The organism is Tateyamaria sp. syn59, assembly GCF_007995245.1.
GTDB lineage: Bacteria > Pseudomonadota > Alphaproteobacteria > Rhodobacterales > Rhodobacteraceae > Tateyamaria.
Genome location: NZ_VCBA01000006.1, coordinates 165,953 through 221,717 on the forward strand (window position 1 = coordinate 165,953; position 55,765 = coordinate 221,717).

Below are 55,765 nucleotides of genomic sequence, written 5' to 3' on the forward strand. Positions count from 1 at the left end.
CCCCGAACGGCCTGCGCAAGACATGGAACATGTGGTCGGCAGAGACCGAGGATGTACAATTCGCAGCGGACGTCCTCGCCGATGTCGCCGCGCGATATCCCGTCGACCCCGACAACATCTTTCTGTCGGGCTATTCCTATGGCTCCATCATGGCCTGGCGGGTGGCCTGTGATCGAGGCGCCGACCTGAATATCCGTGCGCTTCTGGGCATCTCCGGCACGATCAATCTGTCGGAAGACTGCGCTCAGGCGCCGGGCGAGGCGCGACATGTGCATGGGCTCAAGGACAACGTGCTCGACTATCCCTACGGCCCTGATGGCGACACGACCTACCCCGTGTCGCTCTGGCGCGACCGGTTGGATTGCTCCGACACGCAAACCGACCTTGGCGACTGGTCACAGGTCGATTTCCTGACCCTCACGCGCACCGAATGGCAGGACTGCGCGGGCGGCATCAAGGTCACGCTCGACACCCATCCGGGCGGGCATTTCATCCCCCATGGCTGGATCGCCCGGCAGTTGGATGAGCTTCTGGGCCGTGCGCCCGCCTATCCCTGACCGAACAGGGCGGACGACACGTCCGCCTTACGCGCGACACCTCGTAAGGCGGAGGTGCCCTCCGCCCCTCCCACGCTTGCACCTTGGGCCGAACTTTGCCATTGCAGGTCCGGTACTGGACTGCAGGGGATGCTCCCATGAAATTCACGCTCAGCTGGCTCAAGCAGCACCTCGACACCATGGCTTCGGTGGACGAGATCACCTATGCGCTGACCGACCTTGGCCTTGAGGTCGAAGGGGTTGAGGACCGTGGGGCGAAGCTGGCCGACTTTACCATCGGCAAGGTGCTGAGCGCGGAAAAACACCCCGACGCGGACCGCCTGCGCGTGTGCCAGGTGGCCACGGACGAGGGCAAGAAGCAGATCATCTGCGGCGCCCCCAACGCCCGCGAGGGCATCACCGTCGTCGTGGCAAAGCCCGGCGTCTACGTCCCCGGCATCGACACCACCATCGGCGTGGGCAAAATCCGCGGGATAGAAAGCTTCGGCATGATGGCCTCGGAACGCGAGATGGAGCTGTCGGACGAACATGACGGCATCATCGAACTGCCCTCGGGCGAAGTCGGCGATCGTTTCGTCGACTGGCTGGCCGAGAACGACCCGGCCAAGGTCGACCCGGTGATCGAGATCGCCATCACCCCCAACCGCCCAGATGCGTTGGGCGTGCGTGGCATCGCGCGCGATCTGGCGGCGCGGGGTCTGGGCAAGATGCGCCCAAACCCGGTGCCGGAGGTCGAGGGGGCCTTTGTCTCCGACATCACGGTCAGCATTGATGACGACACGCGCGATGGCTGCCCCGTCTTCTTCGGCCGCCTGATCCGGGGGGTGCAGAACGGCCCAGGCCCGGCGTGGCTGCAGGACCGCCTGCGCGCCATCGGCCTGCGCCCGATTTCCTTCCTTGTCGATGTGACCAACTACTTCACCTACGATCTGAACCGCCCGCTACACGTCTTTGATGCCGACAAGGTCGCGGGCAACCTGCGCGTGCACCGTGCCAAGGGCGGCGAGGAAATCGCGGCGCTGGACGAGAAAACCTACACCTTCCAGCCCGGTCAGATGATCATCTCTGACGACAATGGCCCGGAAAGCATTGCCGGTGTGATGGGTGGGGCCGAAACCGGCTGTACCGAAGAGACGGTGAACGTCTTTGTCGAAAGTGCCTACTGGGATCCGATCCAGATCGCCTATACGGGCCGCGCGCTCAAGATCAACTCGGACGCGCGCTACCGCTTTGAACGGGGCGTCGATCCGGCCTTCACGCCCGTGGGGCTGGACCATGCCTGCGCGATGATCCTCGACCATGCAGGCGGGACTGCCTCCAGCATGATTAGCGCGGGTGCCATCCCCGACACCAGCCGCGCCTACCGACTGAACGCGGCGCGGGTGCAAAGCCTTGTTGGCATGGAGATCCATGAAAGCGAACAGCGCCAGACGTTGACCGCGTTGGGCTTCAAGCTCGAAGGGGATATGGCCCACGTGCCAAGCTGGCGCCCCGATGTGATGGGAGAGGCCGATCTGGTCGAGGAAGTGGCGCGTGTCGCCTCCCTGACCAGGCTGAAGGGCAAACCCTTGCCCCGCCTGACGGCGGGCGTGCCGAAGCCCGTCATGACTGTCAAGCAACGCCGCGAACAGATCGCGCGCCGGACAGCGGCAGCGCTCGGGTACAACGAATGCGTGACCTACAGCTTCATTGATCAGGCCTCGGCCAAGTTGTTCGGCGGTGGTGACGATGCCACGATGCTGGAGAACCCGATCTCCAGCGACATGAGCCACATGCGCCCAGCGCTGTTGCCCGGTCTGTTGCAGGCCGCGGCGCGCAATCAGGCGCGCGGCTTTGCTGATCTGGCGCTGTTCGAGGTTGGCCCGGCTTTCGATGGCGGAGAACCGGGGGAACAGCACCTGCTCGTCTCTGGCCTGCTCGTGGGTCGCACCGGACCCAAGGACGTGCACGGCGCGTCCCGTCCCGTCGATGTCTATGACGTTAAGGCAGATGCTGAGGCGATCCTCTCTGCCATCGGCGCACCCGCCAAGGTACAGATCATGCGCGGTGCGGACGCGTGGTGGCACCCTGGTCGCCACGGCAAGATTTGCCTCGGCCCGAAGAAAGTGCTGGGCATCTTTGGCGAATTGCACCCCCGCGTGCTTGAGGCGATGGATGTCAAAGGGCCGGCCATGGCGTTCACCCTCTGGCCTGCCGAAGTGCCACTGCCGCGCAAGGCCGGTGCCAACAAGGGCGCGCTGGAGATCAGCGACCTGCAGGCGGTCGAGCGTGACTTTGCCTTTGTCGTCGATGCCGAGGTCGAGGCGCTGACCCTCGTGAACGCGGCCATGGGCGCTGACAAGGCGCTGATCGAAGATGTGCGCATCTTTGACGAGTTCATCGGCGGCTCTTTGGGCGAAGGCAAGAAGTCCCTCGCTCTGACCGTGCGCTTGCAGCCGAAGGATGCGACGCTCAAGGACGCGGATATCGAGGCCGTCGCGCAGAAGGTGGTCGAGAAGGTCACCAAGGCCACGGGCGGCACGCTGCGCGGGTAATATCGGCCCCCGGGGGGGGGCAGCCCCCCGGACCTCCCGGAGTTTATCTGGCAAGATGAAGGGCTGGATCAGCTCTCTGCCAACATGTCTGCAAGCAGGTCAAACACCAGCCTGATGCGTTTGCTGGTGTGTAGGTCGCGATGCGTGACGAGCCAGACGGGGAAGGTCAGGTCGGTCTCGCCATCCAGTAGCCGCACGGCATCGTCGAATTGCGCCGCGATGTGGTCTGACATCGGAAACAGGCCAAATCCCTTGCGCATCATCTCCCATGTGGTGATCCCGCTGGTGGAGCCTGTGCGCAGGTTTTCCCGCGTGACCGGGATGCCCCGGTCTGCCATGGCCGCGATGAACCGATCATCGTCTGCCATGCTGATGAAGTCATGGTCTTTCAGCGCGTTAACGGTCGCAGGCATACCGCGCCGCGCAACATAGTCCTTTGACGCATAGAGATGTGCCGATGCGTCGTTGATCTTGCGCGCGATCAAGTCAGGCTCGGTCGGGCGCACATGGCGGATGGCAATATCCGCTTCGCGCTTGAGGATGTCGCGGATGTCATTGGCCGCGATAACATCGACCCGCAGGCGTGGCGCGAGACCGCGCAGTTTCAGCAGGGTATCCGGCAGCACATAGGCACTCATCATGTCGGATGCCGTGACACGGATTGTGCCGTCGAGCCCCTGTGTGCGACCCTGCGCGATGACGCCGATGCGCTGGGCCGCGTCCCCCATCTTGCGCGCCTCGACCAGCAGGTCGCGCCCGGCATCCGTCAGGGTCATGGACCGGGCGGTGCGTTCGAACAGCGCGAGGCGCAATTCCTCCTCCAGCGCCGCGACCTGTCGTCCGATCGTGGGTTGCGTCAGCCCCAGTCGCCGCGCGGCAGCGGAGAGCGATCCGCTTTCCGCCGTGGCGAGGAATGCGCGCAGATGTGTCCAGTCGAAACCTTTGTCCATGCAAATTTGTATATATGCCCTGCGCATAAGGTCAATTTTACGACGGTATCACTTGCCGTATATGCATGTGCGAAGGAGATAGACATGCAGACCAAAGCGCAATTCTGGGACCGGATCGCGGTCAAATACGCCGCGCAGCCGATAAGTGACCCCGACGCCTACGCCCAGACACTCGAACGGGTGTCGTCATACCTGAAGCCGACAGACCGCGTTCTGGAACTCGGATGCGGCACCGGCAGCACGGCCCTGACGCTCGCGGAACATGCCGGGTCGATCCTCGCCACGGACTATTCCGAAGGCATGATCGCGCAGGCCACAGCGAAGATGGGAGTGGACAATGTCCGGTTCCTGCAAGCCGACGTTTTCAGCCCGGATTTGCAGGACGGCTCATATGACGTTGTGATGGCCTTCAACCTGTTTCACTTGGTGGTGGATGTCGACGCGGCGATGGCGCGGGTTCATGACCTGCTGGCACCCGGCGGGCTCTTCATCATCAAATCGCCCTGCATTGGCGAGCGGTCGCTCGGGTTCAAGTTCGGCCTGTTGAAGCGGCTCATTCCGCTGATGCAGCTGGTGGGCAAGGCACCCTACGTGCGCTTTGACACCATCGCCGATGTGGATGCGCGGATCACTCGAGCAGGCTTTGAAATCAATGAAACGGGCAACTACCCCATGCGCCCGCCCAATCATTTCGTGGTGGCGCGTCGGAGCTGAGCCTTGTTTTCGCGCGCTCAAAGCGCAGGTTAGGTGGAACGAAGGCAAGAGGGAAAGACGCGATGCTCAATGTGTATTTGTCCGGTGAAATTCACACCGATTGGCGCGAACAGATCATCGCGGGCGCGCAGGGGCTCGACGTCACCTTTTCCGCGCCAGTGACCGACCATGCCGCCAGCGACGATTGTGGTGTGGCGATCCTTGGATCTGAGGACCAAAAGTACTGGCACGACCACAAGGGTGCTATGGTGAACGCGATCCGCACCCGCAAGGGGATTGCGGATGCTGATGTGGTCGTCGTGCGCTTTGGTGAGCAGTACAAGCAGTGGAATGCCGCCTTTGACGCAGGCTATGCTGCGGCGCTCGGCAAGTCGCTGATCATTCTGCACGGGCCGGATCATGCCCACGCGCTGAAGGAAGTCGATGCCGCGGCACTGGCTGTCGCCGAAGAGCCTGGGCAGGTGGTTGAGATCTTGCGTTATGTGCTGACCGGATCCTTGCCCGAATAGGTCGGTCGTGTGGTACTGTTCCGGGCCTGTGGCCCGAAATGCGCCCACCCGCCGACCCAGGGTCACGCTTGTGGCGTGCCCGGTGCGCGCCTAGCCTCCCGAGAAAGGGGAGGCGCATATGAAATTCGATTACGTCATTGTGGGCGGAGGATCGGCGGGCTGCGTGATGGCTTCACGGTTCAGCGAAGATGCCTCTGTGTCCGTCTGCCTGATCGAAGCGGGCGGGGCTGGGCGCGATATATTCGTGCGTGCGCCGGCACTGGTGGCCGGCATGATCTCGGGTCGACCCAAGATCAACAACTGGGCCTTTCACACCGAACCACAGTCCGAGCTGAACGGGCGGTGCGGGTTCCAGCCGCGCGGGCGGACGCTGGGTGGCTCCAGCGCGATCAACGCCATGCTCTACGTCCGGGGCCACCGGAAGGATTATGACGAATGGGCTGATCTGGGGGCCGAGGGGTGGGACTGGGACAGCGTGCTGCCTTACTTCAAGCTGTCAGAGGGTAATGCGCGTGGAGCGGATGACCTGCATGGGGCGGAGGGACCCTTGCAGGTGGCCGAACAATCTGAACCGCGCCCGATTGCCCATGCTTTTGTCGAGGCTGCGGCCCAGCAGCAGGTGCGCGTGACGGACGATTTCAACGGGCCGCGACAGGAAGGTGTCGGGCTGTATCAGGTGACACAGCATCATACTGGCCCGGCCCGTGGCGAACGGTGTTCTGCGGCTGCGGCATACCTGCCCGCCCCAGTGCAGGCGCGCAGCAACCTGACCATCCTGACCCGTGCCATGGCGCAGAAGGTCGAGATGGATGGAACCCGGGCCACCGGCGTGCGGATCAAGCATCAGGGCAAGGTCAAACTGGTACAGGCGACGCGCGAGGTTATCCTGTCCGGTGGTGCGTTCGGGTCGCCGCAGTTGCTGATGTTGTCGGGCATTGGTGCGCGGGATGAATTGGCGCAGCACGGTATCGACGTGGTCCATGATCTGCCCGGTGTTGGTCAGAACTTGCAAGATCATCTGGACTACATCTTCAGCTATCACTCGAAACGGGACGATGTGGTGGGGTTGAACCCCTCCGGCCTGATGGCGCTGGCCAAGGCCGGGTTGCAGTGGCGCAAGGATGGGACGGGGCTGTTCGCCTCGCCCTTTGCCGAAGGCGGTGCGTTCCTGCGCTCTGATCCGTCCGTGGATCGGCCCGATCTGCAATTGCATTTCGTCGTCGGGATCGTCGACCAGCACATGCGCAAGATCCATACGAAGTTCGGCTATTCCTGCCATGTTTGCGTGCTGCGCCCGCACAGCCGGGGGCATGTCGGCTTGCAGTCCCCCGATCCCGCAGCCCCTCCCCGCATTGATCCCGGGTATCTCACCGACAGGCGTGACCTGGAGTTGATGATGAAAGGCGCGCGGCAGATGGAGGCGATCCTGACCGCGCCGCCGCTCGATCCGTGGCGGGGCAAACAGCTTTATGCCCATGACGGCAGCGATGCGGCGCTTGAGGCGGATATCCGGGCGCGGGCGGATACGATCTATCACCCAGTTGGCACTTGCCGGATGGGGCAGGACGACATGGCTGTGGCAGACCCGGCGGGTCGCGTGCATGGGACCGAGGGCCTGCGGGTGGTGGATGCGTCGCTGATGCCGCGGCTTTTGGGTGGGAACACGAATGCCCCCACCATCATGATGGCTGAAAAGATCAGCGCCGGGATGCGCGCCGCCTGATCCGAAGGACGCCTGCGGCGACGATACTGTTTGATTGGGGCTCTGCCCCAAACCCCGAGGTATTTGGCCAGAAGAAGGGATCAGGGGCGGGGTGGGATGTTCTTGGCCTTGTCCACCGCGGGGCGGGCGTAGAAGCGGTCGAGATAGGCGATCAGGTTTTTGTGATTGTCCCAGCCGACCAGGTCCCGTGTGCCATAGAAGTTCAGGGCGTTCAGCCATGGGGCGATGGCGATGTCTGCAATGGAATACTGGCCGGTGATCCAGTCCTTGCCGTCAAGTTCCTTTTCCAGAACGGCGAGTAGGCGCTTGCCCTCGTCCACGTAGCGTTGCTGTGGGCGTTTGTCCTCCCACTGGCTGCCTGCGAATTTCACGAAGAAGCCCAGTTGCCCCAGCATGGGACCAAGGCCCCCCATCTGGAACATCAGCCATTGGATCACCTTGGCCTTGTCCGTTGCTGTGTCGCCCATCAGCTTGCCGGACTTTTCGGCCAGATAGATCAGGATCGCGCCGCTTTCGAACAGGCCCACGGGGGTGCCGTCGGGGCCGTTCGGGTCGATGATCGCGGGGATCTTGTTGTTGGGGTTCAGTGACAGGAATTCGGGGCTTTTGACGTCCGCATCTGCCAGCGTGACCAGATGCGCCTCATAAGGTATCTGCATCTCTTCCAGCGCGATGGACACCTTCACCCCATTGGGCGTCGGAAAGGAAAAGAGTTGCAGAACGGACGGGTCCTTGGGTCTCCATTTCTGCGTGATCGGAAAAGCGCTGAGGTCAGCCATGGGTCATCTCCTTGAAGCAATGGATCGGACATAGGCGAAATTCCCCCTCAAAATAGTCTTTGCCCTGTGAGGAGATGTGTTAACCAATGTTCGCGCACGCACCAAAGAACAACATAAAGCGTGCGAGAGCCAACAAGGGACTAGATATGCTAAACGAGTTCAAAGACTTCATCGCCAAGGGCAATGTCATGGACATGGCCGTCGGGATCATCATCGGCGCGGCCTTTACCGCCATCGTCACATCGTTGGTGGGTGATCTGATCAACCCGATCATCGGCCTCTTCACCGGTGGTCTGGATTTCACCAACAACTATGCCGTTCTGGCGGGTGACGTGGCCGCAGGTGCGTCGCTGGAAGCCGCACGCGAAGCCGGGGCGGCTGTCTTTGCCTATGGTGCGTTCCTTATGGCGGTCATCAACTTCCTGATCATCGCCTTCGTGGTGTTCATGCTGGTGCGCTATGTGAACAAGGTCAAAGCGATGGCTGAGCAGCCGAAAGAGGAAGCGCCCGCCGAAGAACCGGGTCCAAGCGAGTTGGACATCCTGATCGAGATCCGCGATCAGCTTGCCAAGTAGGCCTAGGCCAGCCCTATGAAAGCACCGCCGCCCATACGCCATGGGCGGCGGTTTTGCAGTTACTGTTTCAGCGCAAGGCTGGGTGCGATCACGTCGATCCCCAGCGCCTTGCCCACCGCGAAATAGGTCAGCTTGCCCGCATGCACGTTGAGGCCCGCCATCAAATGCGGGTCATCGGCACAGGCCTCCCGCCATCCCTTGTCGGCCAGTGCCAGCATAAACGGCATCGTGGCGTTGCCCAACGCGATGGTCGATGTGCGCGCTACGGCGCCCGGCATGTTGGCCACGCAGTAGTGCATGATCCCATCCACGTCGTAGATCGGATCGTCATGGGTCGTCGCGCGGGACGTTTCAAAGCAGCCGCCCTGGTCGATGGCCACGTCGACAATGGCCGCGCCGGGCTTCATGGTCGACAGTTGCGCGCGGGTCACCAGCTTGGGTGCTGCGGCACCGGGGATCAGCACCGCGCCAACCACCATGTCCGCCTCGGCCACCAGCTCGGCCGTGTTGCCTGCGCTGGCAAAGCTGGTCTTGAACACGCCGGAGAACGTGTCGTCCAGATAGCGCATCCGGGGCAGGGACCGGTCCAGCACCGTCACATCCGCGCCCATGCCAGCGGCCACCCGTGCCGCATGGGTGCCCACAACGCCGCCGCCAATAACGACCACGCGAGCCGGGCTCACACCGGGTACACCGCCCATTAACACGCCGCGCCCGCCATTGGCCTTTTGCAGCGTCCACGCGCCTACTTGGGGCGCCAGACGGCCCGCCACTTCGGACATGGGCGCAAGCAGCGGCAAACCACCCGACGAATCCGTCACCGTCTCATAGGCGATGGCCGTGCAGCCGGATGCCAGCAGGTCATGCGTCTGCTCCGGGTCCGGTGCCAGATGCAGGTAGGTGAACAGCAACTGCCCCTCGCGCAACATCTTGCGCTCAACCGCCTGCGGCTCCTTCACCTTCACGATCATGTCGGCGGTGGCAAAGACCTCCTCTGCTGTGTCCACGACCACGGCACCGGCCTCGACGTAGTCATGGTCGGTAAAACCTGCGCCCTGACCGGCACCGGCCTGCAGCGTCACGCGGTGACCATGCGCTACCGCTTCGCGTGCTGCGTTGGGCGTCAACCCGACCCGGTATTCCTGTGGTTTGATCTCTGTTGGGCATCCGATGTGCATGGCTGATCCTCCTTTGCATGATCGCATCGTGGCGCATTTCGCTTGCAATCGGACACCGGAAATGGCTCGTCTAGGGGCATGTTGATCGAAGAACTTTGCGTGTATGTTCCTCTTAGGCGAAGGAATCTGCGTACATGACCCTTGATTCAACAGATCGGCGTATCCTGTCGGCCCTGCAGAAGCAGGGCCGCATGTCCAATGCCGATCTCAGTGAGCGCGTACATCTGTCGCCGTCGGCCTGTCACCGCCGCGTGCAACGGCTCGAACAGACGGGGTACATTCGGGACTATGTTGCCCTGCTGGACGCGCGCAAGATGGGCGTGCCGACTACTGTTTTTGTTGAGATCACGCTGCAAGGGCAGGCGGACGAAGTGCTAGACGCGTTTGAAAAAGCCGTGGCACGCATTCCCGATGTCCTTGAATGCCACCTGATGGCCGGAACAGCCGATTACATCCTCAAGGTCGTGGCCGAAGACACCGAAGATTTTGCCCGCATCCATCGGCAATACCTTGCGCGTTTGCCCGGCGTGGCACAGATGCAATCAAGCTTCGCGCTTAGAACAGTCTTTAAAACAACGGCCCTTCCTGTGTGACGGACCGGCCAATTTCCGCTCACTGAAATCAAATTCGTCACATGACAGTGATGTTCGTGGTGCACTCACACGCGGGGCGTGAATCGCCTCCATCCAAATACTAGGGAGTTCACGATGAAAGACGCAGATATTCAGGATCTGTCCTTTGACGACTGGGACGAGCTGAAATTTCCACGCAAAACGACGCAGGACTTTGACGAAGTAGTCGAGCGCGCCATCTCGCGCCGGGGTTTTCTGGGCAGCGTGCTGGCCTTTGGCTCGGGTGCTGCGGTGATGGGCACCGGCATGCTCAAGGGCACGACCGCCGTGGCGGGTCAGACGTCCCGCTTTGCCTTTGAACAGCTTCCTCCGCAAACCGATGGCACAGTTCACGTGCCCGACGGGTACAACTGGAACACGCTGGTCCGCTGGGGCGATCCGCTCTTTTCCGACGCGCCCGAATTCGACGCCGCCACAGGCATCCCAACCGAAGGGTCCGACCGTGTCTTCGGCGAAAACACCGACGGGATGGAGCTGTTCCATATCGGCGGCACCGAACTGCTTGTTGTGAACAGCGAATACCCCAACCCCAAGATCAACCTGGCCGTGGAACAGGAAGGCGCGTCCATGTCCGCCGACGACGTGGTGCGCTTGCAGAACTTCCAGGGCGTCAGCGTCATGGAAGTCACCGAAGGTGAAAACGGCTGGGAAGTCGTGGTCGACAGCCCCTACAACCGCCGCATCCACCACCGCACGCCCATGGTCATCGACGGCCCCGCCGCAGGCCACGACCTGCTGAAAACCGACGATGATCCAACCGGCACCGCCTCGCTTGGCACGTTCAACAACTGTGGCTCGGGCCGCACGCCGTGGGGCACCTACCTGACCTGCGAAGAGAACTTCAACGGTTATTTCGGCACCACCGAAGAGCTGTCTCTGGACGAGGTACACGCAGCCAGCTTCAAACGCTACGGCGTGAACACGGATGTCGAACCGGGCCGCTACAACTATCACAGCTTTGATCCGCGCTTCGACATCTCGAAAAACCCGAACGAGCCGCACCGCGCGGGCTACATCGTGGAAATCGACCCGTGGAACCCGGACAGCACGCCTGTCAAGCACACCGCTCTGGGCCGCTTCAAGCACGAAAATGCCGCCTATGCGCTGGCGCCCGATGGCCGTGTAGTCGTCTATATGGGCGACGATGAACGTGGCGAATACATGTACAAATGGGTCAGCCGCGACGTCTATGTCCCTGGCGGTGACACCTCGACCCTGCTGAGCGAGGGGCAATTGCATGTGGCCAAGTTCAACGACGATGGTACTGGCATCTGGCTTGCCCTGACGCCGGAAGACACCGGCATGACCGAGGCGGAAATCTCCGTCTTTACCCGGATGGCGGGCACAGCGGTGAGCGCGACCACCATGGACCGCCCCGAATGGATCGCGGTCAACCCGACGGCGGTCGAAGCCTATTGTTGCCTGACCAACAACTCGCGCCGCGGTGCGCTGGACGACGATGGCAACATCCGCACCAACGCGGCGGGCGAACCCATGGTCCCAAACGCCCCGAACCCGCGCGAGGTGAACCGCTACGGCCAGATCGTGCGGTGGCGTCCGCACAATGACGACCACGGCGCCTCGACATTCGATTGGGATCTGTACGTCATGGCGGGCAACCCCACCGTGCACACAGACGGGCCCTATGCAGGGTCGGCCAACATCAACGCGGGCAACCTCTTCAACTCGCCCGACGGGATGCAGATCGACACCACCGGTCTCATCTGGATCCAGACCGACGGTGATGATGACAACGAAGGGGAATTTGCCGGCATGGGCAATAACCAGATGCTGGCGGGTGACCCGGTCACGGGTGAGATTCGCCGCTTCCTGACGGGGCCGAATGGCTGCGAGGTGACGGGCCTGACATGGTCGGCTGACCGCCGGACGATGTTTGTTGGCATCCAGCACCCCGGCTCTCCGTTTCCGGACGGCGAAGGGTCGCTGCCTCGGTCGTCGATCATCGTGGTCAAGCGCGACGACAACGCTTTGGTCGGCTGACGCGAATATCAAAATCGGCGGGCGCGGAAGCGCGCCTGCCTGGGATGGCGCGCTTTTGTAAAGGCGCGCCATCGTCTTTTAGGCAATTGTTCAGAGGTTTCGGCATAAAAGGCGCTCATCTAATTTGGACGATGGGCGATGCGTGTATTTCTGATCATGGCCGTGTTGGGATGTGCGGCCCCGCTGGCAAGTCTAGCTTTTCAACCTGCGCAGCAATCTGATCTGCGGCTGGTCTTTCTGGCGCCTTGGCAGGATGCCGAAACGCTTGCGCGCTCCGCCGGGGGAAGGCTGGTTGGTCCGCAACGCGCAGTTTTAGCTGTCCTTGTTCACACAGACGACCCGGCCCACTTCGATCAGCAGGCGCGGGACCTTGGCGCATTCGGCGTTCTTGATGGCGCGGCCATTGCCGCTTTGTGCGGAGTTGACGTGTGATGGTCGACATTCAGAAATCGCTCGAAAAGTCGCGTCGCACGGCGGCCTATTGGATTCTTGTGGGCTGCGGTGTGATAGGCATACTGATCGGCTTCGCTGGACTGTTGCTGCCGATTGGGTCCATCTGGCCGGGTATGATTTGCCTTGGCTCGGTCGCCTTTGGCTATTGGACGTTTAAGCGACGGCACAGGCACTATTGCATCATCGTTGGCCAAACAGCCGTCGCGCAAGCCATTGGTTTGGTGACGGCGCTCAGTGGTACTGGGTGGCAGGTGGACGGGCATATGCTATTTTTCGCCACGCTTGCAACCCTTGTAGGCCTCGTGCATGTGCCGACCATCATGCTGGCAGCTGCGACGACGGTGCTGCACCACCTGTCGCTGGGCCTTTTTGTGCCGCATCTTGTGTTCCCAAGCGTGAGTTTGATCGAAAATGTCGAGCGTGCCCTCTTTCACGGCACCATTGTTGGGATTGAGGTGCTGGTGCTGACGCTGATCGTCCAGAAAAGGCTGGCAATGACGCGTGAGGTCCACGTGGCGTTTGACGAGGCTGAGTGTGCCTTTGCCGCGGCCGAAGAAGCCAAACAGGCCGCCGAAGCTGCCCAGCATCGTGCAGAGTCAGAGGCGCAAAGGGCGCACGCCGCCCAATCGGAGGCCGAAGCACTTGTCCGCGCGCTTGAGACCGAAAAGGCAGCCCGCGAGCAGGCGATCGCCGCGAGCGCCGCAGCGGACCTGCGGACTGCTGAAGCGCAAAAGATCATGTATGATGCGCAGTCCGTGGTTGTTACGTCTCTCCGCGACGGGCTTGAATACGTTGCGCAGGGCGATCTGTCCTACCGGATTGATGAAGCGTTCCCAGAGGAATACGAACCGCTTCGTCGCGACTTTAACCGGGCCGTCGGCACCCTTGGTGACGTTATTGCCGACGTTATGCACGGCACGACCGATCTGATGCAGCTTGTGGCCACGGTAGAGCGATCCGCGCACGATCTTGCACGCCGCACCGAGGCACAGGTGGCGTCGCTCGAAGTCACCAGTCACGCGGTTGACACGCTGCACGGCGCGGTGCGTGCTTCTACCGAAAACGCACAGGCCACGGCCTCTACCGCGGACAAGGTGCGCAACGACGCTGTGGCTGGTGGTGACATCGTCCGCCGCGCTGTAAGCGCCATGGGCGGGATTGAAACCTCATCCCGTGAAATCGCCAAGATCAACGCGGTTATGGACGGCATCGCATTTCAAACCAATCTGCTCGCGCTCAACGCCGGGGTCGAAGCCGCGAGGGCCGGAGAGGCGGGCCGCGGCTTTTCCGTTGTCGCCTCCGAAGTGCGTGCCTTGTCGCAACGCGCCACCGAAGCGGCGCGCGGAATTTCCGATCTCACGGAAAAAAGCAACGATCAGGTACAGGCAGGCGTGGCACTGGTCACGCAAGCGGGTGACGCACTGCAGGACATTGTCCAATCCGTATCGGGTATGACCAACTCTGTCCAGAAGATCGCGAATGCAACGCGGGCGCAATCCGATCAGTTGAGCGAAGTGAACGTTTCGGTGTCCGAGATTGACCAGGTGGCCCAGGGGAACGCCACCATGTTCGAAAGCACGAACGCCGCTTGCGAAGCGCTGACCAAGGGTATGGAAAAGATGATGGCCAGCCTCGCGCAATTCACCCTATCGCCAATAGCGACACAGGACGAATACGCATCTGCACATATCATACATGCGGCAGAGTAGACGGAAGATTCAGCATAGCTTGTGTTACACAAACAAAAACCCCGCAGCCGGGCGGCTACGGGGTTCTTGAATTCGTCAGCCCAAGCCGAAGTGCTTACAGCAGCCCTTCGCGTTGAGCCTTTTTGCGAGCCAACTTACGGGCCCGCCGGATCGCTTCAGCTTTCTCGCGCGCTTTTTTCTCGGACGGCTTCTCGAAATGTTGCTTCAGCTTCATTTCACGGAACACGCCTTCGCGCTGCAGCTTCTTCTTCAGGGCACGAAGCGCCTGATCGACATTGTTGTCGCGAACACTAACCTGCATGTGGTTGTCACCACCTTTCTAGATAAGAGTTGCAAGGATTTGCAGGAGTTGGCCGTATAACAAGGCCCCTCCGCTTTGTCCAGTGCCGCGCCGGTCCGAGCGCTACGGCCTTAGAACAGGAAGTCTCCGGCCCCGAAGTCGTCAATATCTATGTCGATCAGAACCATTTTGTTGCCATTGAAATCATCAATCACCGCATGGGTTCCAAGCTGTTTCAAATGACCGTCGGATACGAGGTCCCGGAACGAAGTGATGGTCTTCACTTCGCTCAGATCAATGATTTCGCCTGCTTCGCGCCTGTCAAAGTCACGCACGATGTCCCGACCTTCAGAGAAGACAAAGGTATCGCCACCTTCCCCGCCGGTCAGCGTGTCGTCCCCGACACCACCATCTAACTGGTCACGACCACCGCCGCCGTTCAACCGGTCCGCGCCGTCTCCGCCGCTCAGGATGTCGCGCCCGATACCTGCATCCAGCGTATCGCGACCTGCTCCGCCAAACAGCCGGTCGTCTCCGTTGCTGCCCTTTACGAAATCCTGGCCGCTGCCGCCGTACAGATCATCGTCTCCGACACCTCCATAGATGCTGTCATTTGCGTCACCACCATTGATCCGATCATCGCCGCCGTTGCCGCTGATCCGGTCGTTTCCGGACCCGCCAAGCATAACGTCCTTTTGCTGGCCGCCAGACATCCGATCATCGCCCGCTCCGCCATCCACGGTGTCCCGGCCCATGCCGCCAAACAGAATATCGTCGCCGCCGCGCCCGCTGATTGCGTCATTCCCGGCCATGCCGTCCAAACGGTCACTGCCTGTGCTTCCGATCAGGATATCATTGCCGTCGGTGGGCTCCTGCACGGGGGGCGATTGGGGGGCGGACGTGGTGTCCAGTTGAACCGGCGCAGATGTCGCCGCAAATTTTTGCGTAACGTAAACGGCGTCAAACCCGCGGTTGTCGCCGGTTTCGATCCCGATCCCGATCACTTCGAAATCCGGGTTCAGGATATTGGCACGGTGCCCGGCGCTGTTCATCAGTGATGTGTGCAGGTCCGCAACGTCATCGGCAATTCCGGGTGCGCCGCGCTCGGATTGGTATGCGATGTTTTCGCCCCAGGTCCAGTTGCCGGAAAAGACAAAACCGGCATCCTCCATGCGATCACCGGCGCTCGATCCTCCAATGCCGGTGTGACTGAAGGCGCCGGTGTTCTCCATCCAGGCGCTGTGGTCTTCGCTAGCCTCGTTCAGGCGCAGTTCGAGCGTGAGCGGATCAAGGCCCCGCGATGTGCGCTCTTCGTTGATCAGGTCGAGCATCAGTCGTTCAAATTCGCTTGCAACAGACATCTCGTTTCTCTCTCTGGTTGGTCATTATGTGCCACTTCTGTCCGGTGATCTGAGCAGGTCGGCAAGCCGCTTGTTCTTGCGCGGTTAATCGAGCGAAATGGCGCAGAAAACCCGGCCTTTTTGAGGCGGCAAACCGCTGTGCGACCGGTGCAAGAAATGTGTCGGCTGCTAATCGCCAGCGGACACCAAGGCTTCGGGCAAGCTGATGCCTGCAGGCGCGGCCAAGGGACGCGAATTCGAGACGTGACCTTGTCCGACGGGCGGTGCCGCTCTACCGTTCGTGTATGGAAAATACACCCGATGACGTAAAAGCCAGACTGTTGGACGCTGCTTTGCTGCACGTCCCATTCGACGGATGGTCTGAGACCACGCTTAAGGCTGCTGCTGCGGATGCAGATGTAGATATGGCCATGGTCCGAGCGGTTTGTCCGCGCGGTGCCGTGGATCTGGCGCGTGCCTATCACGCGCGCGGCGATGACATCATGGTTGCCCTCTTGAGTTCAGATGATCTGCCCGATCGCTTCCGCGACAAGATCGCTGCGGCCATACGCTTTCGCATTGAGGCAGTTACGGACAAGGAAGCGGTGCGCCGCGGCACAACACTTTTTGCGCTGCCGATGTATGCTGGCGACGGGGCCAAAGCCATCTGGGGCACGGCTGACAGGATCTGGACAGCGCTTGGTGATACGTCCGACGATGTGAACTGGTACACGAAACGCGCTACCCTTTCCGGTGTCTATTCCGCAACTGTGCTTTACTGGCTGGGCGATGACAGCACGGACAATCAGGCGACTTGGGCTTTCCTTGATCGTCGGATTGATGACGTCATGCAGATCGAAAAGGCCAAGGCGCAGGTGAGGGACAGCAAGCTCTTGTCGACCCTCTTCGCCGGTCCCAACTGGGTACTGGATCAGGTTAAGGCACCATCGTCTGCGCCGCGCACGGATATGCCAGGTTCTTGGTCAACCCCGCGCAACTGACCACGCCACAATCGCAGCGATCTGGAGGCCGACAACTGCTAGATTTGTGAGCACCACGGGGCTTGCGACGCCAATGGCGATGACCGTGGCCAGTTTGTAGGTGATCTGCACTGAAAACAGGGCGAAAGTCATTGGCACAGCCCATTTGTGTCCACTTAGATGCAGCGCGATCAAACCCATGCTCACTGCGGCTATGCTAATATACACGCAGGTCAAAATACGACGAGCGGTAGTGTCCTGACCAAAGACGGCGTCTGCCTCGCCCGTCAGTAATCCAAACACCACCGGGACGAGGATCGCGATGTTCAAATACAGCGCTGTAATCAGCATGTGGGTTCCTTTCCGCATGATGACCAAGGTACGGTGCGCAAAAGGAGAGGGATCAGAATGGGTCAGGACATGCGCGCCGTCGAAATCAACGCCCCGGGCGGGCCGGAGGTCTTGCAGCCGGTCACCCGCCCGCGCCCGCGGGCGGGTCACGGACAGGTGGTGATCGAAGTGGCTTGGTCGGGCGTGAACCGCCCCGACGCGCTGCAACGTGCCGGGCTCTACAACCCGCCGCCGGGGGCAAGCGACCTGCCGGGGCTTGAGGCGTCGGGCACCGTGGTCGAGGTCGGCCCGGGGGTCAGCGATCTGACGGTGGGCGATCAGGTCTGCGCCCTTCTGCCCGGTGGCGGTTACGCCGAATACGTCGCAGCACCTGCCGCACATTGCCTGCCCGTGCCTGATGGCATGGGGCTCAAGGAAGCAGCCTGCCTCCCTGAGACATTCTTTACGGTCTGGTCCAACGTGTTCATGCGCGGTGGGCTGAAAGGGGGGGAGCGTTTCCTGGTCCACGGCGGCTCCTCCGGCATTGGCACGACAGCCATCCAGCTTGCCCATCACTTCGGTGCACGGGTCTTTGCCACCGCCGGATCGGATGAAAAATGCGCAGCGTGTCGCGATCTCGGGGCAGAGGTCGCCACCAACTACCGCGACGCTGATTTTGTCGAAGTGCTGAAAGAGCAGGGCGGCGCCAACCTCATCCTATGTATGGTCGGCGGCCCTTACATCCGCCGCAACCTGTCGGCTTTGGCCGATGACGGGCGACTCGTCCAAATCGCCTTCCTGCAGGGACCAAAGGCCGAGGTGAACTTCGCCCCGCTGATGATGCGCCGCTTGACGATGACCGGCAGCACCCTGCGCCCGCAAAGCGATCTGGCCAAGGCGCAGATTGCCCGCGACTTGCGCGAGGCGGTCTGGCCGCTCTTGTCCGCAGGGCGCATCGGACCGGTCATGGATTCGGAGTTTCCTCTGAATGACGCAGCAGCGGCCCATGCCCGCATGGAAACCTCAGGCCATATCGGCAAGATCGTTCTGGAGGTCGCGGGTGGCTAGGCCGTGATCCCAAGGCCGCTTACGCAACGACATGATTAGGGGGCGCTGCCCCCCGTCCTTCGGACTCCCCCGTCGTATTTTCAGTCAGAAGAAACGGAATATTAAGGTTAACGTGCTCTTCTGAGGATACGGTACAGGCTGTCGAGCCGATGGCCGTGTCAGGAGAAGCGTTTGCTTCTCTTCTTCGCCCGCGGTGCTCACGTTGGATGAGTGGCGCGGGCGTTTTTGTTTCTTCTGACTGAAAATACGACCGCCGGAGGCTCCGACGTTGGCAAACAGCCCGCCATCCGATGGTCGTGCGCGCCCTTCCCAACTCGTGCACTTGAATCCTTAAGCGAGTCGAGACATATATGTCTCATGCGAGACACAAGTGTATCAACCGAAGCTCATATCCTCGAAGCCGCCTTTGCCGTGTTCAGCCAGAACCCCGGCGCTTCTCTGGCCGACGTGGCCAAGCACGCAGGCGTCGGCAGGGCGACATTGCATCGCCACTTCTCGGGCCGCGATGACCTGATCGTGGCGCTGACCCTGACGGCAGCGCGCGAACTGGATGAAGCTGTCGAAGAAGCAACAAAAGACTGCCAGACCTACACGCATGCGCTGGAGGTCGCCCTCGGCGTCATCCTCCCCCTCGCGGCCAGGCACATGTTCCTCGCCACCGAACCCGCCCCAAACGATCCGCGCGTGGCCGAAGTCTACGCCAACCAAACCCGCGACCTGGCCCACGACATCGATATGGCCAAGGCCGAGGGCGCCTTTGACCCGCACATCCCAACCGAATGGATCGTGCAGGCCTACGACAACCTGATCTACGCCGGCTGGGCCATGGTGGCCGCGGGCAACGCGACCCCCAAACAGGCCGCTGCACTGGCCTGGCGCACTCTCACACAAGGAACCGGAAAATGACGCCCCAAGCGCTCGAAACCCTTGGCACCCGCATCGACGAAGTCTTCCTCCTGATCGGGGCTGCCATCCTGCTCATCGAACTGGCCGAAGTGCTGTTCAAGGGCAGTCACAAGGGCCGCACGATTGCCGAAATGCTGGTCAGCGCCAGCACGCAGATCCCGTCTATCGCGGTGCAGGTCTTCATCCTGACCGGCGCCTACATTATCTACTACATCCTCGCCGAAGTGGCGCAGCCCTGGCAGATCCCGCTCACATGGTGGGGCATTGCGCTCGCCGTCATCGCCGCCGATTTCACGTATTACTGGGAACACCGCATCGCCCATCAGGTGCGCCTGCTCTGGACGCAACACGCCGTCCACCACTCCTCGCGCGATTACAACATCATCACCGGCATCCGCTTCGGCCCGCTCGAAGGGGTGTGGAACCTGATCATGCACATCCCTTTGGTCTTCCTTGGTTTTTCGCCAGAGATGATCTTTTTCGGTATCATCGTCGTGCTGGCCTACCAGACCTGGATCCATACCGAGGTGATCGGCAAGCTGGGCTGGTTCGACAAGGTCATGAACAGCCCGGCCAACCACCGTGTCCACCACGGCTGTGACGACAAGTATATCGACATGAACTACGGCGGGATCACCGTGATCTGGGACCAACTCTTCGGCACCTATCAGGCCGAAGAAGAGACCCCTCGTTACGGTCTGAAGCGCGATTTCGACAGTCGCAACCCGATCAAGGTCTGGTTCTCCGAACTCCCCGACCTGTGGCACGATGTGACGCGCGCCCGGTCCTGGGGTGAAGCATGGCGCTACATGATGCGCCCGCCGGGCTGGAAGCCGTCAGCGGATCGGGGTGAATAGCGCATCCTTCGCAGTGCAGTCCCGCACCACGTCCTGCCCGCAAGGCACCGGGTCGAGGTCGCGGGACAGGCATATCCGGGCCTCCTGGATATGCCCCTGGCGGCAGGTGATGGTCACACCGTCGGGCTCCATGCCCGGATTGGCCTGCAAGAACGCCTCTTCCACCACGGACGCGGGCAGCTTCACCGTCTTGTCCAGTTTGCGAAACACCTCCGGTCGGACCACGCGGCCATAGGCTTCCCGCGAAAGCGCGTAGTAGGCGGTCGCGGACAGGCCGGAACAAACCCCGTGTTTCTTCCACTGATGCCACGCCAGACCGGATGTTCCCATGATATCCGCCATATCGCGGGTCATGGCTCGGCTAGGCGGACGCTCAGCCGTCTGGCAATACTCCGGCCATCCCCGATGATATTGCGGCCACAGCCCATGCAGGATCCAGCCGTGATCGTGCCGCGCATCGCACTGGTCCGATCCGCGCGCGTCACCTTCATAGGCGCACCAGTTCGGCGACCAGCTCAGGGACAGCACGTAGTAGTCGAATTCGCTGGACCGATCCTGTGCCCAGGCCCCCGTCACCATCACCAGCCACATCAAAACAACACGCATCAGGCTTTCCTTTTCCGTTCCGCCCGACTATATCGACCCGAAGTTCCCCGACAACGGAAACCCGCTCTGACCTCCAGGGCAGCCTATTTCAGGCGACGGGACAGTTATGCATAGGAGCATGTGACAATGGCAAAACCGATCATGGCCAAGGCCACCGCCGTCTGGCTGGTGGACAACACGACGATCAGCTTCAAGCAGATCGCGGACTTTGTTGGCATGCACGAGCTGGAAGTGCAGGGCATCGCCGATGGTGACGTCGCTGCAGGGGTCAAGGGCTTTGATCCCATTGCAAACAACCAACTCACGCAGGAAGAGATCGACAGCGCCGAAGCGAGCCCGCTGCACAAGCTGAAGCTCAAGTTCAACGCCGCTGCTGTGGGTGAAGAAAAGCGTCGCGGCCCCCGCTACACGCCCCTGTCCAAGCGTCAAGACCGTCCCGCAGCGATCTACTGGCTGGTGAAATTCCATCCCGAACTGACCGATGGTCAGATCTCGAAACTCGTGGGCACGACGAAGCCGACGATCCAGTCGATTCGCGAGCGCACGCACTGGAACATTGCCAACATCCAGCCGGTGGACCCGGTGGCACTGGGCCTGACCAAGCAGTCCGAGCTTGACGCCGCCGTGCAAAAGGCAGCTTCGAAGAAAGCCGCTGAAGGCTCTGTCATGTCCGACGACGAGCGCCGCAAGCTTGTGAGCACCGAACAGTCGCTGGGCATGGAAGCCGAGCCCAAGATCCCCACTGCCATCGAAGGGCTCGAGACCTTCTCGCTCGCTGATGATGACGAGGATGACAAGGAAGACGAAAGCACCCTCGTGGATGCCGACAGCTTCTTCAACCTGCCCAAGGGCGGTGGCGAAGACGAAGACGAACAGCCATAAAGTCGGGAACCTTTTCCCCTCTTGCCGCGTTGCAGCGTTATGGACGCTACAAACATGAACATCCCCGAATTGCCGCCTTGCACAAAGGCGGCAATTTTTTTGGACTTCGACGGCACGCTGGTGGACATCGCACCGACGCCCGACGGCATCCATATCCCCGACACGCTGCCCGCGCTGCTCAACGACCTGCGGGATCAGGCAGGCGGCGCGCTGGTCGTCATCTCGGGCCGCGCGGCGGGGGATCTGGCCCAATGGCTACCCGACTACACGGGCCTCATCGTCGGGGGACACGGGGCAGAGTGGCGGCGCGACGGCAAGGTCACGCCCCGCGTGGACCTGGCGCAAGACAGCCTTGACATGCTGCGCGATGCCGCCAGCGCTTTCGCAGGCACCTATCCTCCCGTCCTGCTCGAAGAAAAGCCAACCGGCCTCGTCCTGCACTACCGCGCCCAGCCCGACCTGCAACAGACTGTCGAAACCTTCACTGCCCATCTCGCCCAGACCCACACCGACTTCGAAGCGCAACCCGCCAAGATGGCGGTCGAGATGCGGCCGCAAGGCGTGGGCAAGGACCTCGCCATCGCCGACATCATGGGCTTCGACCTCTTCTCCGGTCGCATCCCTGTGATGATCGGCGACGACACCACCGATGAACCCGCCATGGAATGGGCCCAAAAACAAGGCGGGCTCGGGATCAAGGTCGGCCCGGGTGAGACGAAAGCCCACCATCGCTTGCCTGACACGCAAGCCGTGCATACCTTGCTGAGACATTGGGCCTGAGGCCCAAGGAGATCCCGAAGTGACTGCCCGCCTCATCGTCGTATCCAACCGCATCCCGACCGAGGCGGAGCCATCAGGCGGGTTGGTCGTCGCCCTTCACGACTGTCTCACGGCGCAGGGCGGCGTGTGGATCGGCACCAGCGGCGCCCCCGTGAAGCAACCCGAACCGGAACTGCGCCAGATCGCCCAAGGCGCCTACACCCGCATGGTCTTCGACATTTCCGAAGACGAGCACGAAGGCTACTACCTCGGCTACGCGAATTCCGTCCTCTGGCCGCTCTTCCACCGGCGCGCCGACCTCATGCACGTGCAGCCCGAATACGCGGACCACTACATGGCCGTGAACACGCGCCTCGCCGACATGCTGGCTGACTTCGCGCAGCCCGATGACCTCCTCTGGATCCACGACTACCACTTCCTGCCGCTCGCCGCCCTGCTACGAGAGCGTGGCGTGACCTGCCGCATCGGCTTCTTCCTGCACATCCCATTCCCCGTGGTCTCCGACATCCTCGCCCTGCCGCAAGCCAACGAGCTCAAGGACTGGGTGGCCGCCTACGACGTCTTCGGCGTCCAGACCGAAGGCGACGTCGGACGGGTCATGGCCCATTACCGCGACGACCCCGACGCAGTCTTCGACACGCAGGGGCGCATGGTGTCGCTGGATGACGGGGCCACACCCCGCCACTTCCCAATCGGCATTGACGCCCGCGACTTCGCAGCACTGGCGCAGGCCCAAGCCGACGCCGTCCCGCTCGCCATGACGCTGGGCCAAAAGCTGGTTCTTGGTGTCGACCGGCTCGACTACTCCAAGGGGCTCGTGCACCGCTTCGACGGCTTCGCCGCCTATCTTGAGGCGCGCACGCCCGACACACCCAAGGCGACGCTGCTGCAAATCGCACCCCCCTCGCGCGAGGATGTAGATGCCTACAAGGACATCCGGACCGAACTTGAACAGACCGCCGGCATGATCAATGGCGCCCACGCCGAACTCGACTGGACCCCGATCCGCTACATCCGCCGCAATGTTGAGCGTGACACGCTCGCCAGCGTCTACCGCCGGGCAGACGTGGCCATGGTCACGCCGCTCGCGGACGGCATGAACCTGGTGGCCAAGGAATTCGTGGCGGCACAGGACCCCGACGACCCCGGTGTCCTGATCCTGTCCCACTTCGCGGGTGCCGCCGAACAACTCACCGACGCGCTCATGGTGAACCCCTATGACGCGGCAGAGGTGGGAGAGGCCGTGCAGACTGCCCTCACCATGCCGCTGGCCGAACGCAAGGCGCGGCACGCGCGCCTGCTCGAAAACGTGATGACCGAAGACATCGCATGGTGGACCCGCAGCTATCTGGGTGCGCTGCGCGGCACGGGCTGAAGACGGCCTTCCCCTCGGCCCACGCCAGCCGTAGGGTGGCCGTGATCCAAGCTGAGGGCCCGTCCGATGAACCAATACGCTGCCATGTCCACCACCCCGACCGCACCCATCATCTGCGACCTGCGCAGCGATACGGTCACACGGCCCGATGCCGCCATGCGCAAAGCCATGGCCGACGCCGAAGTGGGCGATGACGTCTTTGGCGATGATCCCACTGTCCACCGGCTTGAAGCGACGCTCGCCGAACGGCTGGGCAAGGACGCGGGCGTCTTTCTCGCCTCCGGCACGCAAAGCAATTTCGTGGGCCTTCTGGCGCATTGCAGCCGGGGGGAGGAGATCGTCACCGGCCGCCCTTACCACATCCACAGATACGAGGCCAAAGGCGCCTCCGTCCTCGGCGGTATCGCCTTCGAACCGCTTGATCCGGTCGCCGACGGCGCGCTTGAGGCCGACGCGATCGCGGCAGCGGTCAAGGAGGACGACCCCCACATGCCCGTGACCCGCCTTCTGGGCCTCGAAAACACCCACAACGGCATCGCGATTCCGCTCACCCGCTTGGGCGAAGCAGTGCAGGCGGGCCGCGATACTGGTCTCGCCGTCCACCTCGACGGCGCGCGCTATTTCAACGCCATCGCGGCCTTGAACTGCCCCGAACAGGCGCTCGCCGACATGTTCGACAGCGTCTCGATCTGCCTGTCCAAAGGGCTCGGCGCACCCATCGGCTCCGTCCTCCTCGGCCCTGCGGACCTCGTCGCCCGCGCCCGGCGCTGGCGCAAGATGCTAGGCGGCGGGATGCGGCAGGCGGGGGTACTGGCCGCCGCAGGCCTGCATGCGCTTGACCACAACACCGCCCGCCTGACCGAAGACCACGCCCGCGCCGCGACCCTTGCCGATGCCCTGCGCCCCTTCGGCGACGTGCAGCACGCCACCAACATGATCTTCTTCACCCCGCCCGGCGGCGTGACCGAGGCGCTGCCGCAGCACATGGCCACCCATGGCGTGCAACTGACCGGGTCCACCGGCACCACGCGCCTTGTGCTGCACAAGGATGTAACGGACGAGGGGCTGCAAGCCGCCATCACCGGATTCCGCAGCTTTTTCGGGGGTTAGGGGCGCGAACTTTTCCCAAGAGTTAAGGCTACCGCACAAACCTTAACGCCGGACATTCGTTAACGGAGTGTGACTGGCGTTGGGCCAAGCAAAACACGTAGTTTCAGGGTCAAAATGTGCAGTTTGTGCAAAACCCCCGGATTTCGGCTTGTTCTGGCCGGGTCAAAACACGCAATTTCCCCCCGAAACTATGCAGTTTGCAAAAGTTAAGCCACCGCACGGCGCCTTAACACATCACAGAGCCTTCCGGGCCCGCAGGGCCGCTGTGATCGTGCCGTCGTCGAGATAATCCAGCTCGCCCCCAATCGGCACCCCTTGAGCAAGCGAGGTCAGCTTGACCTGTCCCTCAAGCTGATCCGCGATGTAATGCGCCGTCGTCTGCCCGTCGATCGTGGCGTTCAGGGCCAGGATCACCTCGCTGATATTCTCGGTCTGCACCCGGTCGATCAGGCGCGGAATCCGCAGCTCCTCCGGCCCAATGGCGTCCAGTGCCGACAGCGTCCCACCCAGCACATGATAGCGCCCCTTGAACACGCCAGCCCGCTCCATCGCCCACAGGTCCGCCACGTCCTCAACCACACAAAGCTCTGAATTCGCACGCTTTTCCGAGGTGCAGATATCGCAAATATCGCTGGTGCCCACGTTCCCGCAATTCAGGCATTCCCGCGCGGTCACGGCCACAGTCTGCATCAGATCGGCCAGCGGTGTTAGCAGAAGCGCGCGCTTGCGGATCAGGTGCAGCACCGCGCGCCGGGCCGAGCGTGGCCCAAGCCCCGGCAGCTTTGCCATCATCTCGATCAGGTTGTCTATGTCGCGGGTGCTGCTCATCGTGTTGATCCTATTGCGCATTTTGCAGAACAAAAAGGGTCTGTTTCGGTTCACCACTTTTCAACCATACGGGGGCTAGGGTGCCGCAAATCAGTGATCAAACGCAGGTGGGCGATGCGCGTTATGAGGTGGAGTATCCCGTTGTTTCTATGCGCTTTTCTGCTGCCGGATTTTGCGCGCGCCTGCATCTATCCCAGCAGCTTGCGCAGCATCAATGCGACACTCCTGGCCGTTTTGAACAGCGGAGGCACCGTGTCGATCCATCACCGCGATGCGTTGCGGCGCAGCTTGAGCCAACTGGAAACACCGATCCTGCTGCGCACATTGCAAGAGGACGTGGGGCGCCGTGACGCGCGCTCTGCGCGCAGCATTCTTTCCGTGGCAGAGGCGCTCGCAGATGGACGGGGCCTCCGCGTTGAGGAGGGTTTGCGCAATGATGTCAGTCGCCTTGCCGGTGCCGCAGACGAGGCCTGTTCAGGAACAGTGGATGCTGCCACGTCAGGTGACAGTGCGGCAGGTGCAGAGCAGGGCAAAGAGCGCAGCACGGGTCAGGGTGGCCGCCCACTGACCTTCCGCGAGGGTGTGGTTAGGCTCAGCATGACTTTTACCGTTTACTTGGTTTTCCTGGCCTTCCTGCTTGGCCTGCGGCGCCAAATCCGCGAGCGTCGGGCGCAGATCACGCAGGAAGAGGGAAAGACGCAAGCGGTCCAGCCCTTTGATCAATCACCGATCTGAGCGTCTTCAGAAGGGCAGCTTCATCCCCGGCGGCAGGCCCAGTCCTTCGGTCAGCTTGCTCATTTCTTCCTGAGCGCGCTCCTGTGCTTTGGCCTGCGCGTCCTTGATCGCGGCCAAGATTAAGTCCTCGACCACTTCCTTGTCATCGCTGGAAAAGATCGATGGATCAATATCAAGCGCAGTCAGCTCGCCCTTGGCCGTCGCCGTTGCCTTGACCAGACCAGCCCCGCTTTCGCCGGTAACCATGACGCTATGCAACTCATCCTGCATCTCAGCCATTTTGGTCTGCATTTCCTGGGCCTTTTTCATCATGCCGGCCATATCGCCGAGCCCGCCAAGTCCTTTGAGCATCTAACTCTCCGATCCATCTGCGCCGCCCGTTCGCGGCTTGGTATAAAGTACAATCCCCACACATATCGCAGCGACGGCCACGATGAACAAGGTCGGCGCGCCCACACACCCCTCTGCCATCGCTTGGGGGCGTAGGCCCGTGGGATCCGCCATCGTGACAACGGTGATGAAGACCGTCCACAATATAACTGCGGCCAGGCCGATCCATTGCTGCCGAAACCGCAGCGCGATCAGAGACAGTAGCAACAGCGCAACGCCCGCAGGTGACAGAAACAGACTGACGGCTTCGCCAAGCATGCCAACCGGTTCTCCATCCCAATCCGGTCGCGCCGCACGACATGCATCAGCCAGTGCAGTGCCAGGCCACAGGGTGAAAAGTAGAAAAGCCAGTGGATGTTCACCGAAGAGACGGCGTTGCGTCATACATTCTCTCCGGGCAAGCGGGCGACGATTTTCAGCTCGACAATGACGCCGTCCGTCGCAAATCCAGCCACCTCGATCGCGGTCCAGGCCGGGTAGGGCTGTTGGACATACCCCGCGCGGATCGTCTTGAAATCCTCCAGATGATCCCTGAGGCCCACATGGAAACTGGTCATGTCCACGACGTTGCTCCAGTCGAGGTCACCTGCCGCCAAAACCGCGGTCACGGTGTCAAAGGCCACACGCATCTGCGCAACCGGATCGCTGGGCGGCGGGCCATCGACGGGGCAGCCGTTGAACCCGGTCAGAAAGACATGATCGCCGGACACACGCGCCGGTGACATGCGCCAATCGCGCACAAGATCCTGCATGCCTTCAGGCACGATGACACCGCGCTCAGTCTTCTTCAAAGGGATCCCATTCGTCGTCCACTTCCGGCAACGCTTCGATATGCGCTTCCTGCGCGATCTCTTCGGGCGTGCGGATCGCGGTAATTTTCGCCTTCGGAAACTGCGCCATCACGGCCTGCACCAAAGGATGAGCCTCGGCCTTTTGCTTGAGTTCCAGGTCGGCAGCGTCGCGCACTTCCGCGATGGTTTTGGCTCCACCCTCGCTGACCACCGACACGCCCCAGCGGTTGCCGGTCCAGGCTTGCAGGCGCGCACCAAGACGCTGCGCCAGATCGCGCGGCGCGTTCTCAGTCGGTTCAAACTCGATCCGGCCGGGCTGGTAGGCGGCCAGACGCAAGGTCGTCTCGACCTCAACGAGCAGTTTCACATCGCGGTTCGCGCGGATCAGTTCAATGACGTGATCAAAGGTGGGGTATCGCGCCAGCGCCACCTCCGGATCATGCGCAAGGGCGGTCGTTTGCCCGGCGGCATTCGGATTGGACACCATGCGCGCCTGCGCCTGATGGACGGCCTGCGCGCCCGTGCTGCCGCCAGCAGGGGCGGATGGCGCAGGCGCTGTCGGTGGCGGCGTCGCGTTCTGCAGTTTCTTGACCAGATCCTCGGGGCTGGGCAGGTCAGCCACGTGCGTCAACCGGATCACGGCCATTTCGGCCGCCATCATCGCATTGGGTGCGCTCGCCACCTCATCCAGCGCCTTGAGCAGCATCTGCCACAATCGGGTCAGTACCCGCATCGGCAATGCCTCGGCCATCTGCAGGCCGCGGCTGCGCTCGTCGGGCGAAATGGTGGGATCGTCGGCGGCCTCTGGCGTGATCTTCACCACAGATGTCCAATGCGTGATCTCTGCCAGATCGCGCAACACGGCCATCGGGTCTGCTCCGTCGGCATATTGGGCGCCCAATTCGGTCAGCGCACCTGCGGCATCGCCTTTCAGGATCATATCGAACAGGTCCAGCACGCGGCCCCTATCCGCCAGCCCCAGCATCGCACGCACTTGGTCTGCGGTGGTCTCGCCCGCACCATGGGAAATTGCCTGATCCAGCAGCGACGTTGCATCCCGCGCCGACCCTTCGGCGGCCCGCGTGATCAAAGCCAGCGCATCATCAGCAATCTCGGCTCCTTCGGCGGTGGCAATCTTGCGTAGAAGTGCAATCATCACTTCGGGTTCGATCCGGCGCAGGTCAAAGCGCTGACACCGGGACAGGACCGTGACCGGCACCTTCCGGATCTCGGTCGTGGCAAAGATAAATTTGACGTGGGCCGGCGGCTCTTCCAGCGTCTTGAGCAGCGCGTTGAAGGCGCTGTTCGACAGCATGTGCACTTCGTCGATGATGTAGATCTTGTACCGGGCGGAGGCCGCGCGATAGTGCACGCTGTCGATGATCTCGCGGATGTCGTTGACCGACGTGTTCGAGGCGGCGTCCATCTCAAGCACGTCGACATGCCGCCCTTCCATGATGGCCCGGCAATGCTCGCACACGCCACATGGTTCTGTCGTGGGGCCACCGTTCCCGTCCGGGCCGATACAGTTCATGCCCTTGGCGATAATGCGCGCCGTGGTCGTCTTGCCCGTGCCGCGAATGCCTGTCATCACAAAGGCTTGCGCGATCCGATCCGCTTCGAAAGCGTTCTTGAGCGTGCGCACCATGGCGTCCTGACCGACAAGATCGGCAAAGGTTTCGGGCCGGTATTTGCGGGCCAATACCTGATAATTCTGGGTCTCGTCTGACATGGGCCTCGGCTGGAATCGGAGTGACTTGGCGACACTACGGGGCAGGGCGCGCGGCGTCCACCGCTGCCTTTACAACCGGTCCGTCATCTGCCGGATCACGTCCGAATTTCGCCGCGCGCGTGCGAGGGTCCAGCCCCCCTGTATCAACATGAACAGGTGTTCGGACTTGGCCTGCGCATCGTCGGCCGACAACCCCAGCCGTTCAGCGTGGTCATGCACTTCGGTGATCCACCCTTCATAGATGTGGTTGGCGTGCGCACGGAAGTCCTCGTTATCCGGCCCTTCGAACAGGGTGGCAGCGATGGGGCAGGTGTCCCAGCCTGTGATGTCGAAAAGTTTGGCCAACTTGTAGCAGAGTGTTGTGGCGCCATCCTCAAATGTGTCTGCCCCGTCAAAACTGGCCGCAATCAGGCGCAGCATCTCATCCGACGCCCATGTTGCCGCTGCCATGGCAAGGTCGGACTTTCCATTGGGAAAGTGGTGATACAGCGAACCTTTGGGCGCCTTTGCATCCGCCAACAGGTCGGCCAGACCCACGCCATGATAGCCCCGCGTACGAAACAGCGTCGCAGCGGACAGGATCAGGCGGTCTTTGGTGGGCAAGGGGCGGTTGGTCATTCTTTGACCTTGACAGGAATAGACCGATTGGTCCAGCGTGTGAACTAGACCAAATGGTCTAGTGGTGATGGAGGACGATCGGATGTTTGACGCAAGCCCTGTGAGACGCGGCGTGACGGACCGCGCACTCGCCTTCAAAACCGAAGACGGCGCAGAACTGGTGGGCCGCCTTTACCGACCCGACCAGCGCCCCTTTGCGGCCGTTGTGCTGAACAGCGCGACGGGTGTGCCGCAAACATTCTACACCCATTTCGCCCGCTGGTTGGCGGCAGAACGCGGCATGGCGGTCCTGACCTATGACTATCGCGGCACGGGACGCTCGGCCTCTGGCCCAATGCGACAGGTGAAGGCCGATATGACGGATTGGGGCATCCGCGATCAGGTCGCCGCCCGCCGCGCGATCCGGCGCGAGGTTCCGGGCACGCAGCTGTGGATCATCGGGCATTCGCTGGGCGCGATGCTGCTTCCGAACCAGCCAGAGCTGGACGATGTGGTCCGCGTGATCGGCGTGGCGTCGGGCATTGTGCACCACAACGACCACCCTTGGCCCTACCGTGCGGTTGCCTTGAATTTCTGGTTCACGCTGGGTCCCCTCGCCACGCTGCTATGTGGGTACCTGCCCGGCAGAGTGTTGCGCATGGGAGAAGATCTGCCTGCAGGCGTGTTCTGGCAATGGCGCAAATGGTGCACGTCGCGGGACTTTTACGATGCTGATCTTGGGCCGCGTCTGCCCGCACCGGACTGGAACAGTCCGGCCACGGTCCGGCTTCATGCATTTACAGACGATGATTTGATCCCACCGGCGCAAACCGCGCGGTTGGCGCGGGTGTACGGGGTGGAACCGGTGGTGATTGATCCCAAGGCTCACGGTCTGAGCGCTGTTGGGCATGTCGGTGCGTTTTCGCGGCGGAACAGGGCGCTGTGGCCGGTGTTATTGGAGGTATGACCTTGACCCTCTCGCGCATCTGCGATGCGCTGCCGGGTTCCGCCATAACAATTGTTTTGGCTCTAGGTGAGAGATTGACAACGACCCAAGCGGGGCTCGTTACGGCTGCTTCCTTCCGGACCTGACCGGGTTGGCGAGGCGCCTGCCCGCGCCAACCTCTCGCCAGTAGATATAAATAGCGCAGCGTGCAGGTGCAAGAGGTGGTGCGTTACACGGTCACCTCGACCTGCAGGAACCCGTTGTCGTCCAGTCCCAGCGCGCTTGGTTCGAACGCAGCAATGTCAGACAGATGGTTCGCGGCGGCGGGTGCAGTCTGAATGATGCGCCGTTTTTGCGCGGTGCCAGCGAACCGCCAGCACGCAGTGTTGCTGCCTGCTTGCAATGGATCGGCACAGGACACCACCGCCCGCAGCGCATCCCTCAGCTCCACATCGGTGCGAACTGTGCGCGTGTCGGGACCGATGCCCGGAAAATTGCCGCCCCCCGCACCCCGGTAGCTGGTCATGGCCAACACGAAACGCGCACGTGGATCCACGTCGCAGCCCTTGTGGCTCAGGCGGCGCACCCGCGTCGCATTGCGGCGCACCCGGTGCCCCGTGACGTCGAAGGCCGAGGGGGCATAGGGGTCCACCTCCGCTTCGATCCCGTACAGCATGTCGAAGTTGAACGCAGGGGCATCCGGATTGACCAGGGTCGTGCTGTTGTCGGGGTCATCTCCAAAAAACACGAGGCTCCGGTCGATCCAGTCCCAAATCTCCGCGCCGGTCAGGACTGCCGCCCAGACAGTGTTGGGATAGGGGCACAGCATCGACACATGGCGTTCGCGGAATGGACCGGGCGGAATGTCGACAAAATTTCCAACGCCGGCACGACCACCCAGCGCAGCGGGCGCGACACTGGCCAAAAGCGGCAGGTTGGCCAGATCCGTGCCTGCGACCGCCTGTTTGATCGTGGACCTCAAGGCGCGCGCCGCCAACGCCTCCGCGCCCGATGGGCGCAACATGGAAAACCAGCTGTGCAGATGTTGCGAGACATGCGCGATCGGCTTGTTCAGATGCGCCTGTGTTGCTGCAACGATCGGTGCGGTGATCTCGGCCACCCGTACATCCGTAGCCGTTGTCCGGTCGATCCCGCGGCGGCGCACGTGCTGAGACGTCACGCGCCAGCCATCGTCATACACAAGCCCAAGGTCAATCACCCCAAGCTCGGCGCCCGCATGCGCAGGCATCACCGCTGGCACTCCGCTGAGCGTTCCCTTTTTCGTATCGACGGTGGCAAAGCCCGCATGATCAGGTCCGGGAAAGCGCAGATGTGTGTGCCCCAGGATCATCGCGTCGACGCCGGGCACATCCGATGCAATTGCGGCTGCAAAGTTTTCACCGGTCGAATCCATGCCATCCGTCAATCCGCTATGGCACAATACGACAACCAGATCTGCACCGGCATCCCGCAAGTGCCGAACGGCTTTCGATGCCGAGTGCACGCCCCCTTCGAACCGCACGGTTCCATCGAGGCAGCGCCGATTCCACACGCCGGTCTGGGGCGGGAGGACGGATGTAACGCCGATGCGCACGGGTCTGATCTGTCCATCAGAACAGTGCAATTGGCGGTCCAGCACCACATGCGCGGCGGGGCTTGTCATCTGGGCAGAAGACGCATTCGCGCAGAGGACTGGGCATGTGACCTGGCCCATAACAGCATCCATGAAGGGCAGCCCAAAGTCGAAGTCATGATTGCCCAAGCCCACGGCGTCATAGTCCAGTGCATTTAGCACTGCGGGCCACGGATGCCCCTCGCTTCGGTCTGCACAGATGTCACCCAGCGGCGTGCCCTGAAGGGCGTCACCATTGTCGAGCAGCAGCCAACCACCCGGCGCGTTGGCGCGCTCATCGCGGATGACAGTGGCCAGCCGATCCATGCCGCGCCCTTGCACCGGGGCATCGCGCAGCGCATCCCACCCGGTCAGGTGCATGTGAACATCCGATGTTGCCGCAATACGCAGCTGGGCACTGGCAAACGTCATGCCATCATTGCATCTTAAGGTTGTGCGAAGTGCAAGAGAAAAGATTTATGCGGGAATTCGGCATCGCTGGACCATACGCCCGCCCATTGCGTCACCGCGCCCCGCGTGCCAAGCACAGCGCCACGACCAAGACCAAGAGGGGCGGGTATGAAACACGCGGAAACGGTGACTTTCGGGGGATCGCACCTCGACCGGGCGGCGGAACTGCGCAGCGATCCCAGCGCGATTGCCCGTGCCAAGGCCGATCCCGCCGCGCGCGCCATCTTGATGTGGCGCGGCAAACCGTTGATCCACCGCACGCGGCCCGCCGTATTGATGCGACTGCCCCTGGATCACCCGGCGTGCGCCGACGCTACCCCCGACACCGCCATCTTTCTGGGGCGCGAGGACGGTGCCCCGCGCTTCGCCCTGGATCTGTCAGCATGGGAACCCGAAGACCTTGACCCATCCCGGCTGGGCGGTTTCCTCGACCCGACCGAACAGCACCACCCGGCTTGCGGCGAGGATGAGGTGTTTGCCGAATTGCGCCGCGTCATGACCTGGCTCACACCGCGCGATGCAGAACTGGCAGCCACAGCGCGGGCTGTGTTCAGCTGGCACGACACGCACGGGTTTTGCGCCAAATGCGGGGCAGCCTCCGATATGACGCAGGCCGGATGGCAACGGACGTGCCCCGCCTGCGGCGCACATCATTTCCCGCGAACCGATCCCGTCGTCATCATGCTGATCACCCATGGCAACTCTGTTCTGATGGGCCGCTCACCCGGTTGGCCACAGGGGATGTACTCTCTTCTTGCCGGGTTTGTTGAGCCTGGCGAAACGCTTGAGGCCGCCGTGCGCCGGGAAGTGTTTGAGGAAGCGGGTGTGCAGGTCGGCGCCGTCGAATATCTGTCGAGCCAACCGTGGCCGTTCCCGGCGTCACTCATGTTCGGCTGCCGCGGGTCCGCCCTGACGGCAGACATCACCATAGACCCGAATGAAATCGAAGATGCGATCTGGACCACGCGGGAAGAGATGCTTGCGATTTTCGCGGGCGAACACGAAACAATTCTGCCCGCCCGCAAAGGCGCAATTGCGCATTTTTTGCTGGAGAACTGGCTTGCGGACGCGCTCGATTGACGTGACACTGCGCCCGAGACACATCACAGCAGGCATCCGGCATGAAATTCTCGGCCCGAGAAGACGTGGCAGCACCGATTGACGCCGTGTTCGACGCGCTCAACGACTTTGAAAGCTTTGAACGGCAAGCCATGCGACGCGGAGCACAGGTCAGGCGGATTGACCCGCTGACGCAGCCCGGCGTGGGCATGCAGTGGGATGTGCGCTTCAAGATGCGTGGGCGCCCGCGGGAATTGACCGTGAAGATGGCCCGCTACGATGAGCCGAACGAGATGATCTTCGATGTGAACTCTGCTGGCGTGACAGGCACCTTTTCCATCGAGCTTCTGGCGCTCTCGCGCAACCGCACCCGTATGGCGCTCGCGCTTGAGCTGACACCGCTGACGCTGTCGGCCCGCCTGTTTGTCCAGTCGCTCAAACTGGCCAAGACATCGCTGAGCAAGCGTTTCAAGCTGCGCGTAGCTGAATACGCCAAAGGGCTCGAAGACCGGCTACAGCGCAGCGCCTGACGGCTCAGACCCGACCCGCTGCGGCAGGGTATACCCCAAGAATATCCAAGCGGTTTGTGAAGTAGTCCAGTTCTTCCAACGCGCGCGCAACACCCGGATCATCGGGGTGTCCTTCCACATCGGCGTAAAACTGCGTGGCGGTGAACGCGCCGCCGACCATGTAGCTCTCCAGCTTGGTCATGTTGACACCGTTCGTGGCAAAACCGCCCATCGCTTTGTAAAGCGCGGCGGGGATGTTGCGCACTTCGAACACGAATGTCGTGATCATCGTTTCGCCGCGGCGCGTCAGATCCATCTCTGGCGCCATCAGCAGGAAGCGGGTGGTGTTGTGCCCCTGATCCTCGATGTCGTTGGCCAGCACGTTTAGCCCGTAGATATCGGCGGCAACGGATGATGCCAGCGCACCGACGCCCCGTTCTTCGGCCCTTGCGATGGCTGCGGCCGCACCTGCGCTGTCCGGTGCGGCCTCGGCATGAATGCCGTGCGTATCCAGATAGGCCCGCGCCTGCGGGATCAGCACCGGGTGCGCGCGCACCAGCGAAATATCATCCAGCGTTTGACCCGGCATTGCCATCAGCGCGATGCGCACCCGAACAAAGGCTTCATCGACGATGTGCAAACCACTTTGCGGCAACAGGCGGTGGATGTCAGCGACGCGGCCATAGGTGGTGTTTTCAACTGGCGGCATGGCCATGTCAGCTGCGCCACTGCGCACGGCAGCGATCACGTCTTCGAATGCGTGGCAGGGCACAGGCGTGGCATCTGGTCTTGCTTTCAGAACGGCCTCGTGGCCGTAGGCGCCCAAATCCCCTTGGAACGCAATCCGTACTGACATCGTTGGTCCTTTGTTGCCGAGCCACTACCTGAAACCCGGCAGGGCGATTGGTCGCGGTTTCTATACCTTGCTTGTCCTCAGGGGAAGCCGTAGATACCCGCCGGAACGAAACGAAAGCCACGGAATCGGAAGCCAAATGTTCGACACCATGACCTTTACCAAGATCGCGGCCAGCCTGTGCGGTGCGCTGCTGGTGCTTTTGCTGGGCAAATGGGCTGCAGAAGAGCTTTACCACGTGGATGGTCATGGCGATCAGGCCTACGTTATTGATACCGGCTCTGACGACACCGCCGAAGAGACGGTTGAAGTGGCGTTTGCTGACGTGTTCGCAGCCGCCGACGCGAGTGCAGGGCAACGGATTTTCCGTCAGTGCAGCGCCTGCCACAAACTCGAAGACGGCGAAAACGCGGTTGGCCCGCACCTTTACGCCGTTGTCGGCCGCGAGGTTGGCTCGACCGGTTACGGCTCTTACTCGGGCGCTCTGAATGAAGTGGCCGACGTGTGGACGCCCGAAAACCTAAACAGCTTCCTTGAAAACCCACGCGGCTGGGCGCCCGGCACGTCGATGGGCTACAACGGCCTCCGCGATATCGAAGACCGCGCCAACCTGATCGCCTATCTCGACAGCATCGGCGGCTGATTTTAGCCGGAAAAACGTGTTTCAAAGGCCGCGTGTATCGTGCACGCGGCCTTTTCGTGTCGATTGTTACAGCACCTCACATGCGAGGCATCACGATCACGTATTCTCAAGTTGCATATTGGCGCGGCGCGCATTTAGCTTACTTCCCATAACAAGACGGCCCTGAATGCCACCTGTACGGAGGACCCCTATGCGACAGACACCAAGGCGACAGACCCCGCAGGCGCGCGTTAAGGCGGCGCGAAACAAACACATCTTGTGGGGCGGGCTTGGTGTTCTTGGGCTTCTGATCACTTTGGCTGCATCCGGCATGGCCCGCGCAGATGATGAAAACATCATCTCCTCACATGGATATTCGTTCTACGGCGATCTGACCTATCCGGAAGACTACCCACATTTCGACTACGTAAATCCCGACGCGCCAAAGGGCGGCGAATTGGCCATTCCGTTTGTCGGTACTTTGGATTCGATGAACCCATATGCGCGTCAGGGCAGGGCGCACCTGTTCTCCGTGATGATGTATGAAAGCCTGCTGGGCGAGGCGCCGGGCGGCGGGGCCGCGCCAGCGGACGTCTATGCGGAATATTACTGCCTTCTGTGCGAACGCCTAGAATACCCCGAGGACAAGTCCTGGGTCATCTTCTACATGAGGCCCGAGGCACGGTTTTCCGATGGTACACCTGTAACGGCCCACGACATCGCCTTCAGCCACAACCTGCTGCTGGATCAGGGTTTCAAATCCTACGCCGATGCGGTGCGTGCGCGCATCCCCAAAGTCGAAGTGATCGACGATCTTACCATCAAATTCTACTTCACCGATGGCATCTCGCGCCGCTCGCTGATCGAACAGGTCGGCACTGTGCCCGCCTGGTCCAAGGCGTGGTACGAGGAAACGGGCGCCAAGCTGAACGAAAGCCGCCTCAACATCTCGCCCGGTTCTGGCGCCTACATGGTCGAAGACGTCGACATTTCCCGCCGCATCGCGCTCAAGCGCAATCCGGATTACTGGGGCAATGACCTGCCGTTCAACGTGGGGCGCAACAACTTTGACCGCCTGCGGGTCGAGATGTTTGGCGACAGCGCGGCTGCGTTTGAGGCTTTCAAGGCCGGCGAATACACGTTCCGCGCCGAAGGCGACAGCCGCCTCTGGGCCACGCAATACAACTTCCCCAAAGTGCAGTCGGGCGCGGTTGTGACAAAGGAACTCTTCAACGGTTCACCGCCTGCACCCACGGGCATCATCTTCAACCTCGCCTCCGAACCGCTCAAGGACCGCCGCGTGCGCGAGGCCGTGGCCCTGGGCTACAATTTCGAATGGACGAACGCGAGCTTGCAATACGGCCTCTTCCAGCAACGCTCGTCCTTCAGCCAGGACACACCGGTGATGGCGACGGACGCGCCAGTGGGGCTTGAGCTGGAGTTGCTGCAATCCCTCGGCGATCTCGTGCCCGAAGAGGTGCTGACAGAGCCCGCCCGGATGCCACACACGTCAAACCCGGATACCCTGCGCGACCGGCGTAACCTGCGCACGGCGATGCGCTTGCTCGACGATGCAGGTTGGGAAGTTGGGGACGATGGGGTGCGCCGGAATGCAGATGGCGAGACACTCAAGCTGAACTTCCTGTTCAGCAGCGCCTCCTCGCCCACGCTGACAGGCGTGATGGAAAATTTCGTGGCAAACGTCTCCTCCATGGGCATCGACATCACGCTGGAACGGGTCGACTCGTCCCAGTTCACATCGCGCGAGCGTGACCGCGACTACGACCTGATCTATGACCAATACGCCGCCTTCATCGGCACCGGCACAGGGCTGCGCCAACGCTTCGGCTCCCAGGATGCTGCATTTTCGCTGTTCAACCCGGCCGGTCTGGCAAGCCCCCTGATCGACGAGCTGATCAATATCTCCCTGCGCGCCGAAACCCGCGAAGAGGAAGAAGCAGCCATGCGCGCGCTGGACCGGGCGCTGCGGCACGAATTCTTCATGGTGCCGCTCTGGTACAACCCCGATCACTGGGTCGCTTACTACGACATGTACGAACACCCAGAAGAAATCCCGCCCTACAATCTAGGCTACCTCGATTTCTGGTGGGTGAACGAGGACAAAGCCGCCGAACTCCGAGCCTCCGGCGCTCTGAGGTAACGCAATGGGCCCCTATGTCCTGCGCAGACTGCTGTTGGTCATCCCGACTTTGCTTGGCATCCTGCTCGTCAACTTCACCCTCACGCAATTCGTGCCGGGTGGCCCAGTGGAACAGGCCATCGCCCGTGCGCAAGGGGGCGGGGACGTCTTTGGCGGGTTTGCCGGGGGCAACAATGATGCGGGCGCGGACGAGCTGGATACAGCCTCCGACAGCACCTATGTGGGCGCGCGGGGACTGCCGCCGGAATTCATAGCAGAACTGGAACGCGAATTTGGCTTCGACAAACCGCCGGTCGAGCGTTTCCTCAACATGGTCTGGAACTACGCGCGGTTCGACTTTGGCGACAGCTACTTCCGATCTATCAGCGTGGTGGACCTGATCATCGAAAAACTGCCGGTGTCGATCACGCTCGGCCTATGGTCCACCCTGATCGCTTACCTTGTGTCGATCCCCTTGGGCATCCGAAAGGCGGTCAAGGACGGCACACCCTTTGACACCTGGACCTCTGGCCTCATCATCGCAGGCTACGCGATCCCCGGCTTTCTCTTTGCCATCCTCTTGCTCGTCCTTTTCGCAGGTGGCAGCTATTTCCAGATCTTCCCACTGCGGGGTCTGACTTCGGACAACTGGGACGACCTCAGCACCATCGGGAAGGTGCTGGACTACTTCTGGCACATCACGCTGCCGGTCCTCGCGGGCACCATCGGCGCCTTTGCAACGCTGACGCTTCTGACCAAAAACAGCTTCCTGGACGAGATCAAGAAACTCTACGTCATGACCGCCCGCGCCAAGGGGCTGTCTGAACGCAGCGTGCTTTACGGCCACGTGTTCCGCAACGCGATGCTGATCGTGATCGCGGGCTTCCCGGCGGTGTTTATCGGCGTGTTTTTCGGCGGCTCACTGATCATCGAAACCATCTTCTCGCTCGATGGTCTGGGACGTCTCGGGTTCGAGGCTGCCGTGGCGCGCGACTACCCAATCGTGTTCGGCACCCTCTACATCTTCGGCCTCATCGGCCTGCTTGTTGGTATCCTTTCGGACCTGATGTATGTGCTGGTCGACCCCCGGATCGACTTTGAGCGGAGGGAAGGCTGATGGCATTGCAAGAGCCGATCACCGAACCGCCCGCACAGCCGGAACCGACGCCCGTTGCGGTCCCGGCACCAAAGCGCCCGTTCTTTTCCCTATCACCGCTCAACCAGCGCCGCTGGCGGAATTTCAAGAAAAACCGCCGCGCCTATTGGTCACTGTGGATCTTCTCGATCCTCTTCGGCCTGTCGCTGATCGCGGAATTCATCGCCTACGACAAACCGATCCTCGTGCGCTACCAGGGCGAATTCTACACACCGATCTGGAACTTCTACCCCGAAACCGCCTTTGGCGGCGACTTCAGAACCGAAGCCAGTTACCGCGACCCGGAGGTCGAATGCCTGATCGTGTCCGGCGGGCTTGAGGCCTGCTTCGACGACCCAGAAGGCGTGATCGAAGACGCGCAAGACGGTGAAGTGGATGGCGAGGCCATCACCAAGGGTTGGACCATCTGGCCGCTCATTCCCTACAGCTACGACACCGCCGTGGACCGCCCCGGCGCAGCCCCGCTGCCGCCAAATGGTGAAAACCTGCTCGGCACCGACGGCACCAAACGCGACGTGATGGCGCGCGTCATCCACGGGTTCCGCCTGTCCGTCCTCTTCACGCTCATCGTTACCGGCGCATCAGCCATCGTCGGCATCATCGCAGGCGCTGTGCAGGGCTATTTCGGCGGACGCACCGATCTGATCTTCCAACGGATCATCGAGATCTGGTCCTCTACGCCCAGCCTCTATGTCATCATCATCATGTTCGCGATCCTGGGGCGAAGTTTCTGGCTTCTTGTGTTCCTCCTGATCCTCTTCGGCTGGACTGGCCTCGTTGGCGTGGTACGCGCGGAATTCCTGCGGGCGCGCAACCTGGAATACGTCCGCGCCGCCCGCGCGCTCGGCGTCAGCAACCTGACCATCATGTTCCGGCACATGCTGCCCAACGCCATGGTCGCGACGCTGACTATGCTGCCCTTCATCATCACAGGGACAATCTCGTCCCTCGCGGTCCTCGACTTCCTCGGCTTTGGCCTGCCGTCCTCCGCCCCCAGCTTGGGCGAGTTGACGCTGCAGGCCAAACAGAACCTGCAGGCCCCCTGGCTTGCCTTCACCGCCTTTACCGTGTTCGCCGTAATGCTCAGCCTGCTGATCTTCATCTTCGAAGGCATCCGCGACGCGTTCGACCCACGAAAGACCTTCACCTGATGGCACTTCTGCAAGTGAAAGACCTGCATGTCGGCTTCCGGCAGGACGGGCAATTGACCGAAGCGGTCAAGGGCGTTTCGTTCCACGTCGATCGGGGCGAGACGGTGGCGCTGGTGGGCGAAAGCGGCTCGGGCAAGTCGGTGTCGGCCCTGTCCACCGTGTCCCTCCTTGGCGACAGCGCCGAGGTGTCGGGGTCCGTGACCTACGACGAACAGCAGATGATCGGCGCAGACGAAGCGCTGTTGCGCAAGGTGCGCGGCAACGACATCTCGTTCATCTTTCAGGAGCCGATGACATCGCTCAATCCGCTCCACACCATCGCCAAACAGCTGGGCGAAAGCCTGGCGTTGCACCAGGGCATCGCCGGCGACGACGCGCGCGCGCGCATCCTTGAGCTGCTGGACAAGGTCGGCATCCGCGACGCGGAAACCCGCCTGACCGCCTATCCGCACGAGTTGTCAGGCGGCCAGCGCCAGCGCGTGATGATCGCCATGGCGCTGGCCAACAAACCCGACATCCTGATCGCGGACGAGCCGACCACCGCTTTGGACGTGACGATCCAGGCGCAAATCCTCGAACTGCTGGCTGAACTCAAGCAATCCGAGCGTATGGGCCTGCTGTTCATCACCCACGATCTCGGCGTCGTGCGCCGCATCGCCGACCGCGTCTGCGTCATGCAGAACGGTGAGATCGTGGAAACGGGCCCTACCAAAGACATCTTCGACAACCCCCAGCACCCCTACACCCAAAAACTGCTCAGCGCCGAGCCCAAGGGACAGCCCGCGCCCGTCCCGCAGGATGCCGAACTGGTGGCCGAGACGGAACATCTCAAGGTCTGGTTCCCAATCACGGCGGGCTTGCTGCGCCGCACGGTTGGTCACGTCAAGGCCGTCAACGACGCCACGATCAAGGTGCATGCAGGCGAAACCGTCGGCATCGTGGGCGAAAGCGGCTCCGGCAAGACCACGCTGGCATTGGCGATCATGCGCCTGATCTCGTCCGAGGGGCGGATTGTCTACATGGGTCAGGACATCCGCGCCTGGTCGGTGCGCGAGTTGCGGCGGTTGCGCAAGGACATGCAGATCGTGTTCCAGGACCCGTTCGGGTCGCTGTCCCCCCGCATGACCGCCATGCAGATCATTGCCGAGGGGCTTGGCGTGCATGGCATCAGCGATGGCCGCCAGCCGCGCGAGGTGGTGGCGGAGGTGATGGCCGAAGTCGGCCTCGACCCGATGACGATGGACCGCTACCCACACGAGTTCTCCGGCGGACAGCGCCAGCGCATAGCGATTGCGCGGGCCATGGTGTTGCGCCCGAAGCTGGTGGTGCTGGATGAACCGACCTCGGCCCTCGACATGACGGTGCAGGTGCAGATCGTGGAATTGCTGCGCGGGCTGCAGCAGAAATACGGGCTTGCGTTCCTCTTCATCTCCCACGACCTCAAGGTCGTGCGTGCCATGAGCCACAAGATGCTGGTGATGAAACAGGGCGACGTGGTCGAGCAGGGCAATGCAGACGACCTGTTCGAACGGCCCCAGACGGACTACACGCGCCTTCTGCTGCAAGCGACGCATTGATGACGGGCGACGTGCGTTGACCCGTCCGGGCCAACGACACCCCGCCCGCCATCCCTTCAGGCCAGCGCCAGACCGACGACCATGGCGCTCAGCGCCACAACGTGGATGGTCGTCATCGCCATGTCATTCCAGCGCAAGCCGACGATCAGCCAGCCGAACATGCCAATCAGAAACAGGTACATGTTCAGCGGCGCGAGGCCAAAGGCCGTTGCCGCATATCCGAATACCTGAATGATCGACGCGCCCCACTTGATCGTGTTTGTGTCAGTGGAGCGTCGGACAATCGCGTTCACAGCCGGGCCAGATCAATGCACTTGGTCCGCTTGCCCTGCCACCAGCGGGTCCGGGGCAGGGTCACGCGCACGCAAGGTTGTTGACGGGTCGCAGTCATGAAAGTCTGAGCATAAATATCAAGCATGGTTTACCTCTTGGGGAGAGAGTGATCGTGTTTATATGGTGGGGTATGAGCGCTGCAGATGCGACTCAATTGGATTTGCAATGTGTAAGCTGAGATGACATATGGACTGGCGTGATCTTCCCCCCTTGGCGGCCCTGCGCGCCTTTGCCGCCTTTGTCGACACGGGCAGTGTCGTCGCGGCGGGGCAGGCACTGTCTGTCAGCCATGCCGCCGTCAGCCAGCAACTGCGCGCGCTCGAGGCGCATCTGGGCGTCAGCCTGTTTGACCGCTCTGGCCGCGCCATAAAGCTCACCGAGCATGGCGAGATACTGGCTCAGGGCAGCGCGGACGGGTTCAGCAGCATCGCCCGCGCGGTCGCTCTGGTGACGGGGGCCGAGGCGGCGCGCCCCCTGCACATCTCGCCCACACCCAGCTTTGCGGCGGCCTGGCTCATGCCCCGCCTGTCCGAGTTCCGGACAAAACACCCCGAGATCAACCTGGTGCTGAACCCGACCTCCGACATCGTGAAGCTGACGCCCGGCGGTGTTGACCTGTCGATCCGCTACGGCGTCGGCGGCTGGGACGGGCTCGACAGTGAATTGTTGGTGCCCACGTCGATGGTCGTCGTCGCCGCACCACACCTCGTGGACGGACGTGACGTGTCGAATCCCGCCAACCTGGGCGCGCTGCCGTGGCTGGAAGAGATCGGGACAACCGAAAGCTCGCGCTGGCTGACGCAACGGGGGGCCGCCAACATGGCCAGAGGGCCAGTGACCCAGGTGCCTGGCAACCTCATGCTGGACGGGGCGCGGGACGGGCAGGGCGTCGCCGTGACGGTCCGCAATTTCGTCAATGCGGACATCGCCGCTGGTCGCCTGATCGTCTTGCATGAGGATGCAACCGAAGGTGCCGGCTACCACATCGTCACGCGCCCCGGCATCCAGCGCCCGGCGCTGCGCAATTTCATACGTTGGATCAGAAAGGCCGCCCGCGCATGACCGTGTTCCTTGCCCTGATCGGTCTGTTCGGCGCGGCGCTGATATGGCGGGCCTGGCGCAAGCGGCAATGGCAGCAAGAGGTGCTCGCCTCGCGCCTCACGGATGCCGAATGGCAGATCATGCTGCGCGAGGTTCCCCTGGTCCGCAAACTGCCGCCCACCTTGAAAGCCCCGTTCGAAGGCAAAGTTGCCCTGTTCCTCAACCAGGTGGATCTCGTGGGCTGCAACGGGCTCGACGTCAGCGATGAAATGGCGCTCAGCATTGCGGGGCAGGCCGCTCTGCTCGTGGTGGGGACCGATGCCTGGTACACGCATCTGACAACGGTCCTGATCTATCCCGGCGCGTTCAAATCCCGGCAAACCCGCCAGGACGGTTATGTCGTGACCGAGGAAGAGGTGGTGCGCCTCGGCGAAAGCTGGTCACGCGGCCCGGTGGTGCTGTCCTGGCAGGACGCCCGGCAGGGCGGCTTCAATGACGAGGACGGGTTGAACGTCGTTCTGCACGAATTTGCCCATCAACTTGATGACCTGTCCGGCCAGACGGACGGCGCCCCGCCGATGGCACCGGGGCAAAGCCTTGCGGCCTGGGCCGAGGTCATCATCGACGCCTATGATCGGCACGTGGCAAATGTCGACGCAGGACGCCGCACGGTCATCGACCCCTATGGCGCCATGAACCACGAAGAGTTCTTTGCCGTCACGGTCGAGCTGTTCTTTGAACGTCCCGATGCACTGCAACGCGCAGAACCCGAGGTCTACCGCCAGCTCTCGATCTTGCTGAATGTCGATCCGGTCAACTGGTCCTAGGACTGGGGCCCGACCATGAAACAGGTGACATTGCGCGATTGCAGACGACGGCACGCCAGATCGGCGCCGTCGCGGGTCATGCCCATGAAATTGGCATCGAACCCGGTGGGGCGCCGCACGACCTTGCGCAGCGAGCCGTCGAGCGACGACATCTCGGCCAGCGCCGTCTGCAGCAGCACCTTCTCGGCGTGATACCGGCTGGGATAGCGCCCGATATTCACACCCCAATGGCGCCCGCCCGAGGTCGAGACACGGGTGACAACCTCCGGCTCCTGTTGCAGTGCCACTTGCGTGGGACGCGCTTCGGGTCGCACGGTGGGCACAAGGGCTGCCGCCACCGCTGCGGCAGCGACGGCTGCCGTTGTTTCATTGGTTTGCGCGGCGGCAAGGGCCATTTGAATGTCATCCGGCTGGACGGTCGAGGCCACCACCGGCGCTTCGGCTTCGGCCACCAAAACGGGGGCTTCGGTGCCGGGGCGCATTTTCGGGCGATAGCTGGTCTTCACAGCGCCGCTGAGGCGAATGATTTTCCCCGCGCTTCTGGGCGCATCCTGATTGCCCGCAATAACGACGTCCTCGTCACCGGGCACATAGCTGGGTTTTACAGGCTTGCGCACCGGCGCGCGGCTAGGGGCCCGACGGAAGCCAAGGTCCAGCAATTCGGCCACCTTCGCGTTGCGCGAGGCCGTCGATTTGCCACCAAAGACGGTGGCGATGATGCGCTCGTTTCCACGCTGCGCCGAGGAGACCAGGTTAAAGCCTGCCGCACGGGTGTAGCCCGTCTTGATCCCGTCTGCGCCCTGATATGCCGCCAGCAAACGCCGGTTCGTGTTGCGCACATCGGCAATGCCCGCATGGGTCGAGGTGCGCGAGAACAGGTTGTAGTACTGCGGGAAGTCGTAAAACAGGTGCCGCCCGAGGATGGTCATGTCGCGCGCGGTCGAAAGGTGCCCGCTTTCGGTCAGGCCATGCGCGTTCTTGAACGTTGTGCGGGTCATGCCCAGCGACTTGGCGGTGCGGTTCATCCGCCGGGCAAAGGCCGCTTCGGACCCCGAGATGCCTTCCGCGATGGCGGTGGCCGCATCATTGGCCGACTTCACCGCGGATGCACGCACGAGGTAGCGCAGCTTGATGCTCGACCCGGCTTTCAGGCCCAGCTTTGACGGAACTTCCGCTGCGGCTTTGCGCGACACCTTGATCTTGGTGTCCATGGTGATCTCGCCCCGTTCAACCGCCTGGAACACGACGTAGAGCGTCATCATCTTGGTCAGGGACGCGGGGTGCAGCCGCGTGTCGGCGTTGCGCGAATGCAAAACCTCGCCCGTCCGCGCGTCCATCACCATGGCCGCATAGGGCGCCGCCCTGACCGAGGCGGGGACGATGATCACCATCCACAAAATCGCAAATAGAATGAGCCCTAGCCGGGCCGGCTGTGTGCGCCGAACCTTCACGGTAAACCTGCCTATGTCTGCCTCCGGCCGCCGACTATTCGGCTGACCTTTTTGTAATTGCCGACAAGCTAACACAGGTCGCAAAAGCGATAAAGTGTTGATGCACCACACGTTTCCGTTTTTCCGCCGATGCCGCGCTCAACATCTTGGGTGTGCGGATCATTGCGGCCCCAATAGGGCGATTGTGGCAGGAATGTGGCGGCTGTTACCGTGTGGTGCGCAGAAAGTCGGGGAAAGCACCGAGGTCGGGCAGGGCCGCATAGCGCGCATGGGTATCCGGCGCCTCTGCAGCCTCCAGATCCCAGGCCAGATCGTGGGGCACAAACACCCCAAAGCCGCCCGCGTCGATCATCGGGCGGACATCGGATTTCATCGAATTGCCGATCATCATGCCACGGTCGGCCCCGCCATGGGCGGCAAAAATCCGGGCGTAGACCGAAGGCGTCTTGTCCGAAACGATCTCGACCCCGTCAAAGAGGTCGCCCAGACCCGATTGCGCCAGTTTCCGCTCCTGATCCAACAGATCGCCCTTGGTGATCAGCAGCACAGGCCCATGCTCCTTCGCCACGGCCACCGCGTCCTCCGCATGAGGCAACAGGTCGATAGGGTAGGCCAGCATCTCTTGCCCCGCAGCAATCAAATCGCTGATCACTGCACCGGGCACCCGGTTCTCGGTCACCTCCAGCGCTGTCTCGATCATCGACAACACGAAGCCTTTGACGCCAAAGCCATAATGCCCGATGTTGCGCCGCTCGGCGGCCAGCAACTGCGCATCCAGATCCGGTACATCCACATGGGGCGCCAGCAGCTCAGCAAACCGCTCCTGCGTCAGCTTGAACACACGCTCGTTGCGCCACAGCGTGTCATCTGCATCGAACCCGATACAGGCCGGTTCAAACCCCATCCCATTCACCACGGCGCGACAATCCGCACCGCCCTCTTTCCTAAATGCGTGGTGGCGTTATATAGGGTGATCCAAGTTCACCAAAAGATTCCCGGCTCCAAGAGGACGCGCATGCTCCAAGACATGCACATTTTGGCTCACAAATCCGCAGGTCCCGCGGATGATGACGGCGACACCGCCGTCGTCACCGACGTCAAGCCCAAGACCAAGCGCCCGCCGCTCTACAAGGTGCTGCTCCTGAACGACGACTACACGCCGATGGAATTCGTGGTGCACGTGTTGGAACGCTTCTTCGGCCTCAACCACGCTCAGGCGTTCGAGATCATGTTGACCGTCCACAAGAAAGGTCTCGCCGTCGTCGGGGTCTTCAGTCACGAGATCGCGGAAACCAAGGTGACGCAGGTGATGGACTTTGCCCGCCGCCACCAGCACCCGCTGCAATGCACCATGGAAAAAGAGGAATAGGCTGCCTACGTGCTAGGTGATCGCCTGCCCCTGGCGCTCGAAGCGATGGACGCTTTGGGCGATGGCCCCGTGGCCGTCCTGCATCCGCCCGAGGATGCGGACCTATCGGCCCTGACCAAAGAGAACGTTCATATCGTGTCGCCTCTGGTTACGGTCTGCCAACGCTTCGAACAAATGGGCTACACCGTCTCTCCCGAACTGGCCAAGGATACCCGCTTTGCCGCCAGCATCACCTGCCTGACCCGCGCCCGGGCCGAAGCGCAGGCGCTTGTCGCCGCCGCAACGGCCCAGACGGACGGCCCGGTGATCGTCGATGGTCAAAAGACGGACGGCGCTGATTCCATGCTTAAGGCCCTGCGCCAACGCACCGACACCAGCGCGCCCATCTCAAAAGCGCATGGCAAGATCTACTGGCTCGCCGGTGGAACCGACCTTTCCGATTGGGCGCGCGGCCCCGAACTGCACCCCGGCGGCTTCTGGACCGCGCCCGGCGTTTTCTCTGCCGACGGCGTCGATCCGGCCTCTGCTCTCTTGGTCGAAGCCTTGCCTGAAACCATGGTCGGCAGCGTTGCGGACCTCGGCGCAGGCTGGGGATACCTTTCGGCGCACCTCCTGACCCGCGACGTCCAGACCGTGCATCTGGTCGAAGCCCACGACATGGCCCTGCAATGCGCCCGCCACAACGTCACCGACGACCGCGCGCAATTCCACTGGGCCGACGCCACCACCTGGACGCCGCCCGAAAAGGTGGACGCCGTTGTCATGAACCCGCCCTTCCACAAAACGCGCAGCGCCGATCCCTCCATCGGCCGCAGCTTCATCACCAACGCGGCGCGCATCCTGCGCCCCCACGGCGCGCTCTGGATGGTCGCAAACCGGCACCTGCCCTACGAGGATACCCTCGCGTCCAACTTCGCCAAAGTGGTTGAACTGGACGGCGATGCGCGGTTCAAACTGGTGCGGGCCGAGCGGCCCAAGCAGAGAAAAAGGTAACACATGTCCTTTTCCATCAACGGCAAGACAGCGATCGTGACAGGTGCCGCCAACGGCATCGGCCTCGCTATCGCACGGCACTTTGCAGATCGCGGCGCCAATGTGATGTGCGCCGACATGGACGAAAAGCGGTTGCACGCCGAGCTTGGCGACGTCGCGGAAGAGGGGAACGTCCGCTACTTCGCGGGCGATCTGCGCCAGCGCCTGACCATCGCCAACCTCGTGTCGGCCACCATCGACGCCTTTGATCAGGTGGATATCCTCGTTAACGCCTCGCGGCAGGTGATGCCCACCGATGCGCTTGATCCCGAAGATACCTCGGTTGAAACCCTGATCGAACAGAACCTGATGACGGCCCTGCGCCTGACGCAGCAGGTTGCGCGCCGGATGATCAAGCAGGCCAAGGACGACACCGAGTCGGCCTGCGTCGGGTCCATCATCAACCTCAGCTCCATCGCCGCGCACCAGACGCGGCCCGAACTTCTGGGTTATTCCATCGCATCCGCAGGGCTGGAGCAGATGACACGCTCCATGGCTCTCGCGCTGGCCCCACAGCGCATCCGCGTCAACGCCGTCGCTTTCGGCTCGGTCATGTCGGCCTCGCTCAAATCCGCCATCGGTGAAAACCCCGAATGGCGGGACGAGATCGAAACACGCACGCCCCTGCACCGCATAGCCAGCCCCACCGAAATGGTGGACGCCGTGCAATTCCTCGCCTCCGACGGCTCCGGCTTTGTCACTGGCGACGTGATGACCGTGGATGGCGGGCGCAGCCTGCTCGACCCGGTCGAGGCCCCGGCGCACTGACGTTTTGCGCTTTGCCCCCGCGCCTCGGGTGCGCTAGAAAACTGTCAACCAAACAGGACAGTGCGCAATGACCGAACACTTCGACACCCAGAAAACCCGCGCCGCCGCGTGGTTCCGACAGTTGCGCGACGACATCGTCGCCGCCTTCGAAGGGCTGGAGGACAGCCATGCCGAGGGCCCGATGTCCGATGGCACCCCCGGACGGTTCGAAGTGACGGAAACCAAGCGCACGTCGGATGACGGATCGGACGCGGGCGGCGGGCTGATGAGCGTCATGCGCGGCGGTCGTGTCTTTGAAAAGGTCGGCGTGAACGTCTCGACCGTTTACGGCACGTTGGGCGAACGCGCACAGATGGCCATGGCCGCCCGCAAAGGCATTCCGGGGATGAAGGATGACCCACGGTTCTGGGCCTCGGGCATCAGCCTCGTCGCCCACATGCAGAACCCCCATTGCCCGGCGGTCCACATGAACACCCGCATGTTCTGGACGCCCCACGCATGGTGGTTCGGCGGCGGGTCCGACCTGAACCCCTGCCTCGAATATGACGAGGATACAGCCCATTTCCACGCCCAGCAAAGGGCGCATCTCGACCCCCATGGCGACGCGCACTACCCGCGGCTCAAGGAATGGGCGGACGAATACTTCTACATCCCCCACCGCAACCGCGCCCGCGGTGTTGGCGGCATTTTCATGGACGACCACAACACCGGCGATTGGGAGGCGGACTTCGCCCTGACCCAGGACATCGGCCGCGCCTTCCTGCCAGCCTTCACGCCGCTGGTCGAAAAGCGTCGGGTGCAGGATTGGGACGAGGCTGACAAGGACGCACAACTCGTGCATCGCGGGCTCTATGCCGAATACAACCTGGTCTATGACCGGGGCACCAAATTCGGGCTCGAAACCGGTCACGATGCGAATGCCGTTCTGATGTCTCTGCCGCCTCTGGCCAAGTGGGTGTGATAGGATACGAACGCTGAATTTACGTTTTGTATAAGTAACTTAACGGTCGTTAACTGTTACCCCTGGGTAACCTCAAAACGCGGCAAGGATACCCGCGACATCGACCCCGTGCAGCGATCCCGCAATGCGGCCCGGCGTGGCGTGCAGCCGCGTGGCGACAAACCCGTCCGCCACCGCGTGGGGCGCCGTTCGGATCAGCACCGACCCCGCAAGCAACAGCGCCGCCCGTTCGGCAAACGCCCGCGCCTCGCCCTCCGCGGGCAGCCCAGGCCACCGCGCGCGATGATCCTTCAGCGCCTGATCGTATTGCGCATCATTGCCCCGCGCCGCATCCAGTTGAGCGGCCATGGCCTCGGCCGCATCCGGCTCCCGCGCCAGCGTCCGCAGGATGTCGAGGCAGATCACATTCCCAGACCCTTCCCAAATCGAATTGAGCGGCGCCTCGCGGTAGTACATCGGCATGGAGGTGTCCTCCACATATCCCATGCCACCCAGTGCCTCCATCGCCTCAAGCGTGACACGCGGGCAAAGCTTGTTGTTCAGGAACTTTGCCAAAGCCACGCTGATCCGGGCAAAGGCGCGCGCGCCGGGGTCGTCAAAGGCCGCAGCCACATGTAGCCCCAACCGCGTCGCCGCCTGCCAGTCCAGGATCAAATCCGCCAAAACGGCCTGCATCAACGGCTGATCAATCAGCGTCTTCTGAAACGCGCGCCGGTGCCGCACCCAGTGCATGGCATGCGTGAGCGCTCCGCGCATCAGCCCAGCAGGCGCCATCGCGGTGTCGAGCCGCGTGTGATGCACCATCTCGATGATGGTCTGAACACCGCGGCCTTCCTCTCCCAACTGGTGGGCAAGCGCCCCGTGAAATTCGATCTCGGATGAAGCGCTGGCCTTGTTGCCCAGCTTGTCCTTCAGTCGCATCAGGTGAATGGCGTTGCGTTCACCGTCCAGCCAGCGCGGCACAAGAAAGCATGTCAGTCCATGATCGGTTTGCGCAAGGGTCAGGAACCCGTCCGACATGGGCGCCGAACAGAACCACTTGTGCCCCGTCAGATGCCAGTGGTCACCATCGCGCATCGCGCGTGTGGTATTGGCCCGCACGTCCGATCCGCCCTGCTTTTCCGTCATGGCCATCCCAAGCGTGGCCGAGGTTTTCTGACGGATCGGCAAAACACGTGGATCGTAAGACCGCGCCGTCAGCTTCTGCACCCACACCTCCGCGAGCTCCGCGTTCACCCTAAGGGCAGGCACACCGGCATGGGTCATGGTCAACGGACAGCAATGCCCTGGCTCGACCTGGCTCGCCATATAGACCATCGCGGCGTGCTCGACATGGCGGCCGCCATCCCAGGCCGTCGCGGCATACCCTGCAGCTTGGCTGAGCGTCATCATGTCGTGATAGGCGGGATGAAAGGCAACTTCGTCCAGCCGCCGCCCGCCCGCATCGAATTGGATCAACTCCGGACCGTGGCGGTTCGCAGCGCGGCCCTTTTCCCGGGTTTCGGACAGACCAAGCACTGCGCCGTAGTCCGACAGATGCTCCGACCGCAATGTCGCGAGGATCGGGTCATCGGCAAAGAGATTGATGTCGCCCATCGGGCCCGGTTGATTCTCAACCTCATGCGTCGGCAGGCGGGTGCGCGGATCGGACATGGAATAAGCCTGTGCTTCACTGACCACGCGCGTCAAGGGCGCGTGCATTGAAGTGAGCGCGCCGGTCCCATCTTCCCTGTTTCAAAAAAATCCTCCCCGAAGGGTCGGGTGGCCACCGGGCCCGACAAATGGGGCTCTGCCCCAGCGCGATGCGCCTCCCAGGAGTTTCTTTGGCAAAGTGAAGGGATCAGTGCCAGTCGAAGAAGCCGGGGCCTGCCGCTTTCAGCAAGTGCTGACCAAGCTCGGTGCCCATGGCCGCACCATCGCTGACCGGCCCTTGGCGCGTGCCACTGATCGCGTCCGATCCGTCGGGCCGCAGCACTTCGCCGGTCAGGGTCAGTGTGTCACCGTCAATCGTTGCGAGCCCGGCGATCGGTGTTTCGCAGGAGCCATCGAGCGTGAACAGAAGCTGCCGTTCGGTGGCCACGCGGTGCCCGGTGGCTGCGTCATGGATCGCTGCCAGCAACTCGGCGGTATTGGTGTCGTCAATCCGCCGCTCGATGCCGATGGCGCCTTGGGCGATGGCGGGCAGCATGTCGGTGGGTTCAATCGGGGTGGCGGGCACCTCGGTCATGTCGAGGCGGTTCAGGCCCGCATGGGCCAGAAAGGTGCAGTCAGCTAAGCCATCGGCCAGCTTCTGCAGGCGTGTCTGCACGTTGCCGCGAAACTCGACGACGTTCAGGTCGGGCCTTTTGAACAAGAGCTGCGCGCGGCGGCGGAGGGAGGACGTCCCAACTGTGGCGCCCTCGGGCAGGTCGGCGATGCGGCTTAGACTGTGCGAGATGAAGGCGTCGCGCACATCCTCGCGCGGCAGAAAGGTGTCTAGGATCAAGCCCTCGGGCTGGACCGTTGGCATGTCCTTGGTTGAATGCACCGCGATGTCGATCTTGCCGGCGAGCAGGTCTTCCTCGATCTCGCGGGTGAAGAGGCCCTTGTTCCCGATCTCTTTCAGCGGGCGGTCCGCGTCGATCATCGACCGGTTGTCGCCGGTGACCTTGATCACCACAATCTCGAACGCTTCTTCCGGCAGATCGAAGGCAGTGCCAAGACGCTGACGCGTCTCATGGGCTTGGGCAAGGGCGAGGGGGGAACCGCGGGTTCCGATCTTGAGCGGAGCGGCGGGAGAGGGTAGGCGCACAGTCATGGCTTTATCTTTTAGGTGTGTCAACTTATGTTGACAACTGGAAACGATCAGACAGGGGCATGTGTGATGAAAGACGGCGGCACCGGCAAGACGATTTTGCGGGCTTTGGCGGGTGAGGTGTTGCCGACGCCGCCCATCTGGATGATGCGCCAGGCGGGACGGTATCTGCCCGAGTATCGCGCGACGCGGGCCGAGGCCGGGGACTTCCTGTCGCTGTGTTACAACCCTGAGCTGGCGGCTGAGGTCACGTTGCAGCCGATCCGGCGCTACGGATTTGATGCGGCGATCCTGTTTGCGGACATCCTGCTGGTGCCGCAGGCGCTTGGGGCTGATCTGTGGTTTGTCACGGGTGAAGGACCGCGCCTATCTACCATCACCGATCAGGCGGGCGTCGATGCGCTGAAGCCTGTGGATGACATTCACGAGACGTTGAACCCGATCTATGAAACGGTCCGCATCTTGCGGCGAGAGTTGCCGGAAGAGACCACGTTGATCGGCTTTGCCGGGGCGCCATGGACGGTGGCCACCTACATGATTGCTGGGCGTGGCACGCCGGATCAGGGCCCGGCCCATGCGTTGCGCGAGAGCAATCCGGCGGCCTTTGATGCACTGATGGCGCGGATCACGGCGGCCACGATTGAGTATCTGGCCGCACAGATCGACGCCGGGGCGGAGGTCGTGAAGATCTTTGACAGCTGGGCCGGGTCGCTGAAGGGCGAGGCGTTCCAGAAATACGCGGTCGCCCCCTGTGCCGAGATCACGGCGGCGCTCAAGGCGCGGTATCCGCATATTCCGGTCATTGGATTCCCGCGCGAGGCAGGGGATGGCTATATCGGCTTCCACAAGGCCACCGGCGTGGATTGTGTGGCGCTGGACAATTCTGTGTCTCCGGATTGGGCAGCGGCCAACGTTCAGACCAGCGGGTGCGTGCAGGGCAACCTCGCCTCGTCCCATATGGTGACGGGCGGGCAGGCGCTGGTGGAGGAGACGCAGGCCATTGTGCGGGCGTTTTCGAAGGGGCCGCATATCTTCAACCTGGGCCACGGGATCACGCCCGATGCGGACCCCGAGAATGTGGCGCTGATGATCGAGACGGTTCGCTCCACAAAGTCCTGATTTCTGGCTTGACGACTCTGAGGCGCTGGCATAGGTCACGCCTCCATGGCGCGGTAGCTCAGCTGGTTAGAGCGCTCGACTCATAATCGAGAGGTCGGGAGTTCAAGTCTCCCCCACGCCACCATACTTTCCCTGCTTTTGAATTGCGCGTCCCAGCGTGGGACGCGACTCCGAACACTTGAATTCAATGCCTTACAGGGGCGGATTCATGGGTTGTTAGGATTTAGACGCCTCTTTCTGGAGGTCTTTTAGCACCTCAACAGCGCGCTCAGCATCGGTTTCGCCGACAAAGATGTGGTCGTGATGATAGGCGGCGACGACGTTGCAGCTGATGCCTGCGCTTGCTAGCGCGGTGGAGACGGCGGCGGTCAGGCCGATGCCTTCGAGGTCTGAGAAGACCTCGAGCGTGATGAGCGACATGACGACGGATACGTTCTGACCTTCGGCCTTTGCTACCTCAAAGGGCAGGATCAGGGTGATCCCTTCGGCCTCGCGGATCAGGGCGAAGGCGTCGGCCAGCCCGACGGGCTCGGCCATTGTGCAGAAGACCCAGCGGCCCGGTTGCAGGGCCGGGGTCATGCCGGAGATCATGGCTTGGGTGTCTGTGACGGGCATGGGACCTTAGGGGTAGCGGATGTCGAAGGCCGCGCGGATCGCGGTGTCTGTGGCGTCTTCAATATAGGTTGGGTGATGGGTGGCAAGGATCGTGTCCACCTTTTGCGCGGCACGGTCCCATGCGGTCAGCGCGCCGCCGTCTTCCCATGTCTTGGGCGTCTCGCGGTCAGCGAGGGTGGGGTAGACGTAATCGCGCTCCATGGCTGCGATGGTGGCAGGGCCGCCGAGAAAGTGGCCGTCGCCCAGAACCGCCGCATGGATGCCTGGAAGGTCAAGCGTGTCGTCCGACACCTCCACTCCGCGCAGAATGCGGTAGGTTGCGGCGTGCATCTCATCATCCAGCACGAAAGCCTCGAAACTGGCGCCGAGCAGGGCCGCTGTCATGCCGGAGCTTTCGTAGATCAGGTTGCCGCCTGCGAGGGCTGCGGCAAGTGAGGTAAGCCCCTTTTCCACGCCATATTGCGCGTCCAAAGCCTTGGCATCGGTCATGGAAGCGGCGACGCCGGACACAAGGCCCAGATGGTTTATGATCTGGGCCGAGGCGGCGTTCATCACGGCGATCTCTCCGCCCCCGCCAGCGAATGCGCCGGTGCGCAGGTCGATGACCAAAGGCCAGTTTGAAAATACCATGGGGTGGCCGGGCTTGATGGCGTGGACCATGACGAGGCTCGCCAGCGTTTCGGCCAGTGATTGGGCGAGGAACCCCGCGAGCGTTGCGGGGGCAGTGGCCCCGGCCTGCGCGGCGGTGATGCAGGACAGGGGTATGTTGTGGTCGATACAGGCATAGACCGTGTCGACCGCATCCGCGCCGAAGCGCATGGGCGAGATGACCGGGCTGATATGCGCCTTGACGAACGGGCGTTTGGCAAAGGCCCCGTCGCCCCCGGCCACCATGTCGAACATGTGGATGATGGGGGCGACGTGCTCCGCGAGTGTGAAGGCCGTGGCGACCGGTTTGGTCGTGTTGCGCATCAGCGCGTAGGCGGTGTTGATGTCCAGCAGCCATTCATCGGGCATGTCGCCCGCGATGCAGCAGCGGGTGAACCAACTGACGTTGGTGAGCGTGTCTTGCAGCCGGGTGAAGTCGTGCAGGTCTTGGAGGGTTGAGGGGCGGTAGAGCCGGGTTTGCCGGTCGAGTGTCTGGACCGCCGCGCCGCCGGTGCCGAAGTGGACGGCGCTACCGCCGACTTCGATCGTGCGGGTGGGGTCGCGGCCGTGGAGCGGTAAGGTTTTGGGCGTTTGATCTATGGCCTCTTCCACCAGTGTGGCGGGGATCGAGACGCGGCCGTTTGGGAGGGTTTGCGCGCCCGCTGTTTCGAGTGTCGTGCGCAGGCGGTCGGGGACTTCGCCCATGCCGAGGTCAGCCAGAAGGGACAAGGCGGCGGTGTAGATGTGGTGAATGTCCGTGTCTGAGAGAGGACGATATTGGCCGCCCGGCTGACCCGGCGGTGCGGGGTT

General features: G+C 62.3%; 57 protein-coding genes, 1 tRNA gene and 1 other RNA gene (2 of these 59 cut by a window edge). 35 read left to right on the forward strand and 24 right to left on the reverse strand.

From position 1 onward, the window contains the following. A protein-coding gene (locus FD715_RS13215; RefSeq protein ID WP_147110370.1) for a PHB depolymerase family esterase crosses the window boundary here: on the forward strand, positions 1-557 show its 3' portion. It extends 265 nt beyond the left edge of the window; the window shows 557 of its 822 coding nt (coding positions 266-822); its start codon lies beyond the left edge, outside the window; its stop codon occupies positions 555-557. Between the two features lie 137 nt (positions 558-694). Beyond that, entirely contained in the window at positions 695-3,091 is a 2,397-nt protein-coding gene (pheT, locus tag FD715_RS13220; protein ID WP_147110373.1) for a phenylalanine--tRNA ligase subunit beta, read from the forward strand. Positions 3,092-3,159: 68 nt separating this feature from the next. Here the strand turns inward: pheT and FD715_RS13225 are convergent, their stop codons facing one another. After that, complete coding sequence (locus FD715_RS13225; RefSeq protein ID WP_147110375.1) at positions 3,160-4,041, reverse strand: LysR family transcriptional regulator; 882 nt, start codon at positions 4,039-4,041, stop codon at positions 3,160-3,162. Between the two features lie 84 nt (positions 4,042-4,125). Between FD715_RS13225 and FD715_RS13230 the strand changes: the two genes are divergently transcribed. The 3 genes from FD715_RS13230 (at position 4,126) to FD715_RS13240 (ending at position 6,987) form a co-directional block, all read left to right on the forward strand. Continuing rightward, positions 4,126-4,755, forward strand: coding sequence for a class I SAM-dependent methyltransferase (locus tag FD715_RS13230; RefSeq protein WP_147110377.1), 630 nt, complete (start codon positions 4,126-4,128; stop codon positions 4,753-4,755). Between the two features lie 62 nt (positions 4,756-4,817). Continuing rightward, complete coding sequence (locus FD715_RS13235) at positions 4,818-5,264, forward strand: YtoQ family protein (protein ID WP_147110379.1); 447 nt, start codon at positions 4,818-4,820, stop codon at positions 5,262-5,264. Positions 5,265-5,382: 118 nt separating this feature from the next. Beyond that, positions 5,383-6,987, forward strand: coding sequence for a GMC family oxidoreductase (locus FD715_RS13240; RefSeq protein WP_147110382.1), 1,605 nt, complete (start codon positions 5,383-5,385; stop codon positions 6,985-6,987). Positions 6,988-7,067: 80 nt separating this feature from the next. Here the strand turns inward: FD715_RS13240 and FD715_RS13245 are convergent, their stop codons facing one another. Then, a complete protein-coding gene (locus tag FD715_RS13245; protein ID WP_147110384.1) occupies positions 7,068-7,766 on the reverse strand; it encodes a glutathione S-transferase family protein in 699 nt (232 codons plus the stop codon). 146 nt (positions 7,767-7,912) lie between these two features. On the opposite strand from FD715_RS13245, the gene mscL reads away from it, so the two are divergent. Beyond that, on the forward strand, positions 7,913-8,341 hold the full coding sequence (gene mscL / locus FD715_RS13250; RefSeq protein WP_147110386.1) for a large conductance mechanosensitive channel protein MscL: 429 nt from the start codon (positions 7,913-7,915) through the stop codon (positions 8,339-8,341). Positions 8,342-8,400: 59 nt separating this feature from the next. Here mscL and ald read toward each other — a convergent pair whose 3' ends face one another. Beyond that, positions 8,401-9,519, reverse strand: a complete 1,119-nt coding sequence (gene ald, locus FD715_RS13255) for an alanine dehydrogenase (RefSeq protein WP_147110388.1) — start codon at positions 9,517-9,519, stop codon at positions 8,401-8,403. Between the two features lie 134 nt (positions 9,520-9,653). Between ald and FD715_RS13260 the strand changes: the two genes are divergently transcribed. The 4 genes from FD715_RS13260 to FD715_RS13275 all read left to right on the forward strand — a co-directional run bounded on the left by FD715_RS13260 (position 9,654) and on the right by FD715_RS13275 (position 14,314). Further along, positions 9,654-10,112: an Lrp/AsnC family transcriptional regulator gene (locus FD715_RS13260; protein WP_147110390.1), complete on the forward strand. Its 459-nt coding sequence runs from the start codon at positions 9,654-9,656 to the stop codon at positions 10,110-10,112. Between the two features lie 114 nt (positions 10,113-10,226). Continuing rightward, entirely contained in the window at positions 10,227-12,152 is a 1,926-nt protein-coding gene (locus FD715_RS13265) for a PhoX family phosphatase (RefSeq protein WP_147110392.1), read from the forward strand. Between the two features lie 138 nt (positions 12,153-12,290). Continuing rightward, positions 12,291-12,584 (forward strand): hypothetical protein, encoded by a 294-nt coding sequence (locus tag FD715_RS13270; protein ID WP_147110394.1) that lies wholly within the window; start codon positions 12,291-12,293, stop codon positions 12,582-12,584. Then, entirely contained in the window at positions 12,584-14,314 is a 1,731-nt protein-coding gene (locus FD715_RS13275) for a methyl-accepting chemotaxis protein (RefSeq protein ID WP_223274890.1), read from the forward strand. The genes FD715_RS13270 and FD715_RS13275 overlap by 1 nt, the downstream gene beginning before the upstream one ends. Positions 14,315-14,408: 94 nt before the next feature. On the opposite strand, the gene rpsU is transcribed toward FD715_RS13275, so the two are convergent. Then, positions 14,409-14,615 carry a 30S ribosomal protein S21 gene (rpsU, locus tag FD715_RS13280; RefSeq protein WP_005614280.1) on the reverse strand — a complete coding sequence of 69 codons (207 nt, stop codon included), beginning with the start codon at positions 14,613-14,615 and terminating at the stop codon, positions 14,409-14,411. A gap of 110 nt (positions 14,616-14,725) precedes the next feature. Continuing rightward, positions 14,726-15,955 carry a CAP domain-containing protein gene (locus FD715_RS13285; RefSeq protein ID WP_147110398.1) on the reverse strand — a complete coding sequence of 410 codons (1,230 nt, stop codon included), beginning with the start codon at positions 15,953-15,955 and terminating at the stop codon, positions 14,726-14,728. A 284-nt stretch (positions 15,956-16,239) separates the two neighbouring features. Here FD715_RS13285 and FD715_RS13290 point away from each other — a divergent pair, with 284 nt between their 5' ends. Further along, positions 16,240-16,935, forward strand: a complete 696-nt coding sequence (locus FD715_RS13290; protein WP_147110400.1) for a COQ9 family protein — start codon at positions 16,240-16,242, stop codon at positions 16,933-16,935. Here FD715_RS13290 and FD715_RS13295 read toward each other — a convergent pair. Then, complete coding sequence (locus FD715_RS13295; protein WP_147110402.1) at positions 16,918-17,265, reverse strand: hypothetical protein; 348 nt, start codon at positions 17,263-17,265, stop codon at positions 16,918-16,920. The genes FD715_RS13290 and FD715_RS13295 overlap by 18 nt on opposite strands. A 57-nt stretch (positions 17,266-17,322) precedes the next feature. Here FD715_RS13295 and FD715_RS13300 point away from each other — a divergent pair, with 57 nt between their 5' ends. From FD715_RS13300 to FD715_RS13310, 3 genes are all read left to right on the forward strand, one after another. After that, entirely contained in the window at positions 17,323-18,312 is a 990-nt protein-coding gene (locus FD715_RS13300) for an NAD(P)H-quinone oxidoreductase (protein ID WP_147110404.1), read from the forward strand. A 357-nt stretch (positions 18,313-18,669) separates the two neighbouring features. Beyond that, the gene (locus FD715_RS13305) at positions 18,670-19,218 is read left to right on the forward strand and encodes a TetR/AcrR family transcriptional regulator (protein ID WP_147110406.1); all 549 of its coding nucleotides are present in this window, start codon (positions 18,670-18,672) and stop codon (positions 19,216-19,218) included. Beyond that, the gene (locus FD715_RS13310; RefSeq protein WP_189799489.1) at positions 19,215-20,075 is read left to right on the forward strand and encodes a sterol desaturase family protein; all 861 of its coding nucleotides are present in this window, start codon (positions 19,215-19,217) and stop codon (positions 20,073-20,075) included. Before FD715_RS13305 ends, FD715_RS13310 begins: the two co-directional genes overlap by 4 nt. Here the strand turns inward: FD715_RS13310 and FD715_RS13315 are convergent. Then, a complete protein-coding gene (locus FD715_RS13315) occupies positions 20,055-20,681 on the reverse strand; it encodes a ribonuclease T2 (RefSeq protein ID WP_147110411.1) in 627 nt (208 codons plus the stop codon). The genes FD715_RS13310 and FD715_RS13315 overlap by 21 nt on opposite strands. A 126-nt stretch (positions 20,682-20,807) precedes the next feature. Between FD715_RS13315 and FD715_RS13320 the strand changes: the two genes are divergently transcribed. The 4 genes from FD715_RS13320 (at position 20,808) to ltaE (ending at position 24,828) form a co-directional block, all read left to right on the forward strand. Then, the gene (locus tag FD715_RS13320) at positions 20,808-21,563 is read left to right on the forward strand and encodes a DUF1013 domain-containing protein (RefSeq protein ID WP_147110413.1); all 756 of its coding nucleotides are present in this window, start codon (positions 20,808-20,810) and stop codon (positions 21,561-21,563) included. Positions 21,564-21,602: 39 nt separating this feature from the next. Beyond that, complete coding sequence (gene otsB / locus FD715_RS13325; protein WP_147110415.1) at positions 21,603-22,343, forward strand: trehalose-phosphatase; 741 nt, start codon at positions 21,603-21,605, stop codon at positions 22,341-22,343. 19 nt (positions 22,344-22,362) lie between these two features. Beyond that, positions 22,363-23,718 (forward strand): trehalose-6-phosphate synthase, encoded by a 1,356-nt coding sequence (locus tag FD715_RS13330; RefSeq protein ID WP_147110418.1) that lies wholly within the window; start codon positions 22,363-22,365, stop codon positions 23,716-23,718. Positions 23,719-23,784: 66 nt separating this feature from the next. Further along, complete coding sequence (gene ltaE / locus FD715_RS13335; protein ID WP_147110420.1) at positions 23,785-24,828, forward strand: low-specificity L-threonine aldolase; 1,044 nt, start codon at positions 23,785-23,787, stop codon at positions 24,826-24,828. A gap of 234 nt (positions 24,829-25,062) precedes the next feature. On the opposite strand, the gene recR is transcribed toward ltaE, so the two are convergent. Continuing rightward, the gene (gene recR / locus FD715_RS13340; RefSeq protein ID WP_147110422.1) at positions 25,063-25,656 is read right to left on the reverse strand and encodes a recombination mediator RecR; all 594 of its coding nucleotides are present in this window, start codon (positions 25,654-25,656) and stop codon (positions 25,063-25,065) included. Between the two features lie 123 nt (positions 25,657-25,779). On the opposite strand from recR, the gene FD715_RS13345 reads away from it, so the two are divergent. After that, positions 25,780-26,391 carry a hypothetical protein gene (locus FD715_RS13345; protein WP_147110424.1) on the forward strand — a complete coding sequence of 204 codons (612 nt, stop codon included), beginning with the start codon at positions 25,780-25,782 and terminating at the stop codon, positions 26,389-26,391. A gap of 6 nt (positions 26,392-26,397) precedes the next feature. Here the strand turns inward: FD715_RS13345 and FD715_RS13350 are convergent, their stop codons facing one another. From FD715_RS13350 to FD715_RS13370, 5 genes are all read right to left on the reverse strand, one after another. Further along, positions 26,398-26,742 carry a YbaB/EbfC family nucleoid-associated protein gene (locus FD715_RS13350; RefSeq protein ID WP_147110426.1) on the reverse strand — a complete coding sequence of 115 codons (345 nt, stop codon included), beginning with the start codon at positions 26,740-26,742 and terminating at the stop codon, positions 26,398-26,400. Next, positions 26,743-27,039, reverse strand: a complete 297-nt coding sequence (locus FD715_RS13355; protein ID WP_147110428.1) for a hypothetical protein — start codon at positions 27,037-27,039, stop codon at positions 26,743-26,745. It lies immediately after the preceding gene. Positions 27,040-27,161: 122 nt separating this feature from the next. Next, positions 27,162-27,572, reverse strand: coding sequence for a RidA family protein (locus FD715_RS13360; protein WP_223274873.1), 411 nt, complete (start codon positions 27,570-27,572; stop codon positions 27,162-27,164). Continuing rightward, complete coding sequence (locus tag FD715_RS13365; RefSeq protein ID WP_147110431.1) at positions 27,559-29,304, reverse strand: DNA polymerase III subunit gamma/tau; 1,746 nt, start codon at positions 29,302-29,304, stop codon at positions 27,559-27,561. Before FD715_RS13365 ends, FD715_RS13360 begins: the two co-directional genes overlap by 14 nt. Before the next feature lie 69 nt (positions 29,305-29,373). Next, positions 29,374-29,922 carry a TetR/AcrR family transcriptional regulator gene (locus tag FD715_RS13370; RefSeq protein WP_147110433.1) on the reverse strand — a complete coding sequence of 183 codons (549 nt, stop codon included), beginning with the start codon at positions 29,920-29,922 and terminating at the stop codon, positions 29,374-29,376. Positions 29,923-30,004: 82 nt separating this feature from the next. Between FD715_RS13370 and FD715_RS13375 the strand changes: the two genes are divergently transcribed. Continuing rightward, a complete protein-coding gene (locus FD715_RS13375; protein WP_147110436.1) occupies positions 30,005-30,868 on the forward strand; it encodes an alpha/beta fold hydrolase in 864 nt (287 codons plus the stop codon). 64 nt (positions 30,869-30,932) lie between these two features. Here the strand turns inward: FD715_RS13375 and ffs are convergent. Together ffs and FD715_RS13385 are read right to left on the reverse strand one after the other, a co-directional pair. Beyond that, positions 30,933-31,030, reverse strand: an RNA gene (ffs, locus tag FD715_RS13380) — signal recognition particle sRNA small type. A gap of 46 nt (positions 31,031-31,076) precedes the next feature. Next, positions 31,077-32,891, reverse strand: a complete 1,815-nt coding sequence (locus tag FD715_RS13385) for a 5'-nucleotidase C-terminal domain-containing protein (protein WP_147110438.1) — start codon at positions 32,889-32,891, stop codon at positions 31,077-31,079. 147 nt (positions 32,892-33,038) lie between these two features. Here FD715_RS13385 and nudC point away from each other — a divergent pair, with 147 nt between their 5' ends. After that, positions 33,039-34,010, forward strand: coding sequence for an NAD(+) diphosphatase (gene nudC / locus FD715_RS13390; protein ID WP_147110440.1), 972 nt, complete (start codon positions 33,039-33,041; stop codon positions 34,008-34,010). A 41-nt stretch (positions 34,011-34,051) separates the two neighbouring features. Continuing rightward, on the forward strand, positions 34,052-34,519 hold the full coding sequence (locus FD715_RS13395; protein WP_147110442.1) for an SRPBCC family protein: 468 nt from the start codon (positions 34,052-34,054) through the stop codon (positions 34,517-34,519). Between the two features lie 4 nt (positions 34,520-34,523). On the opposite strand, the gene FD715_RS13400 is transcribed toward FD715_RS13395, so the two are convergent. Next, complete coding sequence (locus FD715_RS13400; protein WP_147110445.1) at positions 34,524-35,354, reverse strand: prephenate dehydratase; 831 nt, start codon at positions 35,352-35,354, stop codon at positions 34,524-34,526. 136 nt (positions 35,355-35,490) lie between these two features. Here FD715_RS13400 and FD715_RS13405 point away from each other — a divergent pair, with 136 nt between their 5' ends. The 5 genes from FD715_RS13405 to FD715_RS13425 all read left to right on the forward strand — a co-directional run bounded on the left by FD715_RS13405 (position 35,491) and on the right by FD715_RS13425 (position 41,997). Continuing rightward, positions 35,491-35,994, forward strand: coding sequence for a cytochrome c family protein (locus tag FD715_RS13405; protein ID WP_147110447.1), 504 nt, complete (start codon positions 35,491-35,493; stop codon positions 35,992-35,994). Between the two features lie 190 nt (positions 35,995-36,184). After that, complete coding sequence (locus tag FD715_RS13410) at positions 36,185-38,134, forward strand: extracellular solute-binding protein (protein WP_147110449.1); 1,950 nt, start codon at positions 36,185-36,187, stop codon at positions 38,132-38,134. 4 nt (positions 38,135-38,138) lie between these two features. After that, positions 38,139-39,230 carry a microcin C ABC transporter permease YejB gene (locus FD715_RS13415; RefSeq protein WP_147110451.1) on the forward strand — a complete coding sequence of 364 codons (1,092 nt, stop codon included), beginning with the start codon at positions 38,139-38,141 and terminating at the stop codon, positions 39,228-39,230. Continuing rightward, positions 39,230-40,420, forward strand: coding sequence for an ABC transporter permease (locus FD715_RS13420; RefSeq protein WP_147110454.1), 1,191 nt, complete (start codon positions 39,230-39,232; stop codon positions 40,418-40,420). Before FD715_RS13415 ends, FD715_RS13420 begins: the two co-directional genes overlap by 1 nt. Next, positions 40,420-41,997, forward strand: a complete 1,578-nt coding sequence (locus FD715_RS13425) for an ABC transporter ATP-binding protein (protein WP_147110457.1) — start codon at positions 40,420-40,422, stop codon at positions 41,995-41,997. Before FD715_RS13420 ends, FD715_RS13425 begins: the two co-directional genes overlap by 1 nt. A gap of 56 nt (positions 41,998-42,053) precedes the next feature. Here the strand turns inward: FD715_RS13425 and FD715_RS13430 are convergent, their stop codons facing one another. Both FD715_RS13430 and FD715_RS22945 read right to left on the reverse strand, forming a co-directional pair. Further along, positions 42,054-42,290, reverse strand: coding sequence for a DUF6552 family protein (locus tag FD715_RS13430; protein ID WP_147110460.1), 237 nt, complete (start codon positions 42,288-42,290; stop codon positions 42,054-42,056). Beyond that, entirely contained in the window at positions 42,287-42,415 is a 129-nt protein-coding gene (locus FD715_RS22945; protein WP_255450651.1) for a hypothetical protein, read from the reverse strand. The genes FD715_RS13430 and FD715_RS22945 overlap by 4 nt, the downstream gene beginning before the upstream one ends. 101 nt (positions 42,416-42,516) lie before the next feature. Between FD715_RS22945 and FD715_RS13435 the strand changes: the two genes are divergently transcribed. Continuing rightward, positions 42,517-43,392 carry a LysR family transcriptional regulator gene (locus FD715_RS13435; RefSeq protein ID WP_147110463.1) on the forward strand — a complete coding sequence of 292 codons (876 nt, stop codon included), beginning with the start codon at positions 42,517-42,519 and terminating at the stop codon, positions 43,390-43,392. Further along, on the forward strand, positions 43,389-44,198 hold the full coding sequence (locus tag FD715_RS13440; RefSeq protein WP_147110467.1) for a zinc-dependent peptidase: 810 nt from the start codon (positions 43,389-43,391) through the stop codon (positions 44,196-44,198). Before FD715_RS13435 ends, FD715_RS13440 begins: the two co-directional genes overlap by 4 nt. Here FD715_RS13440 and FD715_RS13445 read toward each other — a convergent pair. Continuing rightward, a complete protein-coding gene (locus tag FD715_RS13445; RefSeq protein ID WP_370455402.1) occupies positions 44,195-45,649 on the reverse strand; it encodes a D-alanyl-D-alanine carboxypeptidase family protein in 1,455 nt (484 codons plus the stop codon). The genes FD715_RS13440 and FD715_RS13445 overlap by 4 nt on opposite strands. 205 nt (positions 45,650-45,854) lie before the next feature. Beyond that, a complete protein-coding gene (locus FD715_RS13450) occupies positions 45,855-46,553 on the reverse strand; it encodes an HAD family hydrolase (protein WP_147110473.1) in 699 nt (232 codons plus the stop codon). A 123-nt stretch (positions 46,554-46,676) separates the two neighbouring features. On the opposite strand from FD715_RS13450, the gene clpS reads away from it, so the two are divergent. The 4 genes from clpS to hemF all read left to right on the forward strand — a co-directional run bounded on the left by clpS (position 46,677) and on the right by hemF (position 49,779). Continuing rightward, a complete protein-coding gene (gene clpS / locus FD715_RS13455; protein ID WP_370455405.1) occupies positions 46,677-47,018 on the forward strand; it encodes an ATP-dependent Clp protease adapter ClpS in 342 nt (113 codons plus the stop codon). Between the two features lie 9 nt (positions 47,019-47,027). Further along, positions 47,028-48,011 (forward strand): class I SAM-dependent methyltransferase, encoded by a 984-nt coding sequence (locus tag FD715_RS13460; RefSeq protein ID WP_147110480.1) that lies wholly within the window; start codon positions 47,028-47,030, stop codon positions 48,009-48,011. A gap of 3 nt (positions 48,012-48,014) precedes the next feature. After that, on the forward strand, positions 48,015-48,818 hold the full coding sequence (locus FD715_RS13465) for an SDR family NAD(P)-dependent oxidoreductase (RefSeq protein WP_147110483.1): 804 nt from the start codon (positions 48,015-48,017) through the stop codon (positions 48,816-48,818). Positions 48,819-48,885: 67 nt separating this feature from the next. Further along, the gene (gene hemF / locus FD715_RS13470) at positions 48,886-49,779 is read left to right on the forward strand and encodes an oxygen-dependent coproporphyrinogen oxidase (protein WP_147110486.1); all 894 of its coding nucleotides are present in this window, start codon (positions 48,886-48,888) and stop codon (positions 49,777-49,779) included. A gap of 72 nt (positions 49,780-49,851) precedes the next feature. Here hemF and FD715_RS13475 read toward each other — a convergent pair whose 3' ends face one another. Both FD715_RS13475 and hemC read right to left on the reverse strand, forming a co-directional pair. Beyond that, positions 49,852-51,432 carry an acyl-CoA dehydrogenase family protein gene (locus FD715_RS13475; RefSeq protein WP_147110871.1) on the reverse strand — a complete coding sequence of 527 codons (1,581 nt, stop codon included), beginning with the start codon at positions 51,430-51,432 and terminating at the stop codon, positions 49,852-49,854. 187 nt (positions 51,433-51,619) lie between these two features. Next, entirely contained in the window at positions 51,620-52,576 is a 957-nt protein-coding gene (gene hemC, locus FD715_RS13480; protein ID WP_147110489.1) for a hydroxymethylbilane synthase, read from the reverse strand. A 66-nt stretch (positions 52,577-52,642) separates the two neighbouring features. Between hemC and hemE the strand changes: the two genes are divergently transcribed. Both hemE and FD715_RS13490 read left to right on the forward strand, forming a co-directional pair. Continuing rightward, positions 52,643-53,692: a uroporphyrinogen decarboxylase gene (hemE, locus tag FD715_RS13485; protein WP_147110492.1), complete on the forward strand. Its 1,050-nt coding sequence runs from the start codon at positions 52,643-52,645 to the stop codon at positions 53,690-53,692. Between the two features lie 47 nt (positions 53,693-53,739). Next, a tRNA-Met gene (locus tag FD715_RS13490) sits at positions 53,740-53,816 on the forward strand. Positions 53,817-53,908: 92 nt separating this feature from the next. Here FD715_RS13490 and FD715_RS13495 read toward each other — a convergent pair. Both FD715_RS13495 and FD715_RS13500 read right to left on the reverse strand, forming a co-directional pair. Continuing rightward, a complete protein-coding gene (locus tag FD715_RS13495; protein ID WP_147110496.1) occupies positions 53,909-54,307 on the reverse strand; it encodes an ACT domain-containing protein in 399 nt (132 codons plus the stop codon). A 6-nt stretch (positions 54,308-54,313) separates the two neighbouring features. Further along, positions 54,314-55,765, reverse strand: partial view of a trimethylamine methyltransferase family protein gene (locus FD715_RS13500; protein WP_147110499.1) — the 3' portion only. Its footprint extends 72 nt past the window's final position; only the last 1,452 of its 1,524 coding nucleotides appear in the window; its start codon lies beyond the right edge, outside the window; it ends in the stop codon at positions 54,314-54,316.

Coding starts and splice junctions, on each gene's coding strand:
- FD715_RS13400 (WP_147110445.1), bottom strand. CDS start 35,354: ATGTCAGTACGGATTGCGTTCCAAGGGGATTTGGGCGCCTACGGCCAC.
- rpsU (WP_005614280.1), bottom strand. CDS start 14,615: ATGCAGGTTAGTGTTCGCGACAACAATGTCGATCAGGCGCTTCGTGCC.
- FD715_RS13230 (WP_147110377.1), top strand. CDS start 4,126: ATGCAGACCAAAGCGCAATTCTGGGACCGGATCGCGGTCAAATACGCC.
- FD715_RS13405 (WP_147110447.1), top strand. CDS start 35,491: ATGTTCGACACCATGACCTTTACCAAGATCGCGGCCAGCCTGTGCGGT.
- FD715_RS13315 (WP_147110411.1), bottom strand. CDS start 20,681: ATGCGTGTTGTTTTGATGTGGCTGGTGATGGTGACGGGGGCCTGGGCA.
- FD715_RS13465 (WP_147110483.1), top strand. CDS start 48,015: ATGTCCTTTTCCATCAACGGCAAGACAGCGATCGTGACAGGTGCCGCC.
- FD715_RS13435 (WP_147110463.1), top strand. CDS start 42,517: ATGGACTGGCGTGATCTTCCCCCCTTGGCGGCCCTGCGCGCCTTTGCC.
- FD715_RS13275 (WP_223274890.1), top strand. CDS start 12,584: ATGGTCGACATTCAGAAATCGCTCGAAAAGTCGCGTCGCACGGCGGCC.
- FD715_RS13320 (WP_147110413.1), top strand. CDS start 20,808: ATGGCAAAACCGATCATGGCCAAGGCCACCGCCGTCTGGCTGGTGGAC.
- FD715_RS13450 (WP_147110473.1), bottom strand. CDS start 46,553: ATGGGGTTTGAACCGGCCTGTATCGGGTTCGATGCAGATGACACGCTG.
- FD715_RS22945 (WP_255450651.1), bottom strand. CDS start 42,415: ATGCTTGATATTTATGCTCAGACTTTCATGACTGCGACCCGTCAACAA.
- otsB (WP_147110415.1), top strand. CDS start 21,603: ATGGACGCTACAAACATGAACATCCCCGAATTGCCGCCTTGCACAAAG.
- FD715_RS13235 (WP_147110379.1), top strand. CDS start 4,818: ATGCTCAATGTGTATTTGTCCGGTGAAATTCACACCGATTGGCGCGAA.
- FD715_RS13270 (WP_147110394.1), top strand. CDS start 12,291: ATGCGTGTATTTCTGATCATGGCCGTGTTGGGATGTGCGGCCCCGCTG.
- FD715_RS13395 (WP_147110442.1), top strand. CDS start 34,052: ATGAAATTCTCGGCCCGAGAAGACGTGGCAGCACCGATTGACGCCGTG.
- FD715_RS13300 (WP_147110404.1), top strand. CDS start 17,323: ATGGGTCAGGACATGCGCGCCGTCGAAATCAACGCCCCGGGCGGGCCG.
- FD715_RS13310 (WP_189799489.1), top strand. CDS start 19,215: ATGACGCCCCAAGCGCTCGAAACCCTTGGCACCCGCATCGACGAAGTC.
- clpS (WP_370455405.1), top strand. CDS start 46,677: ATGCACATTTTGGCTCACAAATCCGCAGGTCCCGCGGATGATGACGGC.
- FD715_RS13345 (WP_147110424.1), top strand. CDS start 25,780: ATGAGGTGGAGTATCCCGTTGTTTCTATGCGCTTTTCTGCTGCCGGAT.
- FD715_RS13305 (WP_147110406.1), top strand. CDS start 18,670: ATGCGAGACACAAGTGTATCAACCGAAGCTCATATCCTCGAAGCCGCC.
- hemF (WP_147110486.1), top strand. CDS start 48,886: ATGACCGAACACTTCGACACCCAGAAAACCCGCGCCGCCGCGTGGTTC.
- FD715_RS13260 (WP_147110390.1), top strand. CDS start 9,654: ATGACCCTTGATTCAACAGATCGGCGTATCCTGTCGGCCCTGCAGAAG.
- pheT (WP_147110373.1), top strand. CDS start 695: ATGAAATTCACGCTCAGCTGGCTCAAGCAGCACCTCGACACCATGGCT.
- FD715_RS13410 (WP_147110449.1), top strand. CDS start 36,185: ATGCGACAGACACCAAGGCGACAGACCCCGCAGGCGCGCGTTAAGGCG.
- FD715_RS13240 (WP_147110382.1), top strand. CDS start 5,383: ATGAAATTCGATTACGTCATTGTGGGCGGAGGATCGGCGGGCTGCGTG.
- ltaE (WP_147110420.1), top strand. CDS start 23,785: ATGAACCAATACGCTGCCATGTCCACCACCCCGACCGCACCCATCATC.
- FD715_RS13375 (WP_147110436.1), top strand. CDS start 30,005: ATGTTTGACGCAAGCCCTGTGAGACGCGGCGTGACGGACCGCGCACTC.
- FD715_RS13225 (WP_147110375.1), bottom strand. CDS start 4,041: ATGGACAAAGGTTTCGACTGGACACATCTGCGCGCATTCCTCGCCACG.
- FD715_RS13355 (WP_147110428.1), bottom strand. CDS start 27,039: ATGCTTGGCGAAGCCGTCAGTCTGTTTCTGTCACCTGCGGGCGTTGCG.
- FD715_RS13245 (WP_147110384.1), bottom strand. CDS start 7,766: ATGGCTGACCTCAGCGCTTTTCCGATCACGCAGAAATGGAGACCCAAG.
- FD715_RS13495 (WP_147110496.1), bottom strand. CDS start 54,307: ATGCCCGTCACAGACACCCAAGCCATGATCTCCGGCATGACCCCGGCC.
- FD715_RS13425 (WP_147110457.1), top strand. CDS start 40,420: ATGGCACTTCTGCAAGTGAAAGACCTGCATGTCGGCTTCCGGCAGGAC.
- FD715_RS13350 (WP_147110426.1), bottom strand. CDS start 26,742: ATGCTCAAAGGACTTGGCGGGCTCGGCGATATGGCCGGCATGATGAAA.
- FD715_RS13370 (WP_147110433.1), bottom strand. CDS start 29,922: ATGACCAACCGCCCCTTGCCCACCAAAGACCGCCTGATCCTGTCCGCT.
- FD715_RS13295 (WP_147110402.1), bottom strand. CDS start 17,265: ATGCTGATTACAGCGCTGTATTTGAACATCGCGATCCTCGTCCCGGTG.
- FD715_RS13290 (WP_147110400.1), top strand. CDS start 16,240: ATGGAAAATACACCCGATGACGTAAAAGCCAGACTGTTGGACGCTGCT.
- mscL (WP_147110386.1), top strand. CDS start 7,913: ATGCTAAACGAGTTCAAAGACTTCATCGCCAAGGGCAATGTCATGGAC.
- recR (WP_147110422.1), bottom strand. CDS start 25,656: ATGAGCAGCACCCGCGACATAGACAACCTGATCGAGATGATGGCAAAG.
- FD715_RS13285 (WP_147110398.1), bottom strand. CDS start 15,955: ATGTCTGTTGCAAGCGAATTTGAACGACTGATGCTCGACCTGATCAAC.
- nudC (WP_147110440.1), top strand. CDS start 33,039: ATGAAACACGCGGAAACGGTGACTTTCGGGGGATCGCACCTCGACCGG.
- ald (WP_147110388.1), bottom strand. CDS start 9,519: ATGCACATCGGATGCCCAACAGAGATCAAACCACAGGAATACCGGGTC.
- FD715_RS13365 (WP_147110431.1), bottom strand. CDS start 29,304: ATGTCAGACGAGACCCAGAATTATCAGGTATTGGCCCGCAAATACCGG.
- hemC (WP_147110489.1), bottom strand. CDS start 52,576: ATGACTGTGCGCCTACCCTCTCCCGCCGCTCCGCTCAAGATCGGAACC.
- FD715_RS13265 (WP_147110392.1), top strand. CDS start 10,227: ATGAAAGACGCAGATATTCAGGATCTGTCCTTTGACGACTGGGACGAG.
- FD715_RS13420 (WP_147110454.1), top strand. CDS start 39,230: ATGGCATTGCAAGAGCCGATCACCGAACCGCCCGCACAGCCGGAACCG.
- FD715_RS13440 (WP_147110467.1), top strand. CDS start 43,389: ATGACCGTGTTCCTTGCCCTGATCGGTCTGTTCGGCGCGGCGCTGATA.
- hemE (WP_147110492.1), top strand. CDS start 52,643: ATGAAAGACGGCGGCACCGGCAAGACGATTTTGCGGGCTTTGGCGGGT.
- FD715_RS13415 (WP_147110451.1), top strand. CDS start 38,139: ATGGGCCCCTATGTCCTGCGCAGACTGCTGTTGGTCATCCCGACTTTG.
- FD715_RS13385 (WP_147110438.1), bottom strand. CDS start 32,891: ATGACGTTTGCCAGTGCCCAGCTGCGTATTGCGGCAACATCGGATGTT.
- FD715_RS13475 (WP_147110871.1), bottom strand. CDS start 51,432: ATGTCCGATCCGCGCACCCGCCTGCCGACGCATGAGGTTGAGAATCAA.